The 57671-nt window shown below is 66.2% G+C and carries 53 protein-coding genes and 1 pseudogene (2 of these 54 running past the window's edge); 14 read left to right on the top strand and 40 right to left on the bottom strand.

The genetic code is table 11. The features are described 5' to 3' along the window. The 3 genes from IEX71_RS04925 to IEX71_RS04915 form a co-directional block, all read left to right on the top strand. Positions 1–460, top strand: the final stretch of a protein-coding gene (locus IEX71_RS04925; protein ID WP_188835778.1) for a ParB/RepB/Spo0J family partition protein. 1070 nt of this gene lie to the left of the window's left edge; only the last 460 of its 1530 coding nucleotides appear in the window; its start codon lies off the left edge, out of view; the stop codon is at positions 458–460. Positions 461–548: 88 nt separating this feature from the next. After that, the gene (locus IEX71_RS04920) at positions 549–869 is read left to right on the top strand and encodes an LPD29 domain-containing protein (RefSeq protein WP_188835777.1); all 321 of its coding nucleotides are present in this window, start codon (positions 549–551) and stop codon (positions 867–869) included. After that, on the top strand, positions 866–1111 hold the full coding sequence (locus IEX71_RS04915) for a hypothetical protein (RefSeq protein WP_188835776.1): 246 nt from the start codon (positions 866–868) through the stop codon (positions 1109–1111). The genes IEX71_RS04920 and IEX71_RS04915 overlap by 4 nt, the downstream gene beginning before the upstream one ends. 68 nt (positions 1112–1179) lie before the next feature. Here the strand turns inward: IEX71_RS04915 and IEX71_RS22425 are convergent, their stop codons facing one another. The 3 genes from IEX71_RS22425 to IEX71_RS04905 all read right to left on the bottom strand — a co-directional run bounded on the left by IEX71_RS22425 (position 1180) and on the right by IEX71_RS04905 (position 2063). After that, on the bottom strand, positions 1180–1440 hold the full coding sequence (locus IEX71_RS22425) for a hypothetical protein (RefSeq protein WP_229749466.1): 261 nt from the start codon (positions 1438–1440) through the stop codon (positions 1180–1182). Positions 1441–1563: 123 nt separating this feature from the next. Beyond that, the gene (locus IEX71_RS22660) at positions 1564–1686 is read right to left on the bottom strand and encodes a hypothetical protein (protein ID WP_268235918.1); all 123 of its coding nucleotides are present in this window, start codon (positions 1684–1686) and stop codon (positions 1564–1566) included. A 14-nt stretch (positions 1687–1700) separates the two neighbouring features. Beyond that, complete coding sequence (locus IEX71_RS04905; protein ID WP_188835775.1) at positions 1701–2063, bottom strand: hypothetical protein; 363 nt, start codon at positions 2061–2063, stop codon at positions 1701–1703. Between the two features lie 261 nt (positions 2064–2324). Between IEX71_RS04905 and IEX71_RS04900 the strand changes: the two genes are divergently transcribed. Together IEX71_RS04900 and mobF are read left to right on the top strand one after the other, a co-directional pair. Continuing rightward, positions 2325–2693 (top strand): hypothetical protein, encoded by a 369-nt coding sequence (locus IEX71_RS04900; protein ID WP_188835774.1) that lies wholly within the window; start codon positions 2325–2327, stop codon positions 2691–2693. Then, positions 2690–8554, top strand: a complete 5865-nt coding sequence (mobF, locus tag IEX71_RS04895; protein ID WP_188835773.1) for a MobF family relaxase — start codon at positions 2690–2692, stop codon at positions 8552–8554. Before IEX71_RS04900 ends, mobF begins: the two co-directional genes overlap by 4 nt. A gap of 603 nt (positions 8555–9157) precedes the next feature. On the opposite strand, the gene IEX71_RS04890 is transcribed toward mobF, so the two are convergent. The 27 genes from IEX71_RS04890 to IEX71_RS04760 all read right to left on the bottom strand — a co-directional run bounded on the left by IEX71_RS04890 (position 9158) and on the right by IEX71_RS04760 (position 36899). After that, complete coding sequence (locus IEX71_RS04890) at positions 9158–9457, bottom strand: hypothetical protein (RefSeq protein ID WP_188835772.1); 300 nt, start codon at positions 9455–9457, stop codon at positions 9158–9160. A 92-nt stretch (positions 9458–9549) separates the two neighbouring features. Continuing rightward, positions 9550–10167, bottom strand: coding sequence for a hypothetical protein (locus IEX71_RS04885; RefSeq protein ID WP_229749465.1), 618 nt, complete (start codon positions 10165–10167; stop codon positions 9550–9552). A gap of 38 nt (positions 10168–10205) precedes the next feature. Then, the gene (locus IEX71_RS04880) at positions 10206–11669 is read right to left on the bottom strand and encodes a type IV secretory system conjugative DNA transfer family protein (protein WP_188835770.1); all 1464 of its coding nucleotides are present in this window, start codon (positions 11667–11669) and stop codon (positions 10206–10208) included. Next, positions 11666–12124: a hypothetical protein gene (locus IEX71_RS04875; protein WP_188835769.1), complete on the bottom strand. Its 459-nt coding sequence runs from the start codon at positions 12122–12124 to the stop codon at positions 11666–11668. Before IEX71_RS04875 ends, IEX71_RS04880 begins: the two co-directional genes overlap by 4 nt. Before the next feature lie 152 nt (positions 12125–12276). After that, positions 12277–13860 (bottom strand): peptidoglycan DD-metalloendopeptidase family protein, encoded by a 1584-nt coding sequence (locus IEX71_RS04870; RefSeq protein ID WP_188835768.1) that lies wholly within the window; start codon positions 13858–13860, stop codon positions 12277–12279. Positions 13861–13863: 3 nt separating this feature from the next. Then, positions 13864–15381, bottom strand: coding sequence for a putative type IV secretion/conjugal transfer ATPase (locus tag IEX71_RS04865; protein WP_188835767.1), 1518 nt, complete (start codon positions 15379–15381; stop codon positions 13864–13866). 110 nt (positions 15382–15491) lie between these two features. Further along, positions 15492–17003 (bottom strand): SCO6880 family protein, encoded by a 1512-nt coding sequence (locus IEX71_RS04860; protein WP_188835766.1) that lies wholly within the window; start codon positions 17001–17003, stop codon positions 15492–15494. 32 nt (positions 17004–17035) lie between these two features. Next, positions 17036–18688: a TrbL/VirB6 family protein gene (locus IEX71_RS04855; protein WP_188835765.1), complete on the bottom strand. Its 1653-nt coding sequence runs from the start codon at positions 18686–18688 to the stop codon at positions 17036–17038. Next, the gene (locus tag IEX71_RS04850; RefSeq protein ID WP_188835764.1) at positions 18688–19518 is read right to left on the bottom strand and encodes a hypothetical protein; all 831 of its coding nucleotides are present in this window, start codon (positions 19516–19518) and stop codon (positions 18688–18690) included. Before IEX71_RS04850 ends, IEX71_RS04855 begins: the two co-directional genes overlap by 1 nt. Continuing rightward, entirely contained in the window at positions 19518–19817 is a 300-nt protein-coding gene (locus IEX71_RS04845) for a hypothetical protein (RefSeq protein WP_229749464.1), read from the bottom strand. Before IEX71_RS04845 ends, IEX71_RS04850 begins: the two co-directional genes overlap by 1 nt. Next, complete coding sequence (locus IEX71_RS04840; RefSeq protein ID WP_188835763.1) at positions 19814–20473, bottom strand: hypothetical protein; 660 nt, start codon at positions 20471–20473, stop codon at positions 19814–19816. The genes IEX71_RS04845 and IEX71_RS04840 overlap by 4 nt, the downstream gene beginning before the upstream one ends. A 221-nt stretch (positions 20474–20694) precedes the next feature. Beyond that, positions 20695–20925 (bottom strand): hypothetical protein, encoded by a 231-nt coding sequence (locus IEX71_RS04835; protein WP_148043232.1) that lies wholly within the window; start codon positions 20923–20925, stop codon positions 20695–20697. A 53-nt stretch (positions 20926–20978) separates the two neighbouring features. Then, positions 20979–21815 carry a hypothetical protein gene (locus tag IEX71_RS04830; RefSeq protein ID WP_188835762.1) on the bottom strand — a complete coding sequence of 279 codons (837 nt, stop codon included), beginning with the start codon at positions 21813–21815 and terminating at the stop codon, positions 20979–20981. 434 nt (positions 21816–22249) lie between these two features. Then, the gene (locus IEX71_RS04825; RefSeq protein ID WP_188835761.1) at positions 22250–24757 is read right to left on the bottom strand and encodes a UvrD-helicase domain-containing protein; all 2508 of its coding nucleotides are present in this window, start codon (positions 24755–24757) and stop codon (positions 22250–22252) included. A 313-nt stretch (positions 24758–25070) separates the two neighbouring features. Then, complete coding sequence (locus IEX71_RS04820; RefSeq protein ID WP_229749463.1) at positions 25071–25562, bottom strand: macro domain-containing protein; 492 nt, start codon at positions 25560–25562, stop codon at positions 25071–25073. A gap of 47 nt (positions 25563–25609) precedes the next feature. Next, the gene (locus IEX71_RS04815; RefSeq protein WP_188835760.1) at positions 25610–28873 is read right to left on the bottom strand and encodes a LysM peptidoglycan-binding domain-containing protein; all 3264 of its coding nucleotides are present in this window, start codon (positions 28871–28873) and stop codon (positions 25610–25612) included. Positions 28874–28952: 79 nt separating this feature from the next. Next, positions 28953–29381, bottom strand: coding sequence for a pilus assembly protein TadG-related protein (locus tag IEX71_RS04810; protein ID WP_188835759.1), 429 nt, complete (start codon positions 29379–29381; stop codon positions 28953–28955). Then, positions 29381–29836: a TadE family protein gene (locus tag IEX71_RS04805; protein WP_229749461.1), complete on the bottom strand. Its 456-nt coding sequence runs from the start codon at positions 29834–29836 to the stop codon at positions 29381–29383. Before IEX71_RS04805 ends, IEX71_RS04810 begins: the two co-directional genes overlap by 1 nt. Further along, the gene (locus IEX71_RS04800; protein WP_188835758.1) at positions 29833–30255 is read right to left on the bottom strand and encodes a TadE/TadG family type IV pilus assembly protein; all 423 of its coding nucleotides are present in this window, start codon (positions 30253–30255) and stop codon (positions 29833–29835) included. The genes IEX71_RS04805 and IEX71_RS04800 overlap by 4 nt, the downstream gene beginning before the upstream one ends. A gap of 17 nt (positions 30256–30272) precedes the next feature. Next, the gene (locus tag IEX71_RS04795) at positions 30273–30497 is read right to left on the bottom strand and encodes a hypothetical protein (protein WP_188835757.1); all 225 of its coding nucleotides are present in this window, start codon (positions 30495–30497) and stop codon (positions 30273–30275) included. Between the two features lie 80 nt (positions 30498–30577). Further along, complete coding sequence (locus IEX71_RS04790; protein WP_229749460.1) at positions 30578–31492, bottom strand: hypothetical protein; 915 nt, start codon at positions 31490–31492, stop codon at positions 30578–30580. After that, the gene (locus IEX71_RS04785; protein WP_229749459.1) at positions 31489–32361 is read right to left on the bottom strand and encodes a type II secretion system F family protein; all 873 of its coding nucleotides are present in this window, start codon (positions 32359–32361) and stop codon (positions 31489–31491) included. Before IEX71_RS04785 ends, IEX71_RS04790 begins: the two co-directional genes overlap by 4 nt. Then, positions 32358–33908 carry a TadA family conjugal transfer-associated ATPase gene (locus IEX71_RS04780; RefSeq protein WP_188835756.1) on the bottom strand — a complete coding sequence of 517 codons (1551 nt, stop codon included), beginning with the start codon at positions 33906–33908 and terminating at the stop codon, positions 32358–32360. Before IEX71_RS04780 ends, IEX71_RS04785 begins: the two co-directional genes overlap by 4 nt. Next, the gene (locus IEX71_RS04775; RefSeq protein ID WP_188835755.1) at positions 33905–34696 is read right to left on the bottom strand and encodes a hypothetical protein; all 792 of its coding nucleotides are present in this window, start codon (positions 34694–34696) and stop codon (positions 33905–33907) included. Before IEX71_RS04775 ends, IEX71_RS04780 begins: the two co-directional genes overlap by 4 nt. Then, positions 34696–35394: an SAF domain-containing protein gene (locus IEX71_RS04770; RefSeq protein ID WP_188835754.1), complete on the bottom strand. Its 699-nt coding sequence runs from the start codon at positions 35392–35394 to the stop codon at positions 34696–34698. The genes IEX71_RS04775 and IEX71_RS04770 overlap by 1 nt, the downstream gene beginning before the upstream one ends. A gap of 21 nt (positions 35395–35415) precedes the next feature. Beyond that, positions 35416–36210, bottom strand: a complete 795-nt coding sequence (locus tag IEX71_RS04765; RefSeq protein ID WP_188835753.1) for a hypothetical protein — start codon at positions 36208–36210, stop codon at positions 35416–35418. 143 nt (positions 36211–36353) lie between these two features. Further along, positions 36354–36899: a hypothetical protein gene (locus IEX71_RS04760; protein WP_188835752.1), complete on the bottom strand. Its 546-nt coding sequence runs from the start codon at positions 36897–36899 to the stop codon at positions 36354–36356. A gap of 693 nt (positions 36900–37592) precedes the next feature. Here IEX71_RS04760 and IEX71_RS04755 point away from each other — a divergent pair. Both IEX71_RS04755 and IEX71_RS04750 read left to right on the top strand, forming a co-directional pair. After that, positions 37593–38417 (top strand): SDR family NAD(P)-dependent oxidoreductase, encoded by an 825-nt coding sequence (locus IEX71_RS04755; RefSeq protein ID WP_188835751.1) that lies wholly within the window; start codon positions 37593–37595, stop codon positions 38415–38417. Positions 38418–38436: 19 nt separating this feature from the next. After that, complete coding sequence (locus tag IEX71_RS04750) at positions 38437–39441, top strand: GAF domain-containing protein (RefSeq protein WP_188835750.1); 1005 nt, start codon at positions 38437–38439, stop codon at positions 39439–39441. Positions 39442–39704: 263 nt separating this feature from the next. On the opposite strand, the gene IEX71_RS22800 is transcribed toward IEX71_RS04750, so the two are convergent. Further along, positions 39705–40205, bottom strand: coding sequence for a helix-turn-helix domain-containing protein (locus IEX71_RS22800; protein ID WP_373284550.1), 501 nt, complete (start codon positions 40203–40205; stop codon positions 39705–39707). A 204-nt stretch (positions 40206–40409) separates the two neighbouring features. Here IEX71_RS22800 and IEX71_RS22795 point away from each other — a divergent pair, with 204 nt between their 5' ends. Then, positions 40410–40748 (top strand): class I SAM-dependent methyltransferase, encoded by a 339-nt coding sequence (locus tag IEX71_RS22795; RefSeq protein WP_188835748.1) that lies wholly within the window; start codon positions 40410–40412, stop codon positions 40746–40748. A 527-nt stretch (positions 40749–41275) separates the two neighbouring features. Then, positions 41276–42589, top strand: a complete 1314-nt coding sequence (locus tag IEX71_RS04735; protein WP_188835747.1) for an NAD(P)H-binding protein — start codon at positions 41276–41278, stop codon at positions 42587–42589. A 262-nt stretch (positions 42590–42851) separates the two neighbouring features. Here IEX71_RS04735 and IEX71_RS04730 read toward each other — a convergent pair whose 3' ends face one another. The 6 genes from IEX71_RS04730 to IEX71_RS22420 all read right to left on the bottom strand — a co-directional run bounded on the left by IEX71_RS04730 (position 42852) and on the right by IEX71_RS22420 (position 48844). Continuing rightward, positions 42852–43970: an XdhC family protein gene (locus tag IEX71_RS04730; RefSeq protein WP_188835746.1), complete on the bottom strand. Its 1119-nt coding sequence runs from the start codon at positions 43968–43970 to the stop codon at positions 42852–42854. Between the two features lie 185 nt (positions 43971–44155). Further along, the gene (locus IEX71_RS04725; protein WP_188835745.1) at positions 44156–45484 is read right to left on the bottom strand and encodes a flavin monoamine oxidase family protein; all 1329 of its coding nucleotides are present in this window, start codon (positions 45482–45484) and stop codon (positions 44156–44158) included. A 122-nt stretch (positions 45485–45606) separates the two neighbouring features. After that, positions 45607–47040 carry an NAD(P)/FAD-dependent oxidoreductase gene (locus IEX71_RS04720; protein WP_188835744.1) on the bottom strand — a complete coding sequence of 478 codons (1434 nt, stop codon included), beginning with the start codon at positions 47038–47040 and terminating at the stop codon, positions 45607–45609. 2 nt (positions 47041–47042) lie between these two features. Beyond that, positions 47043–47396, bottom strand: coding sequence for a cupin domain-containing protein (locus IEX71_RS04715; RefSeq protein WP_188835743.1), 354 nt, complete (start codon positions 47394–47396; stop codon positions 47043–47045). 27 nt (positions 47397–47423) lie between these two features. Continuing rightward, complete coding sequence (locus IEX71_RS04710) at positions 47424–48491, bottom strand: alpha/beta hydrolase (protein ID WP_188835742.1); 1068 nt, start codon at positions 48489–48491, stop codon at positions 47424–47426. Between the two features lie 215 nt (positions 48492–48706). Beyond that, entirely contained in the window at positions 48707–48844 is a 138-nt protein-coding gene (locus IEX71_RS22420; RefSeq protein WP_229749486.1) for a hypothetical protein, read from the bottom strand. Here IEX71_RS22420 and IEX71_RS22415 point away from each other — a divergent pair. From IEX71_RS22415 to IEX71_RS04695, 4 genes and pseudogenes are all read left to right on the top strand, one after another. Further along, a pseudogene (locus IEX71_RS22415) lies at positions 48782–49045 on the top strand (xanthine dehydrogenase family protein molybdopterin-binding subunit); the annotation flags it as partial. The gene IEX71_RS22420 and the pseudogene IEX71_RS22415 sit on opposite strands and share 63 nt — an antisense overlap. 108 nt (positions 49046–49153) lie before the next feature. Further along, positions 49154–51079, top strand: coding sequence for a xanthine dehydrogenase family protein molybdopterin-binding subunit (locus IEX71_RS04705; protein ID WP_229749484.1), 1926 nt, complete (start codon positions 49154–49156; stop codon positions 51077–51079). 35 nt (positions 51080–51114) lie between these two features. Then, positions 51115–51819 (top strand): DsbA family oxidoreductase, encoded by a 705-nt coding sequence (locus IEX71_RS04700; protein ID WP_229749458.1) that lies wholly within the window; start codon positions 51115–51117, stop codon positions 51817–51819. A 28-nt stretch (positions 51820–51847) separates the two neighbouring features. Continuing rightward, on the top strand, positions 51848–53077 hold the full coding sequence (locus IEX71_RS04695; protein WP_188835740.1) for a PucR family transcriptional regulator: 1230 nt from the start codon (positions 51848–51850) through the stop codon (positions 53075–53077). Positions 53078–53165: 88 nt separating this feature from the next. Here IEX71_RS04695 and IEX71_RS04690 read toward each other — a convergent pair whose 3' ends face one another. Together IEX71_RS04690 and IEX71_RS04685 are read right to left on the bottom strand one after the other, a co-directional pair. Further along, the gene (locus tag IEX71_RS04690; RefSeq protein WP_188835739.1) at positions 53166–53654 is read right to left on the bottom strand and encodes a (2Fe-2S)-binding protein; all 489 of its coding nucleotides are present in this window, start codon (positions 53652–53654) and stop codon (positions 53166–53168) included. A gap of 26 nt (positions 53655–53680) precedes the next feature. Continuing rightward, a complete protein-coding gene (locus IEX71_RS04685) occupies positions 53681–54550 on the bottom strand; it encodes an FAD binding domain-containing protein (RefSeq protein WP_188835738.1) in 870 nt (289 codons plus the stop codon). Positions 54551–54821: 271 nt separating this feature from the next. Here IEX71_RS04685 and IEX71_RS04680 point away from each other — a divergent pair, with 271 nt between their 5' ends. Further along, positions 54822–56291, top strand: a complete 1470-nt coding sequence (locus IEX71_RS04680) for an APC family permease (protein ID WP_188835737.1) — start codon at positions 54822–54824, stop codon at positions 56289–56291. Positions 56292–57120: 829 nt separating this feature from the next. On the opposite strand, the gene IEX71_RS04675 is transcribed toward IEX71_RS04680, so the two are convergent. Beyond that, a protein-coding gene (locus IEX71_RS04675; protein WP_188835736.1) for an APC family permease crosses the window boundary here: on the bottom strand, positions 57121–57671 show its 3' end. The gene runs 934 nt beyond the window's last position; the window shows 551 of its 1485 coding nt (coding positions 935–1485); the start codon falls outside the window, past its right edge; the stop codon is at positions 57121–57123.

Raw genomic sequence — 57671 nt, 5'->3', positions numbered from 1 at the left:
GTCGGCGCAGACCGTCCGCGCCGCGTGGGTGAGCAAGTTCCTCGCGCGCAAGACGGCACCGAAGGGCAGTGCAGTGTTCGTCGCCGCCACCCTCGCCGATCACGCCAGTGCGCTGACCGACTACCGCACACCCGGCAAGGTGGACGAACTCATGCACGGGGGCAAGACGCGCATGCGCAGCGACCGCGCCAAGTTGGAGGAGAACATCACCGACGGCCGCGCGCTGATGATCGCAGTCGGACATTGCTGCGCGGCATACGAGGCGCAGATGAGCGAGCACACCTGGCGCAGCGTCCAATCCGGGCCTGCCCGATACCTGGCGTTCTTGGCGGCGAACGGCTACGAGTTGGCCGCCGTCGAGAAGCGCGCCGCCGGCCTCGACAAGCCCACCGCCAAGAAGCGGGCCAGGCCCGCACGTAAGACCGCCGCCCCGACAGCATCCGGCACCCCCGCCGCCTGACAACGACCAAGGATCACGCCGAGGTGGCGCGGAGCGCAACGCCGCGCCGCCTCGGCACTTCCGAAGGAGGTACCTGAGGTACCCACCCATGGACCAACCGTTCACCTTGCCGCCCAGGCCGCCCCGATCACTGACCCCGGTCGAAACGGCCAAGCTGATCAGGCGCGCCCTGCGCGCTGCACACCCGCACACCAGGTTCCACCTGGTCTGTGATCGTGGCACCGGCTACGGCTACATGAGCCTGCAATGGGTCGCCGGGCCGTCCACCACCGCCGTCAGAGCAACCGTTGAGCCCTTCCTCAGCGAGATAGCCAGCGATGAGCCCGACGACACCATGCGACGCCTACCCGTGCCCTACACGTGCAAGGGAATCGCCCTGATCCGACTTGAGAAGGAGCTCAACTCATGACCGCACCCGACCTCACCGCGCACCCCGACGGCATCCTCGTCCTCGGCGAATCCGTGATGTTTCACGACGGCGCCGGCACGCTCATCACCGCAGCAGTGGACCGCCACACCCCACCGGCTCACGTCGTGCTCCGGATCGAGGGAGACCAGCTGACCGTCACCCCGCGCACCGCCCGCGCCCTCAGCGCAGCCCTCACCGGAATCGCTAACACCGCCGAGATCGTCGCCTGCCTGCGCACCTGAGCCTCCAGCGCGCACACCTACGCGGCAGGGAGCGGGCAACTCGCCGGACCCTGCCGCGTAGTGCGTCCTCAGCCCAGCGGCAACTGCATCTGCTCGCCATACAACCGTCGCAGCCGATCAAGCTCTGCCGCGACCTCGCGCGGATCCCGCCGCGCCATGTCACGCAACGCCCGCGCCCGTCGCCGCGCGCCACGCGGATCGCCCAACGGCGACCCGGCCAATTCCTTGCGTTGTGCCCACTCGCGCCGGTTCTCCTGAGCCGAGGAGACCACCACATGCCCCGGTGCGACCCACTGGCACAACGGGTTGTCACACCGATGCCCCAGCACCCTGGCGTCCTCGAGCTCCTGGACGCCGTGCTGTAGGCCGAACGCGAATCGGTGCGCGACGATGCACCGACCGGGCGCGTACCAGAACCGCCCGTGACCCCGGCCACTGATCGCACCCGTCCATTACAGGCAGTCACTCCCGGGCACCCGCACGACCTTCGTCGCATACCGCCGCACCACCTCCACGTCACCCAGCGCCGCTGCCAGGCCCGCCAGTCCTGCCGGGTCAATCCGTCGCCCGGCCATCGCGCCACCTCACGTCATGACCCATCCTCGTCACGTGCCGGTGCAACCCCGGCATCACCGTCCGCATCGTCACCGGACGCACTGACACTGGCCGCGTCGGTCGCCAACGCCTTCAGCCGCGACCCCTGGCTGACGGTCAGCTCCCCACCGCACCACTGGATCGCCTCCTTCATCGTCAGCTTCTCGTCCTCGACCAACCTGCGCAGCGCACGCGCCGCGTCCAACTCGCAGGCGTCACGCTCCTTCAGCCCGATCATCACCTTGACCGCCAGGTCACGGCGACGACGATCCCGCGCCTCGACCTCCTTCTTGCGTTTCGTCTGCGCCGCCATCGCCGCGCGACGCGCCTGCTGACGCACCGACTGACCGCCACTCATCACCGACCACCTTCATCTCTCGATTCCGATCACCTTTCAACCGCACACAAGCCCCACCACCGCCCCCCACGCTCACCTCGACCTTGTCAATCCCGCCCCACACCCGCCTCGTCCACCGTCACCCGATCACGCCGACCACGCCCGTTCCCCCTCCTTCTCCCCCGATCTCAAGTCCCACACACCTCTTGCATTCCCGGTTCTTGATTTTTCAACGACTGAGCGCCAAGCCGTCGCCCCCGACTTGCGGCGGACATGGCAAACGTGATTCTTCGATCCCAACAGGACCCGCGAGGGGTCAATGTCACCTTTTTCGCCGATCCGATCGTCAGCGTCCTGTGGTCGCAGGTCGACCAGTCCGTGCGGTCCCAGGTCCTCGATGCCCACCGCATGGCGGCCAACGACGCCCTCGACGCAGTCGGCATACCCGCCTACGACCGGATACCTTGCGGATGCTCGCCCGATCGCCCATCCCGCCAGCCGCTGCACGTCCACGTTCTGATCGCCATTCACCCTGCCCGCGTGCACGGCCGGTGTGACGCGGGACGCCGGGCATTCGTCAGCGCGGCCGCCGTTCGCGAGGTCTACGCAGCTGCGGTCGGCCAGCGACTGCGGGAGCTCGTCACGGCATGACCGCCAGTGTCCACAAGCTGACTGCCGGGTCCGGGTATGACTACCTGACCCGGCAAGTCGCTGCGATGGACAGCACCGAGAAGGGCTACACGGGTCTGGCGAGCTACTACACCGAGCGGGGCGAGACGCCGGGTAAGTGGGTCGGCTCCGGCATGAGCGGGATCGATGGGCTGTCCGCCGGCGACACGGTGACGGCCGAACAGATGCAGGCGCTCTTCGGCTCCGGGCATCACCCGCTGGCCGCGCAACGGAAGGCGACCCTCGCCGGCCCCGACTTGAAGAAGCAGGACTATGAGGCGATCACCCGGCTGGGGTCGCCATTCAAGGTCTACGACAACGACATCAGCGACTTCCGCAAAGAAGTCGCCGAGCGGATGGGCGACCTCAACGAGCGGGAGGGGCTCAAGCGGGATGCGCCGCTGACCCCGCAGCAGCGCGCGACCATCCGCACCGAAGTTGCCCGCGAGTTCTTCCAGCGCGAGCATGGCCGCCAGCCCCAAGATGCCCGCGAACTGGCTGCTACTGTCGCCAAGCATTCCCGCCCGCAGACCCGCGCCGTCGCCGGGTATGACGTCACCTTCTCCCCCGTGAAGTCCGTGTCGACGCTGTGGGCCGTGGCCGATACCCCCGTCGCCGCAGCCATCGAACAAGCCCACCACGACGCGGTCACCGACGCACTGCGTTTCCTGGAGACGCACGCCTTGTACAGCCGCACCGGCACCAACGGCGTCCGCCAGGTCGACGTGCAAGGGATGGTGGCCACAGCGTTCACGCACCGCGACAGCCGCGCCGGCGACCCAGACCTGCACAGCCACATCGCCATCGCCAACAAGGTCCAGACCGACGACGGCCGCTGGCTCAGCATCGATGGCCGGGTGCTGTTCAAGGCAATGGTCAGCATCTCCGAGACGTACAACACCGCACTGGAGAAGTACCTACGGCAACGCCTCGGCGTCCAATTCGAGGAGCGAGCGGGCACCGACACCCGCAAGCGACCCATCCGCGAGATCGTCGGCGTCGACGCACAGCTCAACAATGCGTGGTCCACCCGCCGAGCCCGCATCGACGTACGCCGCAACGAGTTGGCCTCCCAGTTCCAACGCACCCACAACCGGCCCCCGTCGCCGGTCGAAGCCTTGCAGCTGGCGCAGCAGGCAACCCTTGAAACACGTGAAGCCAAACATGAGCCGCGCAGCATCGGCGAGCAGCGACGAGCCTGGCGGGCGGACGCCATCGCGGTCCTCGGCGGCGAGAAGAAGCTGACCCAGATGATCCGGACCACGCTTTCGCCTTCAGCCAAGGAGGCCGAACAGATCACCCCGGCATGGGTGGCGACCACCGCCGATCGGATCATCGACAACCTTCAGAATCGCCGTGCCCACTGGCAGACATGGCATGTACGCGCCGAGGCGCAGCGCCAGGTGCGCGCCGCCAACCTGCCCGGTGAACTGATCGAGCCGACCGTCGACGCCCTGGTCGCGACGGTCCTCACGGAGCGGTCGATCGGCCTTGCCCGCCCGGTCGACGACCTCACCGAACCCGCCAAGTTGTGTCGGCGAGACGGCTCCAGCGTGTACGACGTGGCGGGTTCGACGATGTTCACCTCGCGCGATGTCCTCAACGCCGAAGAGCGCCTCGTCAGTGCAGCCGGCCGCGTCGACGGCATGCGGGTCGCGGCCAACGACGTCGGCCTTGCCCTGCTCGAGCAGTCCGCCAACGGCCCGGACCTGAACGCTGGGCAAGTGACGCTCGTGCGCGAAATGGCAATGTCCGGCCGTCGAGTTCAGTTGGCGATCGCCCCCGCCGGCAGCGGCAAGACCACCGCGATGAAGGCCCTCACCACCGCCTGGACCAACGGTGGAGGCACCGTCGTCGGACTGGCCCCGCGGGCCGGTGCCGCGAAGATCCTGCACGGCGAGATCGGTGTGCAGACCGACACGCTGGCGAAACTGACCGACTCCCTGCAGAAGGGGATCCTGCCCGACTGGGTCAAGCACATCGACAACACCACGCTCGTGGTCATCGACGAAGCAGGCACCGCCGACACCCTCTCCCTCGACCGCGCCGTCAGCTACATCCTCGGCAAAGGCGGCAGCGTCCGGCTCATCGGCGACGACCAGCAGCTGTCTGCGATCGGCGCCGGTGGCGTGCTGCGCGACATCCAAGCCAGCCACGGCGCCCTCCAGCTCAGCGAACTGCACCGTTTTGTCAACGCCGACGGCACGGTCAACGTCGACGAGGGCGCAGCCAGCCTCGCCCTGCGTGCCGGCAAACCCGAGGGCCTGGGGTATTACCTGGACCACGGACGGGTCCACGTCGGCGACATGGCCACCATGACCGAAGCTGTCTTCCAGGCCTGGGCCACCGACCGCGCGGCCGGCCTAGACGCGATCATGCTCGCCCCCACCCGCGACCTGGTCAGCCAACTCAACCAGCGAGCCCGCGCCCACCGGCTGGCCGACGAGAACGGCACGAATCCACGAGCCCGGGCACGCACCGTCCACCTGGCCGACGGCAACGACGCCAGCATCGGCGACGTGCTGATCACACGGTCCAATCGTCGCGACCTGCGGGTCAGCGCCAGCGACTGGGTCAAGAACGGCGACCGGTGGACGCTGGAGAAGATCACCCGCACCGGCAGCCTGAAGCTGCGCCGGCTCGACGCCAACCTGCACGTGACAGTGCCGGCTGACTACGTGGCCGCATCCGTCGAGCTGGGCTACGCCACCACCACCAACGCCGCCCAGGGTGCCACCTCGGACACCTGCCACGGGCTGTTCTCTGGAGAGGAGACCCGCCAGGAGCTGTACACCGCACTATCGCGCGCCCGCCGCGCCAACCACCTGTACCTGCAGGTCGCATCCGACGGCGACCCGCACTCGGTGGTGCACCCAGACCTGGTGTTGCCGCCCACGGCCACCGACGAACTCGAGGCGATGGTCGCCAACGACGGCTCCGCACGCTCGGCGACCACGATGCTGCGCGACGCCGCGGACCCGGCCGAGCTACTGGGTGCCGCCGCCTCCCGATACCAGGACGCGCTCTACTTCGCGGCCGAGGACCTGCTCGGTGAGCCCGCCGTCTCCGCGCTGGAGGCAGGCGCCGAACGAGCCGTTCCCGGAGTGACCAACGAGCCGGCCTGGCCGGCGCTGCGCGCACACCTGATCCTGATCGGCGCATCGGGCAAGGACCCGATCGACACCCTTCAGGCTGCCGCCGCCCGCCGCGAGCTCACGACCGCCGACGATGTGGCCGCCGTGCTGGACTGGCGCCTGGACCCGTCCGGGCTGCGTGACGCCGGGCAAGGCCCGCTGCCCTGGATTCCGGCGGTCCCGAACGCCCTGGTCACGCACAAAGAGTGGGGTCCCTATCTGACTGCCCGTGACCAGCTGGTCCGCGATCGCGCAGCCGTCGTCGGCGAGGCGGCCGCGCACGATCCCACGGCACCCAGCTGGGTACCCGCCGGCGCCGCCCGCCCGAACGACGCGGTCGTGGCAGAGGTTGCGGTATGGCGCGCCGCCATGCACGTCGACCCGGACGCCTGTCGTCCCACCGGTCCGCAGCAACTCCAAAAGGCTGTCGCCCGATGGCAATCCGGATTGCACCAACGTGCGCTCGGTGGCCGCTCCCCCGCCACCGATGAGTGGGCGCCATTGCTGCGCCAGATCGCACCGCAGGTGATGCGCGACAGCTACGCACCCGTACTGGCCGAACACCTGGCCTCCATGTCCCGCGCGGGCGTCCCCGCCCGGGCGGTGCTACACCGCGCCGCCGAGGAAGGCGTGCTGCCCGACGACCACGCGGCCGCGGCCCTGTGGTGGCGCATCTCGGCACATCTCGGGGCTGCCGCCACCACTGGTGTCGACGAGTCGCTGACAACGGACTGGTCGGACAAATTGCCCGATCTGCTCGGCCCCGATCGAGCAGCGCAAGTGCGCGCGAGCACCTCCTGGCCGGCCCTTGTCGCCGCGGTCGACCACGCCATCCAACGCGGCTGGACGGTGGAGGCGCTGCTGTCCGGAGTACCCGACCAACTGCACGACGTCGACGTCGACTGTTGCCAGGCGCTGCTGTGGCGGGTGCAGGTGGCCATGGACCCCATCCCCGACGAGGACCACTACGACGAGCGCGACTACGAGCAGCCCCCCGAAGATGCCTGGACGGGCGAGCAGCCCGTCGCCGATGGACAGACCACCGAAAGCGCCGACCCGGTGCCGGAGTATGTCGTCGACGCGCCGCCGCCCGGCGACGACGACATGCCGTGGGACCTCGACCTGGGCGACACCGGACCGATCGAACGCGACTCGGGGGGTCCCGCCCCCGATGCAGAACCCGCCAAGGGTTTGACGTTTGCCGCGCTCCGTCGCGACGCCATGAGTCCTCTTGAGCCGTCCGAGCGTCAACTCGAGCAGGCATCCGAGCGGGCCAACCGCATCCTGGAAAGCCAGGTCACTCCCGATCGCATCGCGCAGATCAACGAGCTCACCCTGCAGTTCTATGAGAAGTCGTTGCCCGACTCGTGGGCTGCACAACACCTGCGGGACAGGTTCGGCGTCAACCTGGTCGGCGACCTCGAGCTCCGGCCCGGATTCGCACCGCCCGGTTGGGACACCCTCATCACGCACCTGCGCGGCCAAGGCGTGACCGACCAGGAGATGGTCGCCGCGAACGTCGCCATCTACAACCAGCAGGGTCGACTACGTGACCGTTTCGTCAACCGCTTGATGATGCCAATCATCCACCGGCGCGACGGATGGAGGGACTTCCAGCCCGTCCCGTTCGGGGGACATGACGTCGTCCTCGGTTTCGTCGGGCGCCGGCACCCAGATCTGACCGACGAGGACAAGGCTGGACCGAAGTACCTGAACACGGCCGAAACGGCCCTATTCGTCAAGGGCGAGCAGTTGTATGTCGCCGGCACGTGCCGTCTCGCCGCTGGGGCCACGCCCGTCCTGGTTGAAGGGCCCATGGACGCGGTCGCCGTCACCGTCTCGACGGACGACTGCGTGGGCGTCGCACCGTTGGGCACTTCCCTGACCGAAGAACAAGCCGACCAGTTGGCACGCCTCGGCCGCAACCCAGTCGTCGCCACGGACGCCGACGCCGGCGGCCAGGTTGCCGCCGAGCGTGACTTCTGGCTCCTCGCCCAGCACGGGATGGATTCCGAACAAGCCTTGTTCCCAGCAGGGTTCGACCCTGCCGAACTCGCCGGAGCATTCGGCCCCGAGCGACTGCACGGAGTCCTGTTCGACCGCGTCCCGTTGGCCGAAACAATGCTGCAGGAGCGTCTGGCTAACCTGCCTGCCGCCAAGGCACTGTCCGCCGCCGCGAAGATCATCGCTGCCCGGCCGGCTCAGTTCTGGGAGTCGGGCATCGAACAGCTGAGCAACCGGCTCAAGGTCAGCACCCGCCGCGCCCAGCAAGAGGTCCTCTCTGCCGCTCGAGCATTCACCGACGACCCCCGCAAGGCTGCCCAGGACGGCAGGGACCAGGCGCAAGACACCAAGAAGCGCATCCAGACCAGGTCCAAGGACGCGCAGATCCGGTGGGCAGAGTTCGCCGACAGCGTGGACCCCCGCCTGGTCGAACAGGGCGATTGGAAGGCGCTGGCGATGATGCTCGACGAGGCCACCGCCCAGGGCCACGATGTCGCGGCCGCGGTGCGGGAACTCGTTGGTGCACAGCCGCTCGGCGAGTTGCCCGCCCAGGACCTGCGCTACCGCCTGGTCGCCAAGCTCAACCTATTGCAGCCGCAGGGATCACCGGTCGTCGCCGACACCGGGAACCTTTCCGGCGCCGAGCAGCAGCGACGCCAGCCCGCCACGCCACTCGACCGCGGCCGCGGCGCCCCCCGTCGATGAGCTGATGTGAGGGCTGTGGATGGTCCGGACAGGATTACCCATCGGTGGGTAGCGTCGATCTCGTGCCCGACGCCACCGTCACACCGCCTACACCGTCGCCGCTGCGTCGCTCGGCGTGCTGACCCGCCGCAAGCTGGCCTCCCTGCACTACCGCCGACCCTCAGAGGCGGATCGGCCGCCGCGCTCGGGCAACGTGGTGGGTGCCGCCGGTTAGCGTGCTCGTGGCGACACTACTGGTGGCGGCGGGACTGTGGCTGGTGGCGGTCGACATCGACGTTCGAAGGCTTCCCGACAGGGGTGCTGCTGCCGGTCGCCGGGTTCGCCTTCTTTGCAATAGTTGCTCTGGCCGCCACCGATCCACCAGTCCTTGTACGGGCCTTAGCGTGCGAATTCGCCGGATTCGCAATCTATTTCGCGCTGCGATGTCAAACTCGCCGGCGTTGTCGGTCTCGTCGCCGGGTTCCATGGCCTGGCACGGTGTGGTGGTGGTTCCTGGCCGGCCGACTCCTGTGCCTGACGCGGGCTGCGGGGCCAGGGTCGCGTTCGGGCCGTGGCTGGTCGCCGAGCTACTCGTCGGGCTGGCCCTGACTTGACCGTTCGGCGTCACCTCTGGGTGCAGGCGACCTCGATGAGCCGGCCGGATACGCCCGCCTCACTCACCGCTCGACCGACGAGCCCTCGCGCCAAATTGGTCGCGCCGTACTCCGGCCATCGGGTGACACGCACTGTGAACCGCGCCGTATCGCCGACGATCCGGACGTCCTCATACAGCGGTCCGGTGTCGAAGATGTTCCTGATCGATTCCGCAACCGCGACGAGGTGCTCCATGTCAGCGTGTCCGACGACCGCATTGCCGGTCTCGGCCGCGGGTGCATAGGTCAGGGTGACGGCAGTCGGATTCACACGGGGATTATCTCCTCCGGCCCTGACACCCATCCCGGTACAGACATCCGGCCCGGCGCCCCGGTGGTGGTCGCAGAGCCGTGGGACTCGGGTCACTCGTCGTCGAGAACCTCGCCGGTGTCGAGATTCACCGACGCCAGATGGGGTGGCGGCATGGTTGGCATAGGCCGGCGCCGGCCGGCGCCGGTTGTTGCCGCGTGCTCGATGTCCTCGGCGAATGCCACGCGCCGCCCATCACCGGCCGCGTCGCTGAGGTAGCGGGTATACGCGCCCCGGGCCGGCCACTGCCGGTGGCCCTCCCCGCAGTGGTCCTTGCACCGGATCTTCATCCGGTCGACGAACGCTGGCAGGCAGTACCGGTGCCAGTCCTCCAGTGCATCGGGAGTAAGGGCGATGCCCGCCCGGCGCCGCTGATCGGCCACGACGGCGATCTCGTGCACCAGGTGCGGGTGCTTCGGCCAGCACTGCGGGATGAATCCGTGCTCGTCCCAGATGTATTCGTGGTTCAACCAGTCGACGACTTCCTCCAGCCACACCCACAGCTCCTCGCGTAGGTCGGGGCGCATGCAGCTCGCCGGATCCCACGGTCGGGGCAGCGCCGAGATGTCGCCGAGGGCCTCCACCTGTTCGTCATCGCCCTTGTCGGCGATCGTCAGCTCCCGGTATGCCAGCTGCAGCTGCGGACCCACCATGGGGAACCGTCGTGTCATCGGTAATGGTTCACTTCGTGCCTCGTCTGTGCCGGTCATCACGCACTCCGCTCGTCTTCGTCGTCGATGGTCAGCCCGCGTCGACGGGCTTCCACCAGGGCGCGCGTCGCCTGCGCCTCGGGCGTCACCACCATCTCCCGTTGCTGATCCATCACTAGCCGCAGCTTGTCCTTGCGGGCCAGCAGCTGAGCGCCGGCCTTGCCGTCGATGCACCGGTGCAGTTTGGCGATCATCGGTTTGCCGTTCTCGGCGATGACCAGCGCCCGACGCTCTTTCAGTTGCCGGATCTCCTCGCCTCGCAGGATCGGGATGTCCTCACCGGACACGGTGCGTCCGCCCATCTGACCGCTTTGATAGCTGGTGCGGGCGACGCGGGTGACCCCGAGCAGGTCGGAGATCTCCTGGTTGAATGCGGCGTCCTTGGACCCCCCGAAGACCATGAGGTTGTTCGTCAGTCCCAGCAAGGCGCGCGCTTCCTGCTCCCCGAAGATCGCCGCCAACTGCCGCCACGTCTGGGTGGCGTAGATGATGCTGATACCCAACGCCCGCTCGTTCGCCATACGGGTCCGCAGCGTCGGCAGCGGGGCTGTGGACGGCAGTTCATCCAGGCAGGCAAGGAACGGCGGGCACAGCCTGCCCCACCGGGACCGGTTGGCGGCGGCGAGAGCAGTGTCCAGGACGTGCTCAGCTACGGCCGTCATCAGTGGTGACGCGGACGCGTACGGGTCCTCGCGACCCAGCAGGTAAATGGTTCCGCCCTGCCGGACCACCTCCGCGATGTCGGTGGCTGGGCGTCCCTTACTGGGCACGCAGCGCCGACGGATGTCCGCCTGGAAGAACAGCGACATCGTCTGCTGCACCGTGGTGATGGTGTTTCCGGCCGTCCGATCGTCGCCATGCAAGGCGCCGTGCAGCAGCCCGTGCCAGAACGGGGCCGCCTGCGGATGCTCCCTCAAGATCTCGGTAGGCTCGTTGGTCCGCAACGGCTGCGCCACCCATTCCAGCACGTGCTCGAGGGATCGGCCGGTCAACGCGGCCGCGTGGTAGTAGGCCTGCAACACCTTCGCGGCCTCCGCGGCGTAGAACCGTGCCGCGTCGTCGCCGTGGCCCTGCGTCATCGACCCCTTCACCGACCCGGCGGTGAACGCTTTGGCGCGCCGTTCAGCAACCATGGGGTCGACGCATCCGTCGATGATGTCGACCACCAGCTCGGGTAGGCCGGGCGCGAGCCCGAACGGGTCGAGCACCAGGCATGGCTTGCCACCGGCCTGGCGGTCGCTGAAGCTCAGGAGCAGGTCGTCGACTTTCGTCAACGTCACCAGCGCCGCGCCGGGCGCCCCCAGCAGCGCAGGAATGAGCAGGTCGAGCGTCTTGCCGCTGCCCTGTGGGCCGATCACCCCGGCTGTGCGGTCCCACGGGATCCACAACTCCCCGCCTCTTGGCTCGACCGCCTTGCCCAGGCGCCATCCCACGTCGTGCGGATCCATGACCAGCTTCCTCATCCGCGTACCCTTCCCTTCTTGCCGTACAAGTCAGGTCGTACGACGCCGGACACTTTCCGCAGCCGGGTGCGGCCGAGGAGGTCTTCGGCCTCATCCCGGCTCGCCATACCTTGCACGCGGTTCGGTCCCCAGCGGTCGAACGCCATCTTGAGCGCGACCGACAAGGCCACCACAACCAGCAGTTCGACCAGCACGATGCATGACCACAGCAGCAGAGAGCTGGCGGGGTGATGCAGGCCGCTGATGCCGGCCGCGGCGTTGCCATGCACCACGCCGGGGATGGCGGTGAACAGGTTCGCGTCGGGGGTGAAGGACCATCCCGCGCCGGCGACACAGTTCGCCAGTGCCCGGCCCGTGTGGAACCCATACAAGATCCCCAGGAAGTAGGCCACCATCACCCCGACCGGCCGCTCCCAGGTCCATGGATAGGGGTCCGTCCGTCTGCTTCGCTGCATTCCGCCTCTCCTTTGCTCCTACTCCCCCGAAGGTTCGAAGGGCCGGGCTGGCGCTCACTGGCCGATCTGCGGATCGGTCCGCGATGGCGCCACCGGCACCGCCGTCGTCGTCGTCGCATCGGTCGGCCGGCCTCAGTCGGGGGTGGTAGTGGTCAGCTGGTCTTGCTGGGGTGATCCGACACCTGTCCTACGCGCCAAATTTCGAAGATGTGCTTATGAGTGATGTCGTATCCGTAGTCGCTCACGGTGACCCCGTCTTTCGGGTTCTGCGCGCCGATGGCCTGGTGGTCGGCCGGGTTGAAGACCATCTCGACGTGGCCGATCTTGTTCGGGCCGAGGTAGCTGTCGAAGAAGATGAGATCGCCGGGCTTGGCCTTGTCTGCCGGCACTTTGAACCCGTTGCCGGCGGCGAGCCAGTCGCGTTGCGCACCGGCTGTCCGTGGCATGGTGATATCGACCTGTGCGTATGCCGCCATCGCGAACGAGGAGCAATCCCACGTGTTCGGGCCGTTGGCTCCCATGACGTAGCCGTCGCCGAGGTGGTCCTTGGCCCAGCCGAGGACCTTCTTGATCCGCTTGTCGCTGATCGGAGGAAGGTCGGGGTTGCCGTCGCCGCCGCTTCCGCAATCGGTGGGGTCGCCCAGCACCGTGCCGCCGCCGTACGCATGGGCGTAGTACAGGACGTCGTTGACATACCAGTCCGCGTGGTTGTATCCGAAGATCGCCTTCTTGACGCCCGCCGGGCCGCTGGTGACGCCAAGCTTGGTCAGGTACTTCGCGGCCGTCATGATGCTGTCGGCGTTGTCGTTGATGTCGGCGATACCATCGCCGTCGCCATCGACTCCGTATACCGACCATGTCGCCGGCATGAACTGCATCAACCCCCGGGCGCCTGCGCTGCTGACACCGAGATCCATCCCGTGGGCTGTCTCCTCCATGCCGACGCCGGCCAGCAGGGTCCAGGGCAGTCGGTAGCGGTTCGCCGCTTTGACGTAGAAACCCTTGATGGCGCTGGGTATGACGATCGGCGGGTTGGTAAGGGACTGCCGCCGGTCCTTGCCCGGCAGCGGTAGCGGGAACCCGATGCCACCTTCGCCGCCAGGAGGCGTCGGCGGCGCTGGCGGCCCGGTGTGACGGGGTGGGCTGGGCGCGACCGCCTGCCCGTTGAGCGGTGCCTTGTGTTGCTGCATGAAGGGGATCGGGTTGATGTACTTGTTGTTGACCGCAACCCCGAAGTGCAGATGATTGCCGGTGCTGTTCCCGGTCGAACCTTCCAGGCCCAGGCGTTGGCCGATCGTCACCGTGGCACCGACGTGCATCGCCGGGTCGAGCTTGGCCATGTGCCCGTAGGTGGTGCTGATGCCGCCTCCGTTGTCGAGCACCACCGCGTTCCCCAGGCCGCCATACGGCCCGGCGACCTTGACCTTTCCGGCGGCCGCGGCCAGTACCGACCCGGGGGCGGGCAGCATCGCGATGTCGACGCCTTCGTGGTAGGTGGATCCGATGCCGCCGGGTGAGGGCCGCGGGCCGAAGCCGGAGGTGATCACATACCGTTGCGACGTCGGGACGCGCCAGGCGCCGGTGGGCTGAACCTGTGCGCCTCCCTGGTCGCATTGGGTGATCGCCAGCTCTTCACCGGCCGCCGGTGAAGTGACGGGAGCCACAATAAGTGCCGCCACCAGCGGGACGGCCGCGATGAACGCGACCGGTATGGCACCCGTCAGGTATTTGTTCATCGGTCACGCCGCCGCGGCGATCGCGTCGTTGGTGTAGGTGAGGTCCTTTTCGATCGGGTGCAAGACGGTTTGCACCTTGTACATCTGCTCGCCGACGCACCACACCGCGCGGCCTTTCCCCTGCATGCCCCAGCCGGTGACCAGCCTGCGTGCGATCGGTCCGAGCTCAAGGAGGCGTTCCAGTTCGTCTGCGACGCCGGCGTCCTGGCCGAGCAGGATCTTGATGTCGGCCAGGTGCAGCAGGTCCTTGGCGATCGCCACCGCCTGCGAGCCGGCGTCACCGGCAGACAGCAGGTCGGACGGCTTGTGCCCGACCGCGAACTGGATGTCCCCATGGGTGCGACTCAGCCGCAGGTCCGCGTCGAACGACTTCACGGCTTCGGTTCCCAGGCGCAGCTGCTTCCACGACTCGTCGCGGACCACGATCCGCAGGTCGCCGGGACTGGACATTTCGCGCATGCCACGTGCCCAGCTGTTCACGCAGGTGAGTGCGATCCCGACCGCTTCGTCTCCGAGGGGCTCCAGCCGGGACAGGCTCAATGACTGGATCGGCGCCTTCCAGTCGACCTGGATGGTGGTGTGGTCGTCGAAGAGGCCTGCGAGGGCGCCGGACACCAACTGACCCAATGCGTCACGCAGCAAACGGGTTTCGTCCCAGAAGTGTCGTTCAGAGGAGTACCGGCAGTCCTCGATCAGTTGGGCCGTGGGGTTGTTGAGCAGCTCCCACAACTCGGGGATGGTGACCTCGACGAGCTGGCTCTGTCCCGAGCTGTACCCGGTGAGGATCTGCAGTGCCGCCTTCACGACGGTCTCGTCGGTGGGCCCGAACGGCACGTGCTTGTCACCGATCTTCTGCGAGCCGACCAGCCCACGGACCAGTGTCAGCCACCGGCCGAACACGATCGAGGCGCGTCGCTGTGCCTCCTGCGGTGTGAGGTCGGCCCATCCCTCGCCCAACGGACCGAATGAGATCGGGTTGATCCGGGTCGGCATACCGTGACCGACGGCGAACGGTTCGACGTTCAGGGCACGGCACAGCGGCTCGTACTCGTCCTTCGGGTCACCGCACACCAGTGTTCGGTAGTTGAAGTCCATCATTCTCAGGCAGAACGCCTTGGTGGTGCCGCTCTTGCCGCGGCCGGGTTTGCCGAAGGAGAAGATGTTGCCGTTGGTGACCGGGACGCTGTCGTCGAGGGTCCAGCCCAGGGGGTCGGCGAAGAAGCTGCCGCCGGACAGTTCGTCGATGCCCATCTGGGCACCGGTCGGGGGAAGGCCGGGGGCGGCGATGAACGGCCAGAAGACCGGCGCCTGCTCGCTGGTCATCCGCCAAGAGGCCACCGGAGCAGTGACCGGACCGTGGCCGCGGCCGGCGCGCAGTGCACCGCCTCGAGGCGTGTGCCGGAACAGTCGCGGCTCCTTGGGGGCGGGAGCCTCCTGCGGCAGCCGGGGGACCTCGTGCCCGAAGTCAGACAGCAAAGTCGCCACGTCACGGCCGGCGCCGGCCTTCACTCGTCGTCGCATCCGCGGGTCTCCTGGTCTGTGGTCGTGATCGCTGCCCAGGGAGCTGCCGCGAAAGCGGCTCCCACCCCACAGAGGGCAGGAGCCGCCGCTTCACGCTCACGGGCGGGGCCTCACCCGCCGCCGCGGCGGGTGAGGCTGATACCCATCGGCACAGTGGCCGCGATGAACGCTGTGTCCTGCGCCAGGTCCAGTCGCAGCGGGGCGAACCCGGCGCGCCGGATCGAGGCGTCCAACCTGCGGCCGTACTCCGCCACCCGTTGGGTCTTCGCCACGGTGACCGTGGCGATCGCGTAGGGGTGGATGAGCGCGTTGCCCTGCGCCAGCTTGCCGTCGAGACCGCGCACCTTCCCGGTCTCCGCCTGCTGCTTGGCCCGCACCTTCACGCCCAGCTTCTGCTTCAAGGATCCGCCGACGTCCGCGGCCCACTCGGCGTTGTTGCTTTGCCGTTCAGCCTTGCCCTGCTTGGCGATCGGGTACACCACCACAAAGGAGCGCCGCTCCCCCGGTTCGCCCGGGGTGAGCACCGGCGCGAGGGCGCCCATGACCGCGCCTTTCGCCGGCAACTTGATCGTCGAACTGATCGAGTTCCAGGCGTCGTGCGAGTAGTGGCGGAACGCGGGATCTGCACCGGACGGGCCGGCCATCGCCCACGGGATATCGGCGTTCACCTTCGGGTCTCGTTCCCGTTCGCCCAACGCGTCGATGATGGCGGCACGGTCCCCGGGCGCGAAGCCGGTGCGACAGGCCAAAGCGAGCTCGGGTGAGGTGAGCCAGTTGACCGTCGTCATACCCATCGCACCGCGCAGCTGCGCCTCCATCTCGCCCATCAGCCCGTAGAGCGCTCGGGCGCGCCCTTCGACCCCGCCACCGGATTCCTTGGCAACCTTGGCGATCCGAGACTCTGGTACCACGAGCGTGCAGTACGCCTCGGTGCGCACCGACGCCATACCCAGCCCTTGCTTCAAACCGTCGTTGACAGTCCGCGCCAGCTGCGGCCCGTCCAGGTTCCGGTGCCGTTCGACCCATTGGTCGCGCTCGGCGCCGTCCTCGGGCACCGACCGGACCATGAATATGACCTCGTCGACGAGCTCGGTGCGTTCGGCCGCTTCGAGCATCTCGCTCAGGCCGCGACCGGTCTGGTTGCGTGCCAGCGCCTCCATCATCCCGATGCCGGGGTGGACGACGGTAGCGGTGACGGCCCAAGTGCGTGTGGCGTGATTCTGGATCACGGCGACGCGTGCCATTGCGGCGCCGTGCGGCGGGCCGTCGTGGATCTGGGCCGGTTGCAGCACCCCCGGCAGATCCGGCTCGGCAAGGTCCTCAATCTTGCCTTCAGCGCCCTTGCTCGTGAAGAGGCTGAACTTGAGCACGGCGCCGAGCGAGAACCCGGTGACCCGCAACGCCCACCCGGTCGCGGAGCGGCCAAGGACCGGTGTGACGGTAATGACCGCCAACACCGCCCAGATGACCACGAAGAGCGCCGCCGCCAACCACGCAGCGTTCCCGAGGGACCAGAAGAACGGGAGTATCCCGACGGCCAGCACCGTCACCTGCCAGCCGTGCAGGCCGAAGAACCAGCCGATCTTCGCTCTGGTGTAGTCGTTGTAGATCTGCGACGTCATCGGCGTCTCCTTTCAGTTGCCGTGGTTGTGTGTCAGGCCACCGGGACCGCGGCGGCACCACCGCTGCCGCCGGCGGCCGCTCCACCCTCGCCCGCACCGGCACCACCGCCGGGGCTGTTGCCGCCGGATGAGCCATCCGCGGGGGCGCCGTCCTTGGTGATCGGCGTGTTGCCGGTGGGCGGAAGGGTGTTCTGTCCGCTGATCCCTTCGCTGATCGGGTCGCGGCTGCCCTGGTCGTTGCCCTGGTCGTTGGTTCCGGTCGGGGGCTGCGGCGTGCTGTCATCGCCGCCGTTGCCTTGCGAGCCGGTGCTGGGTGGCGGCGTCGGCCCGGTCGGTGGCTGGGTGTTGTCGTCCTGTCCGCCGTCATTGCCGGGTCCGGTCTTGGACGAGGTCTTGGATGAGTCTGAGCCGTTGTTCGACTTTCCGTCGCCGCCCTTGTTCTTCTTCGCGGTGGAAAAGTCAGGCTGGTAGGTGTTGTGCCCGACACCCATCTGGTTGGTCAGGTCGGTGCCGATGGACGCGCCCTTGGTCCCCAGGTTCTGCATCCCGCCCAGTGTTTTCGAGGCAGCCTGGCCAAGTCCGGGTCCGAGCCCGCTGAGCATCTTCTGGAATCGGCCTGACGCTTGTTCCTCGCTCGAACTCTCGCCTTGAGATTTGCCGTCCTCGTCGCTGGTCGATGCCGCGGATCCGGCGTTTGCCCCGCCGTTGCTGGAGCCACTTGCTTTTCCGCCGAGAAGGCCAGAGACCCCGCCCATCGCGCCGAGGCCGGCTCGCATTCCGGCGCCGGAAGACGTGCCCGGGTCCACGAACGCCAGCAATTTGAACAACGCCAGCGGGCTGAACACCCCGATGCAGATCAGCACCACGCTCGGCAGGGCCGTGCCGATCGACTTCTGCGTCGAGTCGGTCAGCCCAGTGGCGACCCCGCCGGCCATCTTCACGCCGATACCGAGCACCAGGATCATCAGCACGGGGCTGAGTGCGGCGGCGTGGAACCAGCGCAGCGATTTCCAGAACCAGGCCTTGCCAGCGTCTGCTACCAGGCCCGCAGCGGAGATCGGCGTGGTCGCGGCGAGCACAATGAGCGCGCCCGCACGGGCCAGCATGACCATGAAGTGCCCGAAAGCCGCGAGGATCACGAACAAGCCCATCACCCCGAGCACGGTGGCGACAGTGCCGTCGGTGATGTTCTTAGTGGAGATCTCCTTCCAGGGGTGCCACAGCGACCAGGAGTTGACGTGCAGCAGGCCGCTCATCAGGGCCCGGGTGAGACCGCCGCATGCTGCGACGACGGCGACGCCGTAGGTGATCCCGGCGCCCCAAACACCGACGAACTGGGCGGTACCGATAGCGACAGTCGCCAGACTGCGGCCGTCGCGGCGGATCGCGGCGGTGCCGAGCTGGACCAATGTCATGAGGCCCACCAGGGCACCGGCGATCCAGAAGGTGGTTTGGTACACCTGCGAGCCGGGGCCGTTTTCGCTTAGATCCGGCACCAGGAACGCGTCCATGAAGTTCAGCACGAGCTGCAGCAGCCACAACCCGGCGTTCCACAGGCCGAGCATGGCTGCGGTCCAGCCGCCGGCGACTACCTTTCCGGCCTCGCCGGCCAAGTAGCTGAAGGGGTTCAGTTTGGAGACCCAGCCCCAGGCGTCGGTCTGGATGGCGATGCCCGTGTGCAGCATCAGTTGTCAGCTCCCGCACCGGACCAGGTGAGCCACCCGGCCTTCTTGCTCACCTCGGTGCCGGGCCACGTCGACGGCGCTTGCCCGGCCGGAGTCCCCGGCGCAATCATCCAGCGCCCGTTTGACGGTGACCATTGCATGCGTTCGCAGTAGCCGTAGCCGATCTGTGCGTCCTTGGAGATTGACGCGCGCACCTGCATCAGGACGCAGGCCACCGTCCAATCCGGGCCGTCGGTTCCTTTGATCTGGGCTCCTTGCGGCGTGGCGACGACGGCGCTGGTGGGATCGATCTGTGAGCCCATCTGCGCACTGCCGAGGAAGGCCTGCACGTTCTGCATCAGCGGCCACTTGGCGACCCCGTCACCGCCCGGTAGCGCCCACGCGTCGTAGATCTGATTGGTGGTGGCGATGTTCATGTTCTGCAGCACCGCGGTCTCGATCGCCGCCAGCTGCCCGACCGCACCGTGCGGGGTGTGTGGGAATCCGGTGTTGATCCCGGCCGGCCCGGACCGTGGGCCGGCCGAAATGGTGATGGCCGGGGCCGGCACGGCGGCTGGTGTGCCCGGGTCCGCGGCGCTCTGGTCGACCGCGAGCATGGGCGCCGCGGCGACTTCGTTGCGGTGGGCCGACCCGAGAGCGCTCGTCGGATGCGGCGACGGGACGGACTTCGGTCGGGGGTTGATGGAGCTTGTGGGCGATGAGGATGCGAAGGCGTAGTAGACGGCGAAGCCGAGCCCGGCCACCAGGGCGACGCAGACCGCGGCGACGCCGGCGACGACCGTCAGCAGTCGCGTACGCCCCCATGCCTCGCCGCTGATGTCGCTGGACATCAGATGCACCCGCTCCCCATGATGCCGTTCAACATGGCGGGCAGCACCTTGTAGCCGATGGCGGCGACGAAGACCACAACCAGCCCGACCAGGGCAACCTTGGACGCGTGCGGCATCGAGAACACCCGACCGGCGACGACGCCTCCGATCCCGGCGACGATGCCGAGGAAGAACAGGACGATCACGCCCCACATGACGTAACCCTTGATGTCGTTCACCGGCGCGGATGCCCCTTTCGGTGCCTTTGGGCAGACGGCGGCGGCAAGCGTGCTGGCCTTCGCGGCGATGTGATTCATCATGAGAGTTCCCTTTCGAAGTTGTGGCTGGTGACCAGTTGCAGGAGGTCTTCAGCGGCCGCTGTCAGCGATGTGGGCAGCGGCCGCGAACACAGGCCGCGGATGGCCAGGTCCGAATCGGTGGGCAGATCCAGGAGCCGGCCGCTGGCGTCGAGGGCGCGGGTGAGCGGGCCCTGACTGTGTGCGACGGCCTTGTCCCACTTGCGCCGTCGCGATCCAAGGACCGCCGCGACCGGTTGGCCGGCGTCCAACAGGTCGAGTGCCGTTTCCAGACGGCGCAGACCGGGCACGGTTGCGGTCGTGGCCAGCACGACGTGCTCGGCGCCGCGGACCGCTTCGCCGAGCCATCCAGACGAGGCGGCGGCGTGGCCGAATTCCCATCCGGCGGCCAGCACGGTCAGCTGCAGCACCCGGTCGGGGTCTGCGGGCACGGGCACTTCTGCGGCCGTCCCGAGCATGGTGCTGACCCGGTCGATGAGGACGGTGCCGCGCGTGCCCCGGATCCATGGACCGTGCCGACCGAGTTCTGCTGTGCTCGCCCCCGCCAGGTCGGACCCGGTCGACGACCCGCACTCGATGACCCTTGCCGGCGTGCCCGAGGCGGTGGCGATCGCCAGCGCGACGGCTGCCGCAGTGAGGGAGTCGGTGCACGGCAGCACCGGCAGGATCGTTTCCCCGGGGGGCGCCTCCCATGTCGAGCAGGACCCTTGAAGGGTGCTCGCGGCCGTCGGCGTGGGCTTGGTGTTAGGCCCAGGCCCCGGCCCCTGAGGTTCGCTTCGGACGAGGTGGCCGCGGCGGAACTCGCCGGCCGCGACGGCCTGCCACGCCCGTTTCAGCTCATCGACCGATACGGCGCTTCGGCGTCGTTGCGTGATGGTCGTCATGCGCCCTCACCGCCGAGTACGGCCCGCCGGGACGCCAGCGCCGCCCGCAGTTCGTCGGCCGTCAAGTCCCTCAAGGCGACCTTGGCCGCTTGGACCTCGTGCAGCCGCGCCACGCAGCCATCGAGTTCACGGATGGCGGCGGCTTCGCTTCCCGCGAGGTCGAACAGCCGTGCAATGTCAGCTGGTGTGCGAGCGGCCCTTCCTTGGCCCCGGTCGTGCTGCGGCATCGTGATCACCTCCGACCTGCACGAGCGGTCGGATCGGACTTGGCGCTCACTGTTCATGCCGGGATCTGCCCTCGGGAGCAGGCCGCGCTCAAGGCATCAATGCTGTTGCGCACGCGCCGGCGGACGGTCTGTTCGGAGGTCCCGAAACTGCGCGCGATCTGCCGGCTGGCGCGGTTGCTCAGCAGTCCACCGCTGCGGCCGGTTCGGGTGGGAGGTTCGCGGTCTGCTGCTTCGACCAGGCTCAGCATCAGATCGCGGTCGTATGTCGAAAGTGTTCCGTTCTTGCACGCCCAGGAAAGAATCCTGACTACTTCTTCTGCGGGGTCCTCATCGGCGGGTAGTTCCTCCCGTTCCGGCCGCATTCTTTCGGTGACGTCCGTTGGCGTGGTCCGCGCCCACGTGATGTCGTCCCGCTCGACGTGCGAGCGGACTCCGAGTTCAGCCAGGACGTGGTGCCTGACGTTCATGTAAATGTTCCCGGAGACCTTTTCGAGCCGGCGCCAGGGGAATGAGCGGATTTCCAGCCACAACTGCGACGCGATGACCTGATCGACGTATTGAGATCCGATGCCTCGCTGCAGTTGCTGGGCGAGTGTGATCATTCCCGGGATCAGTTGCAGTGCGAGAGCGGCGGCGGCTGCGGTGTCATTGCCCCCGTCGACCGCGCCGAGGGTTGCCAGGGCGTGCAGGCCGGCTTGGGTGTCGGGCGCGTCGAGTTGAGACCCGACGCGGAGCTCGAAGAATGATGCGGCGTCGGTCGCCTCGGCGAGCACCGGGTACTGCTCGGCCCAGGTCGACCAGCGTCGCGCCGCATCTCGCAGCAACTCGCTGCTCTCGCCAATGCCCAGTAGGTTCGCGATCCCGCTCTGGGGGAAGTCCGCATGGGTCATAGCCCGCTCCTTCAGTCGTGTGTCGAACACGGCAGAAGATGGCCTGCGGACGTTTCCTGTTTCGTTCCCCCTGACGGGGGGAACGAACCCGCGACCCAGGGGGAACGGTCCGCTGACCTGCAGCGATGCACGTTCCCCAAGTCATTTGCGCGAAGGGGTTGCAACGGGGGCGAACGAAGCGCTTTTCCGGGTGCTTCGTCGTGCACTGCGAGCAACTAACCGAGCAGTGGACTGGTTGCGCGCGGCCGAGGAAGTTGATCTCGCTGCGTCGGCGCGAGGGTCGCCAACCCGGGGCTGAGCCGCGGCCGGGCCGACATCCCGGGTGGGATCCACACGGCGCGCGGTCCAGGTCACGTGACGTGCGGAGTACCGGACGCCGCCCGTGTCGCCTGCGCTTCAGTCAGCGAGCCCGACCTTCTCGCAGAGCACTGGGGTCACGGGCTCGTGGACTCGCGCTGCTGTTCGATCTCCCAGGTCTGGTACTTCCCGTTGCATGCCGGCCAGGTGACGCACCCGTAGAAGTCGCCGTTTGACCCGGATTTCAGCACCACCGGGTTGACCCGGCAATCCGGGCATGGAATCGGGTCGTCGGTTTCTCCGTCCCGATTGTGGATCGTCACCTTCTTATCGTTGAACAGTTCCATCAAGAATGTGGATTCCCGGAACTTTGTGGTCAACAGCAGTACGGCTTTACGCGCGCGGGTCAGCGCAACATAGAAGAGGCGTCGTTCTTCGGCGTCGGGAAATCGGTCCGCGCCGGGTTGGGCCAGGCGCAGCAGCGGGTCGTCCTCGATGGTGCTGGGGAAGGAGTACGCGGCACCGGAAATGAGATCTAGTACGACGACATAGTCAGCTTCTTTGCCTTTTGACTTATGAATGGTGTCGGCGCTTACGGTCAGGTGCGGCCGGCTACGGTCACACAAGTCGGCAACGCGCTCGAGCGTGTGTCTATAGCGCCCGAGCACGAAGACGCTGGCAGGTTTCGCGTCGCCTGCATGCTGCTGACTGAGCCCGGTCAGGTAATCCTCCAGGGCCGCGGGATACTCATCGCCCGTGTTGACCGCGATCGCTTGCAGCGTGGGCGGGTCTTCCCGTTGGACCGAGGAGACTTGCTTCTCCAGCTGCGCAGGGTTCTTGGCGACGAACTCCCCGGCCACATCGCACAACGATTGGGGCGAGCGGAACGTCCGGCTCAGGTGGACTGTCGGGCCTTGCCCGAACCAGGTGGCGAAGTCGGTCATCACGGACAGGTCGGCGCCTGCGAATCTGTTGATCGCCTGCCAGTCGTCGCCGACCCCCAGAAGGTGTCGATCCGGCCCGGCCGTCAGAGCACGGACGAGCCACGCCCTCGCGCAGCTGCTGTCCTGCAGTTCGTCGACCAGGACCATGGTGTAGGGGTTGGCCCATCGGCCGGCTTCGATGATCTCGGATGCCTGTTTGAGCATGTCGTCGAAGTCGACCTGATTGGCGGCCGCGAGCTGGCGCTGCCATTCCTGGTGGATCGCTCGATAGAGCTGCAGGAACAGTTCGGTGCGGATCGGGATGCGCCCGGTGGCCGACGCCGCCCGCTGGCGTAGGTCCACGCTGGACAGCTGGTTGCTCTTGGCGTGGGCGAGCACGGTCCGGAACAACCGGATGATGCTCGCGTCCTCCACCGGTTCACGTCCAGGGATGTGCTGAATTTCGTGGTAGCTGTCGTCGATCACGAGACCGCGTGCTCGTAACTGGGTGGCGAGGTAGTCGAATCCGCTGCCGTCGCGCACGGATGCGGAGGTGGTCTCCAGCAGGGTGGTCCCGTGCGCTTGGTGCATCTGCCGTTTCCAGCGCATGCCCTCGCGGTAACCCTCGAAGGTCGGAGGTGGGTTGCCATCGCGGTCGATGGCCCAATGCTCGTGGTAGGCGTCGATGTCCGGGTAGTAGAAGTCCGGGTGGTACTGGCCGTGCCGGGCTGTCGCAGTGCCCACTTCGTACGGGCGTTCATACTCGTACCGGACGCCGTGGTAGAAGAGCCAGTTCGCGATGAGGCGTTCTTCTTGGCTTTTGACCACTTCGTCGTTCAGTGTGCGGTACCCGCGTATGCCGGTGATCTTGTCGTGGTCCTCCGGGCGGCCGGGTACACCGAAATCACTCAGCGGTTGGCCGAACACGAGCCGGAACAGATCCCACGTCCGCCGAAACGTCTCGTCGCGGTCCCTCAGCCGGTCGACGACACGTTCCATCCGCTTGGCCCCGTTCAGATCCACCAGGTCGCCGGGGACCCTTGGCTTGCGGCCGGTGGCCTGGCCGATGACCTCGAGCCCGAACGAGTGGAAGGTGGTGGCTTTGATCTGTTCGCCATCGAGCCTGTGGGTGTGGAGGCGTTCCACCACACGTTGGTGCAGCTCGTCAGCGGCTGCCTTGTTGAACGCCAACATCAGGATTTGTCCGGGTTCGGCGATGCCCCGCGCGAGGGTGTACCCGGCGCGAGCAACCATTGTCGAGGTTTTGCCGGATCCGGCTGCGGCGATCACTCGCACGCTGTTGTCGCACATCGCGACGGAACTGATCTGCTCCTCGGTCAGTGGCGACTTCTCGATCGTGTCGAAGAAGTTCTTCATGTGCACCCGCTCAACGGCCAGGAATTCCTGGTTGCGCTCGGCTACCCAGATCGGGATATCGGTGTGCTCCCAGGTGTGGATCGCTTGCAGTAGCGATGCCGGTTGCGTGGCCAGGAAACCAGCCAGTTCGGGCTCGCTGCGGACTTGGTCGAACACCGGGCTGGCCAGGTCCGGGCGGTCCGCCAGCCAGCGTGCGGCCAGCTCACGGGGGATCCACCGGTTGCGCAGCGTGTCCAGGTCGCGCAATACGCCCTCTCGCCACTGCTGCACCTGGTGGCCATCCGCGATGAACGTTGCGCTGAGCCGCTCGAGTCGATCAGCCTCGGCGATCACCTGCCCGATCACATCGTCGAGTGCGCGCCGTGTCTCCCGGTTCAAGCCACCCAGCGCGGTATATGCCTCTGCTGGGACGGCTACGACCGACCATGGCCATGCTCGGTCGATGGTGCGCTCCCGTAGCGCCGCGCCGGCGAGGATGTGCCACCCCATGGTCGGCCAGCTGACTCGCAGCCGCGGGCCGTCGGGGGTAGCGACCCAGTCGTGCCCGAACATCCGAGCCCAGAACGACGGCTGTACCTGCATGGTGGTCCTCCCCGATTCACCCGACGATGCACCATCGTGCACAGCCGCCCTGACAGCCGGGCCTGTAGCGGGCCGGTCAGAGGTGATCAAACGCGTCGTCGTGCTCGACGACGAGGACGTCGATCGGGTGTCCGTGGGTGTAGTTGCCGAGTGCTTTTTGGATGCAGTGCAGGGATGACGCACGGTCCAGGCCGCCGGACCCGGACCCGATCAGCGGCATCGCGATGCGGTGCATCTGGTGGGCGACCGCTGCCCGTATGACGGTGTGCACCGACGCATCGACCGTCGCCTCGGTGGCTCTCCAGACCAGATTCAGTCCGGCGACGTGGATGAGTTTGGTGTGTTCGCTCAGGTGCCCCGCATCCGTGATCACGCACCCGCCCACGGGGAGAACCCCGGCGCGGGCGAGCTGTTTCCACGGCCCGGGTCCGGTGCGGCGTTTCAATGCCCTGCTCACCCCGCCGGGGAACAGCAGCCAGCGCGGCATGTAGTTGCGGTTCCAGGGGTTGACCAGGGCGTCGACGTTGTCCATCTGCGCCAGGTCGCCAGAGATCTTGTGCACCCTCACCGCGGCCGGAACTTGTTCCGGGGTGGGGTCGCATCGTTGGCCCGGCATCAGCTGGCGGCTTTGTCAGGGTTCAGCCAGTTGCGGTTGCGGATGATCGTTTCCGTGCGCTCTGATAGCTCCGTGGGTGCCAGTCCGTCGTCCGAACGGTTGACCACGCCGGCGCGCAGGATGCGTTCCGCCTCCGCGTTGTGTCCCTCTGCGGCGGCGACGGCCGCGAGGTCAAGGCGCGGGATCTCCTCGCGAGGGGCCGCAAGGGCGGCGGTTTCGGCGGCTGCTCGCGCGGTGGTGACATCGCCGTTGCGTAGCGCCTCGGTGGTGACCATGTGTGCGACGTCGACGATGCCGCACACCATGTGATGGTCGAGCCGGTCTCCCTCGGTCAGCCAGGCTCCACCACCGGTGCGCAGTTGGTCGAACGGGATGCCGGAGACGAGTGTCAGGGCACGGCGCAGGTCTTGCATGCCGTCAGCGCCTCTGGCCTCGCCGCGTGCCCGCAACCGGCGGAACAGGTCGCCGTCGAAGAGAACACCACTGACCTGATAGACGCCCATCCCACGCTCCCTGGCCGCCGCGGACTCCTTGGCTCCGGGAAGGTATTTCTGTCCGGTCACGGGATCGGTGCCCAGCCATTCCCGCAGCGTATTGACGTCACGCCTGACGGTGCCGTCGGCGATGTTGAAGACCTCCCCCAGCTGGGCCGGAGTCACGCCAGCAGGGCGTGTCACGAGGTAGGCGAGTAGTTCGGTGTAGTACGCCTTGCGTTTAGCCACTGCGACGGCATCGCCGCGGGTGCGAGCCGAGACCGGGCCGAGCACGCTGAGCCGTGGTCTCGCACAGTCATCGCTGAACCATGCCTCGACGTCGGCGTCCAGGTCCGGGTCGGTCTCGTGCAGCTGATCCCGGACGGCGTCCGGGATCTTGGGCGCCAGGACGGCCAGATCCTCCGGTGTCGTTGCGGCCAGTGTGACGTACTCCTGGTCATCCCCGGCGAGCACGCTGTGGGCATCGTCGGCATCGGCGGTCCGCTCAAGGGTGTACTCCTCGCGCAACGCTCCGGCTTCGTTCACGAACGCGTGCCAGCCGGCCGCGTTTTCGGCGACCGGTATGTCGGTGTCGGGCTCGTCGGCCTGCCCGAACACCTGCGCGCATCCTTGCGCCTCCTCCCGCGTGAGGGTGACCGCAGCGAGTTCCAGGCCGACCGCCGGCATGGAGACCCTGCCGTCGGTATCGATGTGCAGTTCGACCTCGACGAGGTGATCATCGCTAGCTCCGCTGCGGTTGAGTAGAACGGCGGTGCCGGTCAGCCCCGGGTGGCTTTCGATGAGCTCGAGAACCTGACGTAGTTCTTTGCTGGGTTGCCGGCCGGCGAGGTCGACGATCATCACGCGCGCCTGCCAGGCGTCATCGCCGTGCCGGTGTGCGCGGGCCGTGGTGACGTCGACTCCTCCGGCCTGTTCGAGAGTGCCGATCGCGTCGGCCAGCAGTTCGGCGGCGATGTCCCTCCGTTCAGTGTCTGGGTGCAGCCGGATCCTGGCGGGGTCGAGCTGGTCGAGGCCGTCGGCGATGCCGACGCAGTCGACACGCACACCTTCGGACCAGTCATTCACGGCGAGTTCGGCCACCAAGTAGCGGACGAATTCGCGTCCGCGTTCGACATCGCCGCTGATGTTCAGTGCACCGAAGTCCTCCAGGTTGATCAGCCAAACGTCGCCCTCGTCGCCGCTGCCGATGGCGACCAGCATGGGCAATGGGGCGGCCCGGTCGTCATACTCGTCGTCGCTGCCCGTGACCAGGCCATCGGCCGCTTCGGCGGTCATCGTCCAGTGCAACCCGTCGTCGGTCCCTGTCCACGGGACGGGCAGGGTGGCCGCGTCGCTCAGGTGCAGCACGGTCTGCTCCGGGGTCCACTGCAGGGCAGCGATGGACGGCATCGTGTCGTCCTGGGTCTGCACAGCGAGATGACGCAGGATGGCGTCGATCTGGACCACCATCGGCACTGCCTGCGCGCTCACGGTGACGATCGTCTTCTCCACCGCGGCGAGTTCCGGCGGCGGGACGGCGATCGTCTTTCCGGGGCGCCGGGCGCGGAACTGTGCTGCGCGGCGGCGGCGCAGGGCCATCCACAGTCCCCCGGCCAGGACCATCCCAGCGCCAGTCAGGCCAGTCAGCATCCAGGGCGCCGTGGATTCCTGGTGGACTCCTGCGGCTGCGGCCTGGTGTACGTCATTTCCCCGTGGTGTGCTGTCGCCTGACGGGACGTGCGCCGGTGGCGTCGGTGTCACCGGAAGGGGCTGCGCCGGCTGCGTGGCCGGCGGCTGAACGCTCGGTGCTGCGGGCGCAGATGACGCGGGCGGAGTATGACGCCGCGGCGAGTTGCGCGGGGTGGCGTGGCCTGTCGGGCGCGACAACTTGGGGTGGTTGGTTGCACCGGTCCTACCGGGTATGACGATTTTCCATCCCGGCTCGATGAGGTTCGGGTTGGTCAGGTGCGCCCCGCCCGGCTGGATCGTCTGAGCTGTGGCGGCGACGATCTCGGGAACCTGGTCGGCATCGCCGAGCTCGTGTTCGGCGATGCCGCTGAGGGTGTCGCCCGGCTTGACGGTCACGACATGCTCGTGGGCAGGCGGCCCGCTCTCGTCCGGGACCAGCAGCACCCACCCGGGCTTCAGGAAGCCCGGGTTGTCGCCGAGTGTCTGGTGGTTGACCGCTGCGATCTCGGTGTACCTCTGTCCCGAGCCCAGGTACTCCCGGGCGATCGACCACAGGCTGTCGCCGCGTTGCACGGTGTATTTCACCGTCGGCGCGCTCGGTGAGCGTGCCTCCGGGGCTGCTGCTGCGCGCTCCGATCGCTTGTGCTCCGCTTTGGCGGTGTGCGTGTCGACGGTGGCATGGGTGGATGCAGTCGCGACCTGGTGCGCCGGCAAGGGTGCCGCGTTCGCGGCCTGCGCCACAACCGGGGATGCCGCGAAGAGCATGATCGCGGCGCCGACCAGGCCGCGGGCCGCGGACTGCGGCATGCGCAAGCCCGGTAAGGTGGGAGCGTGGATGCCGCGGATCCGCGACACCACTTCCACCAGAATCGACAGGCTGAGGAATGCCCAGCTTGCCCAGGCAATGATCTTGATGACGCTGAGCGCCAGCGTGCCATCGTCCGGGCTAATCAGCGTGGTGCGAATCGTCTCCCAGGACGGGACGGTGTGCGGCAACGGGTCGGCACCGACAGCCAGAAGAACCAGCGGCAGCGCGACGACGATCCCGACGATCGCCAAGAGGGCCATGAGCCCTGCGGCACGTTGGCGAATGTTGTTCATCGTTCGTCTGTTCCTCTCTCGGCGAGCCCGTTCATACGCCAGATGTCGGCTGCTGCCGCTTGGCGCCCATGTTGTGCGCCTAACCTCGGGCACCGTTCTGCACCCGCTCCAGGTGCGCGGTGCTGTGTCCGGTCACCGGAAAGCTGTTCAGGCCGATGACCGACAGGAACTTCGTCGCGTACTGGTCATGCGTGGTCACGGTCAGCGTGCTTCCATGCACGGTGACGCTGCCGTGTACCCCCGCCGCCGCGAGATACTGCTCGGCGGCCGCGGCTGCCTGCGTGGTGTTGACGCTGAGGGTGTCGCCACGGATCGCCGAGTTGGCTGTCACCTGTTCGCCGGCGGCGCGCGCGGCCTGCGCGGCGACGTCGCGGGCGCGCTGCTCGGCGTGCACTTGCCCGGTGAGATCGACCGCGAGGCCGACCAGGATCACCATCATCACACTGGCGGTCATGATCAGCACGCTGATCGAGCCGCGCTCTGGGTCGGTACGAAGTAACCGCCTCATCACCGCTCCCTGAAGGTGTCGATGGGGCTAGTCGCCGACTCAGTGACTGTCAAGGATCCTGGTACCCCGGGTATGGACAGATCCGACAGATTCACCCGGCATGTGACGGTTGCCGTCACCCGTGCCGGGGTGCCAACGGGCGCGCTGAAGCCAGCAGTGTCGACCGTCACACTCTGCGTAATGCACTGCACTTGTTGGTTTTTCAGACTTGCGGCCCCGGCAGCCGTCGCTGTACCGCTCGCGTCGCCCGCACTGCGGGCGATGGATGCCGTGCGGGCCGCGTCTGCGGCCGCGGACTCCACGGCTTGATGCGCCATGATCGTCCGTCCGCCGAAGATGATGAGCCCGACGAACAACATGAACGCGGGTACGCCGATCACCGCCTCGATGACTGCCGAGCCCTCGTCTTCGTGCCGATGTGTTGCCTTGGCCAACACTCGTCCCATGGGCATCATCCGGTGATCCGTTCCACGGGCACAGTCGCGCTCTGGTGCACGGCGATCGTCCAGCCGGGTATGACGCTCATGCTGCTGCCCGAGACGGTCACCGTCGCGGTGGTCGCACTGCGCGAACTGTGTACCGAGGTAGCAGAAATGACGCCTGGTCCCGCATCGGCGAGGAGTCCGGCGGCTTCCACGGTTCCTGCACCGGCGGTTCCGTACTGTGCTCCGGCCGCACGTGCGCCCTCCTGCGCGGCTGCGATGGCGACCGCCCTGGCGTGATACCAGAGTGCGGCCTGCATCCCGGCGAACAGGACGGCGAGCACGGCGGGCAGCAGGAGCACCATCTGAATGGTGGCCATACCGCGGTCACCCGACCCGTGGGCGGGCAGAACCCGGCGGCGCAGCCGCCCGCAGATGCTGGTCACGGTCATCCTGGGTCGCCTCTTGCCTACTTCAGGGTCCCGGCCTTCGACTTGACGTATGCCGTGATGGCGCCGACGGCGATCCCGACGATGATGATGATGGCGACGGCCCACAGGACGTTCTCCATCGTCAGGGAGCCGGCTTCGTTGTCATGCTCACGCAAGGTCGTCTTGGCACGGTCCGACAGCTCATTGCCTTTGTCGGTCAGGCGCATTCCCAGGGTGTGGAGTGTTGCGATCAGGTAGGTCATGATGTCGCCCTTTCTGGTGGTTCGGTGATCGTTGGTCAAAGGTGTCGGTTGGGGATGGCTGGGCGGTTCGGTGTGCGATGTCAGACCCCGCCTCCCATGACTCGCAGCAAGGCCGGCGCGACAAGTAACGCCATGAAGATGACCCCGAGAAGCGACATCGGGATGCTCATCCGTTCACCGATCTCGTTCGCCTTGGCGAGCTCGGTGTTGAGCATGGCGGCTCGCAGCGACGCAGAGCGTGCCCGCAGCTGGTTGTAGGTCTGGGCGTCTTCCTCGCCGGAGAGCCGCAGGATGCTGGCCAGGTCCTCCAGCTCCGGCAAGCCGAGTTCGTCGGCCAGGCCTTTGAGGGCGTCCCACGGAGCGACGCCGTTCCACCGGGACCGTGCGAGTTCTTCGCTGAGACGTCTGAACACCCAGCTATCTCCTACTGCTGCGGCTACTTCCATCGCTTGGCGTGACCCGCTGCTGCTGTTGCGCTCGAGCGCGACCAGATCGATGTAGGCGCCTAGCGCGCGAGAGAACTCCGCTCGCGACTTTTTCGCTTCGTCGCGTGCGTTCAGATCTGGGATGAAGAACATCACGGCAGCCAGGGCGATCGTGGCGATGACCGGGAGAACGATCGGCGGCTGGAATCCGAATACACCCAGCAGAAAGGTGAAGAACGGCGGGATGACCAGGCCGACCGCGGCAAACATCAGCTTCTCGCCGTAGAACCTGGCCACCGGAATCCGCAGGATCGCCAGTTCTTTGGTGGGGGTGCGCGCCCACGCTGCGGCCGGAAAGGTCTTCATGGCCCACCTGCCCAGGCGCTCCGTGCGGTCCGCGGGTTCGGCCAGTAGTGCGGTTGTGGTTCGGCGTCCGTGTTCGGGCGAGAGCCTGTCCAGGGCATCAGCAAGGTCTGGCTCTGCTGGGATGAACCGCCAGACGAGACATACCACGCCGAGCGCGATCAGCGCTCCACCGAGCAACGCCAGCTGGAATCCGGTAGTGATCATGCGGCGTTCTCTTTCACTTCGGTCCCGATGAACCGGGGGATCTCTTCGCCCTCGGCCATCCGGCGCATCCAGATCAAAGTCGCGACGTATGCACACAGGAGCAGCCCGGCGATCGCTTCGCCGATCGGTGTTCTGTACGGGGCGACGTACTGCCCGGTCATCGCGAGGAAGACCAGGACGCCTGCAGTGATGGTCGTCACCCACCGCGCGGTAGAGCGTGGCTTGGCACGGTCCGCCTCAATCTGCCGGCGGGCACGGACGTCAGCGGCGACGGATGCGGCGAGGGCCTCCAGCACACTGGCCAGGCCGCGGCCGCGGCGTCGTGCGCCGAGGATCAGGTTCGCCGCGACCAGGTCACCGGTGGGGTCATCGAGGTCGTCGGCGAACGCCCGCAATGCGTCCTCGGTGTTCCAGCGGGCTTGCAGTCGCCGGACGAGAAGATTCACCTCGGGTGCGATCGGTTCGGGCACGGACCGGCCCGTGGCGATCAGCCCCTGCTCGAGGCCGACTCCCACGGTCAGGACGCCGGCCAGGGAGCGGATCCAGTCCTCGAGTGCTTCGAGGCGATCGATCTTCGCAGCGGCACCTTTCGATGACAGCAGCGCGGGCAGACCGACGACGGCCGCTGGGACGGCGGCGATCGCGATGATCCATCCGGTCAGGAGGGCGATGATGAGGCCTGCGCCGGCCCCGCCGAGTAGCAAGGCTCGCGTCTGGGGAGACGTTTGTGCGAGCCTGGCCACGAGCGGCAATCGGGTCCGGGCCGGCGCAGGCGGCTTCTCGGGGGTGCGGCGGAAGCCGAGGATGGTGCCAAGCACGCCACCCAGGATCAGCGCGCCAGCCATTGCCGGGATGAACGGCGTCATCATGCTCGCCCCTGGCTCTCGATCTCGAAGGCTCGAGTATCGAAACCGAAGGCCTCCAGGTCGCGCAGATGGTCGGGGAGCACCGCCGCGGTCCCGGGCCCACGGGGGCTCGGGCGGAACACGTGCGTAATGGCGTAACCGATCTCCTTCTCGCCAGGTTCGACGGCCACGATCTCGGAGACCCACCGCTTGCGCTTTGTCTGGCCGTCTTGTGCGTTGCCCGTTTCCAAATTCACGTAGACGACCAGATCGATGTGTTCAGCGATGGCGCGGGTCGCGTACTCCGGTGTCACGTGTGCGCCGGCTTCCATCGCGCACGTGATCAGCTTGCGGATCGCGCCCGAGGCGCTGCCAGCGTGCGTGGTGCTGATCGAGCCTGTGCCGGACTGCATCGCCTTGATCATGGCGATGACTTCCTTGCCGCGAACCTCACCGACGATCTGTCGTGACAGGTTGAACCGAAACGAGTCGTACAGCAGCTCGTCGAGGGTGACCTCACCGGCGGGGCGGCCGTCTGGACCGATCTCCCCCGAGCCCGGGCGCGCCTCGAACGGCACGATCCGCCGGTGCTTCTTACCGAACTCGTGCAGGTGCAGCTCATACTCGGTCTCGAACGTCCCGATCCGCTCGTATGGGTCGAACTCGGCGCACAGCGCACGCACCAGCGTGGTCTTGCCAGCACCTTGGTCGCCTGCCACCACGATGGACTTCTTCGCCTTCACCGCCGCACGCAGGAAAGTGACCTGCAAGTCGCTGAGCGTGCCGTTGTCGCGCAGTTGATCCAAGTCGACCTGTTGCAGCCGGTGTCGCCGGATCACCACTGCCGGACGCGGCGTGTTCCAGGCAACCGCAGCCATGCGGGCTCCGCCGTCCAATCGCATATGCAGCCTCGGCTGCGCCTCGGAAAACGGTCGTGTGTTGCCTTCACTGCGCGATGCCAAGAAGGTCAGGAACTCCAACAGCTCTTCGTCGGAGTCGGCTACCGGGGGACCTGCGCGAAGGCTGCCGTCGGCGTACTCCAACATCACGTCCTCGGCGCCGTAGATTTCGACGTTCTCGACCTCGTCGTCATCGACAATCGGTTGCAGACGCCCCAGCCCGAACAATGCGTTATAGATGGCTTCCGCGAGCCGCTGCTGCTCGTCGAGAGTCCACGCGTTGTCTCCGTCCGCAACGGCGTCCTGCGCGGAGTCCTCCAGGAGTTCGAGGATGATCGTGCGGCCAAGCTCCCGCCGCGACCGCTCGTCCAGGCCAACTCGCTCGTCACCCAGAGCGGTCAGGAGCTTGTCCGAGGCCTGCTTGCGGAACGCGGCCACCAACGACCAATCAATGTCGGCGTGGGCGGTCGCACCGCGTCGCCGTGGAGTAACGAATGGGTTTTCGCCCGAGCGAATCCGTTCCGGCCGGGAGCTGAGCCGGGAGCGAGCATGGTCGATCGACTCGACCTGCCCGCCAGCTTCAGGCTCGGCAAACAGTGGAAGCGCGGTCGGGTCTGGGATGGCGGTCGGGTCAGTCGGGTCGCTCGGCCCCTCATGGGGGTTTGCGGTCATGCGCGTGCTCCCGTCTCCGCGGTGCCCAACTCAGCGCGATTGGCTGCGATAGCTCCTTCCGCGGCCGCGCAGGTCGCACGTATGCCGCGAACCAGTGAGGCGCTGTCGAATTTGCGGGGCTTGTGCGCGCCGTTGGAGAACACTTCAGCCATCTCCGGTTCCCACGGAACGGTTGCGGCCACGGGGATCTGCAGCACTTTCGCGACCTCCGCCGGGCCATACGGGCGGCCTTTGCCGATCAGCAGTGTTCGCAGTTGTTGCAGCGCGCCCCGCCGCTCGAAGGCATCGTGCAAAGTGTTCGCCCAGGATCGGGCTCCGGCCAAGGACGGCAAATTTGTCCTCGTCGTGAACAGGGTCAGGTCGGATCCGTAAATCAGCGCATCGGGTGAGTTGGTCATCCCCAGCCGGCCCGCGTCAACGATCACGTCCTGGCCCGTTCGTTCGAGCCCACGCAACACGGCCAGCAAGGGCTCCCACACGTCGACCAAGCTGCGGGACTGAGCGTGATTGCGCACACCAGCCAGGAGCATCACCGTCGATCCCTGAATCGGGATTACATTCGTCGCGACCGCGTCAGCAAGGGCGCCGCTGCGGTGCGCCAACGCCAAGTCGATGAGTCCGCGGGAGCTCGCAACTTCACCGCGGAAGAATCCGGCCAGCACACTGCTCCCACCCGTGGGGTCGGCTTCGACAAGAACGACCGGTCGAGGCCAGCACACCGCCATGCCGAGGGCCGTGCTGGTGACTCCGGGTGAGCCCGAGGCCGACATCAACGTCACAACGGCCATCAGTGCTCCCGAGAATCCAGCACGATCGCGACCTTGCCCGTTGAGGCCTGCACGGCCAGTTCGGCGGCCTGCGAGTCGGGAACGGCGACGTCGACGACCTGCTGACCCGCACTGCCCCCGGCTTGCACATCGACGACCGTCGCGGTTGTCGAAGCCCGTGTAGTTGCCGCTGTGGAGCCGCCTTGGCCGCCTGGCGTTGTGATCACGCGAATGTTGTCTCCCGGCTGCAGGGCGATAGCTGGCAGCTGCCCCGGAGTGACACCGACGCCAACGACGGACTGCCCACTTGCCGGCACAAGGGTGCTGGTCACCGCGCTCCAGGTGAGCAACCCGCCTGCGGCCATGTCGTATGCGGCACGTTTGCCGACGACCTGGCTGATGTCATTGCCGGACACTGGCGTCACACCGCTGTCTGCCCTCAGCCGGACGGTCATGAGGTCGTTGCGCTGGATGACGTCACCGCGATGGACGATCGTCCGAAGCGCAATAACCTCCTTCGCCGAGCTCGCCGAGGTGTACGCCATCATGCCGAGCAGTGCGCCCAGGCATACCGCTGCCACCGAGGCGGCGATCAGGACCGGCCTTCTGCGGAGCTTGGTCGGCGCGGCGACCACCTGCTCGTGGCTGTTCGGTTCCTCCGTCGGGCTCTTCGCGTTCCGGCGTCTCGACTGCTGCTGTTCCTCGGTCGCGATGACCATGATGTCTCCCCAGTTACTTCTTCATTGAGTGAGGACTTGCGCCTCGCCGATGCGAATAGTCGTCGTCCTCGTAGTGGTGACCGGGATCGTTCCCGATTGGCCGATGCCCGACCAGTTGATGACCCAGTAGCTCGTCGCGGTCACCGTGTAAGTGCCCTGCTTGGTGTACATGTCGTGCCCGCAGGTCGGGGACTTCGACTTGCCCGCCGCGTCGTAGTACGGGGTGCCCTTGTTGGCGCAGCTGATCTGCTGGCCATCGCCCATATTCCAGACGATGTGATCGACCTTGCCGGTCGCCGTCACGGTGTAGCCGGCTGCTGAGGCGGATTTGGTGATCGGGCCCCAGGTGTTCGGAGCCGGGCTCTTGACCCACATCCACTGCGGCATCCCGACCAGGCCGACCGACCCCCGAGCGTTGCGCGGCACGATCCCGATCGTGATCGCTTTGAGGTCCATCGCCGCGGTGGCCTCGCGCGCCAGCGCCACCGGGTCAGGTGGTGCCTTCGGCCCACCCGGCTGGGTCTGTGACCAGAAGAAGAACCGCGAGGTGATCATGTCGCACTGGTAGACCGTGCCGGCGGTGTGACCGCCCCAGATCGCGTCCGACTTCGGCGGCTGCGGCTTCGCCACGCTGACGTAGCACTGCTTGTCCGGCGACCACCAGGCCCCACCGTAGGTGCATGGGATCGTCTTGCCCGTGGCGTTGTTGACACACTTCTCCTTGCTGTTCGGGGGCGGTTTCTTTCCCGGGGGTCCCGGCGTCGGCGGCGGCGTGGGTGTCGGCCCTGGCGGGCCGGGCACCACAATGGTGATCACGCACCGGTGCTGCGTCGGGTCCCACGACGAGCCGGGCGGGCAGCTGACTCCACCTGCAGCGTGCGCAGACGGTGCCGCGGCAACTCCGACGAAGGCCAGCGCCGCCCCGGCCGCGAGAGCACCCGCCCCAGTCCGTCTTCGGGTCAGCATGTCCCGGTCTGTCTCTGAGTCGTGACGTACCACTTCAGGGTCTTCGGATCCTGGGTAACCCCGTAAGCCCAGCCGCTGCGTGAAGTGCCCGGCGGCACCGAGCGCGGCTTGCCGTTCTTGTACGGCGTTACCTCGCTCACGTCGACGCACGCGGCCACCTTGTAGGTCAGCGGGTCCACCGCCGATGTCGCGGAAGGACTCTCGACCATCGTCGAGCCCTTCGCCGTCTCGCCGCGCTGGCGCGCCGCGCCGATGTTGTACTGGTACTGCGCGAGCACCTGGCCGCGCGCCACCAGGTCGAGCGACGTCAGGTCACCCTTGGGTAGGGCATCTAACTGGTCGACCTTCTTCCAGAACGCGATGACGGCCGCGATCGCAGCGGCCTTGTTCTTGGCAAGTGGGTCCGTGCTCGTCGACGTGGACGGGCTCGCGGAGGTCGGCATGCTTGAGGGCGTCGACGAGACCGCGGACGTCGATGTGCTCGACGACGGCGCGCTGCCGCCACTGTTTGAGCAGCCACCTGTCGCGGCGATGGCCACAGCTGCGGCCACCCCGACCAGCGACCGGCCGCAGCGAGTGTTCAACTTCGTCCCTGTCATGTGCTTGTCCTCATTCATGGCTCCAGTCTCTTGAAGCTGTGGTCTCCCCCGTCGTGCGCGGCAACCTCGAATTATGATGTTTTTACACTAGTGGTTTTTCATCACTGGTCAACCACTTCGCGGACGGGATCAGCGCCTCTCGCCCAGACGGAAGTCCAACTCGCTGCGAGCAGACCAGCTGCCCGCGATGCACGCCGGAGCGGCTCCGAGGACGTTGGCTTGCGGCTCTGCCAGAACGAGGTAGTGCTTGTCACAGTCGACACCGAGTGCCCGCCCTCTTCGACCGCGTTCGTTCGATGCGGCCTTCTGGCACGACACGGGATCCGATCGGCGGCCGGCGGTGTGGGCGCGAGTCATTTGGACCTGGCCATCCCTGTGGCCAGGGCGCGCATCTGGCCATTTCGCGCGTGTCACAACAGCGGCGACCTCTGGTTGAGGCCGACGCGGGCGGGAACGCGGATCGCGCGTGGATTGACTGCCGCTATCCCGGCACGCGCTCCAGCTCATGGACGACATACGAAGTCACCTCTGGTGAGCGCCAGGGGCACACACCGTGCTATGCAATGCCTCGTGAGGCACCGCATCCTTAGCTCAGGACTCCGACCGAGACGACAGGCGCAGAGCCGAACTCACGTGCGTGAGCGGCAGCGGGATAATACCTCGCACACCTTCAATCAGAAGTCGCCAGCGGAGCCTAGAAGTGCCCTCATCACCGGGGCAGCCGACGGGATCGGGATCGCCCTCGCGAGACACCTCGCAGGCACCTATCAAGAGCTAATTCTTGTTGATACGGCTGCGGATTCGCTCGTCAGCCTAGCTGCCGACTTGCCGTGCCAAACGAAGATAGCGGCACTGGATGTCACGGCCGAGGCATACCGATTCGACCTCGCAAGCCTGGTCGAAAAATCACCACTTCTTGACGGTGTCTTTACCTTCGCCGGTGTTATGCACACAGGAGAAGTGCGCAGGAGCACCTTCGAAGACTTGGTACGAGTCATTAACATCAACCTGATCGGCACGATCGCAACCGTGCATGCGTGTCTGCCATACCTCACTCCTGGTTCAAGCATCGTCACCGCGTCGAGCGCCATCGAAAGCGTCGCGATGCCCCGCCACTCGTCGTATGTTGCCAGTAAGGCCGGCGTCTACGGGTTCACGCGGACCCTGGCAAACGAGCTGGATCAAGAAGGCACCGGGATCCGTGTCAGCACCGCCCTGATCGGTGGCGTTCGCACTGACATTCTGCGCAACGGCAGCTTCGCCGAGAACGAGGACCGAGCCGACCGGTCGGCTAGCTTCGACCGTCGTGTCGGCCGGTCATCAGCCGACCAAATTGCTCGCGCCATCGTGCGCGGCCAGCAGCATGGGTCGCGGGTGATATACGCCGGCCTCGATTCCCGGATCGCGGCACTGCTCGCGCGGACCATCGGTCGTTACACTCGACTTCCGCGCGTCTGACCTTTGGGGGGGTGCAGGTATGTCTGAGCACGAGTGGTGTCTAGTCGAGACTTTTGGTCTTAAACCACCTACATTGATTGGTCTCGGCTCCAGGCCACGGAGCATGGTGCCGCTGGACCGGTTCTTTGCCCGCAGCCGGACCTCCCTCGGCATGGCACGCACGGCCCTGGAGCACGTCGCGGAAGCCAATGAGCCCTGTGACATGGTTGACACTGCTGGACGCCGATGCATTGCTCACCCGCTCAGTGCCTATGACGGCCAGGTCAACGGCGCTTGGCTCTGGCTGGGACACAAGGACGAGCCAGAACCTGCTACGCCTCATGACCCCGCTGGTGCCTGGTACTTCAACCTCACCAACTTCGAAGTGGGCGGATCCGACGAGCTACTCGACCTGTACCGCCAGCCCAATGACCAGCGGCGCACCAAGCGAGCAATGGGCGAAGCCTTCACCCGCCTCACTGCCGGCCCGGACGCTTCCGAGGCGCTTGCCAAGATCGTGCAGTCAAGACCTGGGAGCGAACACCAGGCAGTTTGGACAGTCGTCTGCGATGACGGTGACCGGCGTGCGGCTCACTTCTCCTGCCGGGCTGTACTGCACAGCACGGAGGACGGCCCGCAGATCATCATGCATGGCATCACCCACGACATCGGCCCTGCAGACGACGTACCCCAAGCTCCTCACCTCGCGGTCCTCGAGCGTCGCGTCCTGGACGCAGCAGCTCAACCCGGCACCCACCGCGCGATCGTCGACGTACGCACCGGCCACATCATTCAATGGATCGACGCACCACCCTCGTCCATTGACTGGGCCGTACCCGGCATCGACATTTTTCATCCGGACGACGCCGCAGTGGTCCACCATCTGAACCGCCTAGGCGAGAACGCAGTCACCGCATCCCTCCGCCTACGTTGCACCGATGTGACGTGGATATCCGTGATCGTGACAAGCCAACCGATGCTGCTCAACAACTCGACGACGGCCGCGCTCTGGACCATCGATGTGAACAGCTCGTTAAATGGATAGGGTAATTGTCTCGGACGACCATGCGGCTTTCCATGATTCTACAGGCCGTCATCAGGGAACCTTCAAATTCGCCTGGCTTGACCACGGCTTGACGGCTTCACGGCTTGACGGCTTCTCCTCACACCGAACAACCGGTCGCGCGCCGACGGACGCTCGCGTGTGACTAATGGCGGGAGCCTGCGTCGAAATATTGGACGACCGACAGACAGTTGGAAGGATCGAAACACCACGCTCGTCGCTCGGCGCGCGGGCAATCTCGTCACTCAAGCATGTCTTGCGTTCTTGACCGCGAGTTGGAAGGCACGCCGCACTGCGAGCTGATCGACAGCGAGTTTCGCAGCCATGCCCCTCAGAGAGTCAACGCCTGGCATGCGGCTGCTGACACCTCGCTCCCAGCGCTCATACGTCGACGTCGAGACAAACGCACTCTCTGCGACTTCCGCCGTGCTCAGCGCGACCCGTCTACGCAGAGCACGCAAATCAGGTGCCTCAGAAGCGATACCAAGTAGTTCCTCAACTGAAACATTCAAAGCGATCGCCAGCGCACTGACTGTCCGTGCCCTCGGGGCCATCTCCCCACGCTCCCACACCGAGACGCGTTCACCGCCCGAAACCCCTACAAGCCGCGCCAACTCGTGCTGCGTCAGACCAGCGCGTACACGGGCGGACCGCAACGCAGATGGGCTGAAGTCTGGCACGCAGCAACCATAGGGCCTTCGCCCCAATGCGATACCGATCACGTCGCATCCTTGACCTGTGAACATCGGCGACGCGGACTGCCACGGCGAGGTCGACCGCAGCCTGCTCAGCCACGAGCGTGGCCGGCGGTTTCGCACACCCCCATCTGCGAGGACATGAGATGACCGCCACTGCATACCCCGGGTCGCATATCCTGGCCGTCAGAGCGGGCCGGTCGCGACAGCTACCAGGAAGCATTCACCGGGAGCGCTGAGCCCAACTTGGCAGCCATGACTGGACTCTCCCCGCACGTAATCCGGCTGTTGCCACCTCAGTGCGACCGCACGGAAGAACTGCCATGTCACCGGCAGGGCTGGCCCCGAGCCGTTCCTTCCCTGGCGGCACACCTGGCCGCGGGTACCGGCAAGCTCACGCGTCCGCTGGTACCGCGGTTCGCGCGGGTAATCGCCTTCGAGCCCGACGACGGCATGCGACGTGTGCTCGCGGCCGCCTGCGCCGAAACAGAAGCGCTCGACGGGAGCGCGGAACATCTTCCGGTCGCTGTCGATTCGATCGACGCGGTCATCGTGACACAGGCCTTCCACTGGTTCGGACACCGACACGTCTAGGAGGGAGTTTGCGCGCGTGCCGCGGCCCGGCGGGGCCGTCATCGTGACCTGGAACGTCGCGCACTGGGCAGGTGGCACCGGAGATCTCGGCCGTCGAACAGTTGCACGCGACGATCTGGCCGAAGGATTTCGGGCTGCCACTGGACATGATGAGCGGCGACTGGAGTCCGGCCTGTTGGCAGAGTTCCTTTGCCCGAGCGACGTTCGGCGAGGTCCATAAAGCGAAGCTGCCGAACCCGCAGAGCGTCGACCGCGAGGGCCTGGTCGCATTCTTCGGCTCGATGGCGAGGATGCATGCGTGCGACGCACGACGTCGACCGCCTCGCGGCCTTGCTGTCGGACCTGTCAGGGGCGAGGGCCGGATACTGGACGATGTCCGTGGATACATCCCATCGCCGGGCGGATTGCTCGGATCCGCAAAAGGCGGACCGCGATTTACGATCTCTTGCGTTGTCGTGCCGGCGAGTCCCATGGCACGTTCTTGTCACGCGATGTGACCGCACCGCGAGAATGAGAGGACCTAGTTTATGAGTTCACATCTGGTCACTGGTGCCAGGGGCAAGAGTGGCCAACATGTGGTGGCCTGCCTACTTGCGCGCGGAGCGTCCGTGCGGGCAGGTTCTCGCCACGCGGAACAAATCGACACCCCCGACGTCGAGGCGGTCCGCTTCGACTGGCACGACGAATCAACGTGGATGCCAGCGCTTGAGGATATGGACGGCGTCTATCTGGTCAAGCCCGAGTCCGAGGATGTCGCCGAGGTGGTCGGCCGATTCATGGTTCAGATGGCGAGTAGCGGCGTCAACCGGCTCGTGTTGCTGTCTGAGTGTGCCGCCGATACGCGCGCAGAAGACCTTCCCGAGCGACGCGTGGAACTCCTCGTTCAGGCTAGTGAGTTGAACTGGACCATCCTGCGGCCCAACTGGATGATGCAGGACCTCGTTGACGAGGGCTTTTTTGGTGCTGACGTCCGAGACCGTCGGGTTATCGCGATGACCACTGGCGGTCAAGCGATGGCATGGATCGACCCACACGACATCGGCGAGGTTGCGGCAGCGGCGCTAGTCAACGGCGTCGGCATCCGCGAGGCGGTCTATCTCACCGGCCCCGAGGCGCTCACGCTGGATCAGCTCGCCGAGCGGATCAGTGCGCACGCAGGCGGCCCAATCGAGGCCGTGGAGGAGCCGATCCCAGCCGCCGAGGCCCGCATGCGAGCCGACGGCTTGGACGAGGAATTCATCACGTACATCACACGCATCTCCCAGACCATCGTCGCAGGCGACGTCGCCCGGACGAACGACGAGGTCGAGCGGCTCACGGGTCGTGCACCGGGCAGGATCGACGCCTTCCTCGCCGCGAACGCGACGCAGCTCGCTGCGAGCGGAGGCATCGGTCCGAGTCCGGGCCTCGAGGATGCGCCCAAGCTCGCGCGCGACAACGAAGCGCTCTTCCGCCGTGTGGTGGCCGCCTGGTCATGCAACGAGATCGACAACCTCCTCGGCTGCTATGCCGATGACCTCGTCTACACGGACATGCCGCTCCCCGACCAGCCAGTGAGTGGAAAGGCAGCCTTCCGAGCGCACATGGAGGCCTACAACGGCCTCTTCGCCGGTGGCCAGGTAGAGGTCGACATCGTAGCCACTGTCACGAGCAGCACCCATGTCGCGGGCGAGCTGTTCAACCGAGCGAAGTACATCGGTCCCGGCGCCCCCGCCGGCGGGGTGCCGGTCTCCTGGTACGCCACGCTCGTCGTGACCATCGTCGGTGGCAAAGTCGTAGCCGAGCATGCCTACTACGACCCAACTACGTTCGAAAAGGCGGTCGCACAGGCGATTGTTTAAGCCTGGACACTGCGCCGCGTACGTGCTGAGACGACCCGCGCTCCCAGGTGAGCGCGGGTCGGTCACACCCGGAACTATCACAACGTGTCATTCCGCCAACCAGCGACAGTTTCTCGGTCCCGTTTTCACCACGGGTGGTCGAGCAGTCCCGGCGTGTACTTTCCGCCCGCGGTACGCCGATTTTGCGGCGTGAGACTTCGAAAAGAGCTGCCTGAACCGTTCGAACCACGAATGGTCACAGCCGCTAAACGAACGATCTCCTTCATGCGTGTATTCGGCCGGTCGTCTCGCCCAACCGGCCGCCGCTACCGCCCCATTGTCGCGCGATGATCTCCGCAGCGATACTGATCGCGGTTTCCTCCGGGGTGCGGGCCCCTAGGTCCAGCCCGAGCGGGCTGGACAACCGTTGCAGCTGCTCTTCAGTCACCCCGATATCGCGCAGTTTGGCCAACCGGTCCTCGTGCGTACGCCGCGAACCCATCGCACCGATATAGGCGACCTCGGGTGCCTGTAGGGCGACCTCTAGCAACGGCACGTCGAACTTGTGATCATGCGTCAACACCGTGATGACGGTGCGCGCGTCGATTCGTTCGGCCTTGAACTCGCGGGCCAGGTAGCGGTGCGGCCAGTCCACAATCACCTCATCAGCATCCGGGAACCGCGAATGCGTGGCGAACACCGGCCGCGCGTCGCACACGGTCACCCGGTAGCCCAGAAACGACCCAACCCTGGCGACCGCCGCCGCGAAGTCGATCGCCCCGAAGACCAGCATTCGCGGCGGCGGGGCGAACGCGGACACGAAGACACGCATGCCCTCATCAAGCCGCTGCCCGTCCGGTCCATAGGTCAACGTTGCACTGCGCCCGCTGGCTAGCAGGCCCAGCGCATCGTCGGTCACTGCGGCGTTGGCCCGGTCGCTGCCGATGTCACCGACCGATTCCTGATCGGGTCTCAGCACCATGCGTCGGCCGACCCACGACGGGTCGGAGTGGTCCACGACAGTGGCGACCGCGACTGGTCGATCATGTTCGATGTCATCGGCCACCGCGGCCAACTCGGGAAAGCTGGTCCGGTCGATACGCTCGACGAATATGTCCAGGATCCCGCCGCAGGTGAGCCCGACCGCAAAAGCGTCATCGTCGGACACCCCGTACCGTTGCAGCACCGCCGCCCCGGAGGCGACCACTTCACCAGCCAGGTCGTAGACCGCGCCCTCGATACAGCCGCCCGACACCGAACCGACCGCCTCACCACCAGGCCCGACCAGGATTGACGCACCGGGCGGCCGCGGCGCAGACCGGAACGTCGCCACGACCGTGCCCACACCGACCGTCTCGCCGGCGTCGTACCACCTCATCAAGTCCGCAAGCACTTCACGCACGCCGTACCGCCCCTCGCTGCGACCTATTCGCTCGAGCCATCAGCTCCGTCAGCGCTTGACGCACCGGTGATTGCGTCCAACAGGTGCCCGACCTGCGCACCGAGTGGCCGCTGACGGAGTAGTCACATTCCGCCGCCTGTTTACCCAGCACCCGACTCTCGCGGCGGTGGTCGGCATCTCGACATTTACCGATGGGTCATCTCCCCATCCTGGCCTCGGCCGCCTCGCACAATCTCGTCAACCGCAGCTTCCGCGGTTTCGAGTGCGCCCTCGATGTAACCGGGGAAGCGAAGCGAGACGTCCGATCCAATGAAGTAGATCTCGCCATGCCGCTCACCGAGGCCCTTGTGGATCCGGCTGAACTGCCCGATGTACGGGGAAACCCACGGACCTCCGAAGAGCGGGTCGGCCGACCAGTCGTAGTACTCAAAGCCATGTACGACAGCCTCCGGTATGTAATGGTGAACTGCGGCGGTCACTGCTTCTGAGTCGGTTGGGTCGAACGAATCGGAGTCGGTGAACGCAACGAGCAGCCTCCCACCGTCATCCGGGGTCTGCATGTAGTCGTACAACGTAGGAAAGACCCCGTCCCCCGTGCACGAAAGACCTGCAGGCACCCCCGTGACATGGATCATCAGTTTGAGGCCCTTGCAGGCATGTCCTTTTGTCAGCGCCCCAGCCCGCTCAGCGGTGAGCGGAGGGTCGAATTCAATGTTGCGCCACGTGTTGAAGGGCGTCGCGATAACGACGCGCGACCCTCGTTGGCGCTCGGAACGCCCGTCCCGGTCGAACGCCACGTCGTAACTGCCGTCTTGCTGTAGCTCGACGGATGTCACCCGCGCACCGAGGACGCTGTCGGGGACATCAGCGGCCATCGCGCTCACCAGTTGCTGCATGCCACCGCAGACGACTTCATCCAGCGCGAGGACAACGCCCAGCACGCTGTAGCCATGTGCGGCGACGAGCTGCAGCGCCCACAACGCCGAAGACTCTGCAGGATGCTGTCCCAACATGTTCCACGCCCAGGAGAGGACAAGCTGCCGTGTGACCGGTCCCAGTAGCAGGGCGTCGACGTACTCCAACAGCGGGATGTCGAGGTCATCGAGACCCTGGTTCTCAAGCCCAGCGGTCACGTCAATGCGGTGGGCGTCGCGCAGCAGCCGGTACAGTCCTGCCTCGGCCTGTGCCCCTTCCCCCAGTGGGATGGGGAACGCCTTGTTGTTGTCACCCTTCCCGAGGCGGTTCCGGAACACCGTGAACTCCGGTGCCGGCGCAGTCTCGATTCCGTAGCGCTCGATCTCGTCGACCAGCCGGGGGTGGTGGTGCCGGTGAAAATATGTGCCCCCTAGCTCGATCTGGATCGAGGGGAACAACTCTGAAGCACGGGTGTAAGCGCGTCCGCCGAGGCGAGCACCGCCTTCCAGGAGGAGCACGGAGCGGCCAGCCGTGGCGAAATCGCGTGCCGCGCGCAGGCCGGCGAAACCACCTCCGACGACAATGACGTCGTATGACATTCAGGTCTCCTTCGACCAAATGAGCGTCCAGTTGTCCTGCGAACAAGAATGCTCGCCATCGACTCTCGTAGGCGCCGACCTCGGCCGGCCCTTGCACGACAGGTTTACGACCATCGCAGTTCTCACCTTCCTGAGATGCGGTCGGCCAAACGCGCGATTGCGGCAGTGTGCGGCGAGCCGCCGAACTCCCGGCGGTCTGCAGCCCGATACGCGACATACAGGCTCCGCACCGCCATCCAGCGCACAGGCTCGGGTTCCCAGTTGCGAACCGTGTGGTCGACCCAGGGCAACCGGGTCAGGCCGGTGTCACGTCCGAGGACCAGGTCGCGCAGGGTGCGTCCTGCCAGGTTGGTCCCGGCCACACCATGACCGACATAGCCACCAGCCCAGCCGAGTCCGGTCCTCCGGTCCAAGTGGACGCTCGCGCACCAGTTACGCGGCACCCCCAGCACACCCGACCAGGCATGATCGAGTTCGATCTTTCCCGCGGCCGGGAAATATCGGACAAGCAAGTCACGCAGTTGATGCTGCGTATCCGACGACGTCGCGCCGCGCACGTCGGTCCGAGAACCGAAGCGGTACGGGACACCTCGCCCACCGATGACGATCCGGCCGTCAGCTGTGTGCTGCATGTAGCCGAAGGAATGCGCGCCATCTCCCACCAGTTCGGCTGAGGCCCAGCCAATCTCGTCCCATATGGCCTCGGAGAGCGGCTCGGTGACCACCATGCTGCTGTTCATCGGCAGCCACACTCGCCGGTGCCCCTTGATACCGGCAGTGAATCCCTCTGTGGCGCGGATGACATAGTCCGCGTAAACACTCCCATGCTCGGTGACAGCCTGCTTGGGCCGGATCTCGGTGACCCGTGTCTGCTCGAAAATGTCGACTCCCAGCCCCTCGACAACCGCCGCGAGTCCGACGGCGAGCTTGGCCGGCTGGAGGCGTGCGCAGTGCGGGCTCCAGTGAGCGGCGACTGCACCCTGTATCCGGATGCGGTTCGACAGTTCGGAGCGATCGAGCTCGATTAGGTCCTCGGAACCCCATCCGGCGGCACGTAGCTGGGGAAGGTGGTCGCGCAGCCGGGCCTCCTGAGCGGGGTTGGTGGCGACGTGCAGCACACCCGCTTTGTGGATGTCGGCAGAGATCCCCTCGGTCGAGCAGACCTCAACGACCTCGTCGACGGCTTTGAACATCTGACGCTGGAGATCGGCTGCAGCCGGCCAGCCGCGCGCGGCGGCATACCTGCGGAGCTGGCCCGGGGGCTCGGCGCTGAGCCAGCCGCCGTTGCGGCCGGAAGCGCCAAATCCGGCGAAGTCGCCCTCCAGTACGGCGATCCGCAGGTCCGGCTGATCCCTCTTGAGGTAGTAGGCCGTCCACAACCCCGTATAGCCGGCGCCCACGATAGCGACGTCATACTGCCGGTCGCCTTGCAGTGCCGAACGAGGGGTCGGCATCCCGATCTGACGGTGCCAGAAGGAGACTTCGCCGTTGACGAAACCGCTGGTGGGGGGCGACTCCTCGCGGCGCGAGCCGATCCGAGACAAGAATGAGGACATCGTCAGTCCGCCAGTACCCAGAACTCCCGGAACCTGGTGTGGAAGGTCCAGGTGGACATGTGTCCGGCAGGCAGGAACGCGAAGTCACCTGCCTTGAGGTCCACGCGCGAGCCGTTTTCGATCTCGATGGTGGCCTCGCCCGCGAGCACATAGATGATCTCGTTGAACTCCAGTCGGTAGGTTGTCTTCGACGGCGCGCACTCGAAGATGCCCGTTCCGCGGGCTCCCTCAGCGAAGTCCTCGTGCAGTGTGAAGCCGCGGCCCGAGGGATCGCCTTCGAGTATGGTCACGCCCTCGGGTTGCCAGGTCTCGAGCGTCACTTCGGACGCCGTCGCGGACAGAATTTTTTCCACCATTGATCTGCTCCTTGGTACTGGGTTCGGTCAGGACGTGAGCTGGTCGGCCATCCAGTCGGCCATGCGCAATCGCGGGGCTGGCCCGAGGTTGTGGCAGCAGTGGTCGCCCTCAGGCTCTATGTCGAAAACGAGAGGTGCGTTGACGGCATACTGCTTGAGCTGGTCGATCTCGGACATCGGCAACTCATCCTTGGCGCCGTGCTGGAAGTAGGTCGGGCAGGTAAGTCCCGCGAGGACCGGACGAATGTCGATGGCGTCCCGGACGCGCACTTGCGCCTGCTCGAGAGTGTCGGAATTGGTGACGTACTTCCAGCTCTGCTTGGTCATCGGAGTCTCGAAATCCCAATCGTCCATCTGGACGAAACCGCCCCAGGACAAGCAGGCCCGGAACCGTGGATCGGTCGCTGCTGCCCGCAGCGCGTAGTGACCGCCGAGGCTGCGACCGAGCACGCCGATGCGCGCCGCGTCGATCGACGGCAGGGTCTTCAGGTGGTCCAACACCTTGCTGCTGTAGCGCTCGAAGTCGCCAGCCAATGCGACGTCGGTCAGCATCTCGCCCTGTCCCGGCCCATCGAATGTGATCGTCGCGAGCCCACGCTCCAGTAGCAGGTTCTCGAAGAGGTAGCTCTCTTCCTTGGTGCTTTCCAGGCCGCCTAGTAGTACGACGCATGGCACGGCGCGGCCGTTGGCGCTCTTGGGCAGGCGCAAGTAACTCACGATTGTGGTGTTGTCGATGGGCAGGTCGTATCGCTCGGCGGGCGGGTCAAGCAGCGGTGCGGCCCGGCGGTAGAGCTCTACTTTGCGGTCCTGCCCGATAGGACGGCGCTCGTCGAACCACAAGAACTGCGCGTACTGCGCAGCCATCGAACCCACCCAGAGCCAGTACCCCGCCGTCATCCGGTGACCGGTGGCGAGTGACTCGTCCGCCAGCTTCTCGTAGTGATCTGCGCGGGACATCCAGAAGTCGAACCAGTTCTCTTCCGGCCCGCGGTCCCGGGCTGCCAGCAGGTCGGCATACACGAGTCCGTCCATCAGGAGCCGTCCCCAGTTGAGCATCTCCTGTTCAGACGTGACCGTTTGCTGGCTGTCGGACATCGCTGTCTCCGTTTCGTCGATGGGTTCTCACAGGCATCCTTTCTGCTGAGTCCTTCGGCATCATCTACATGTTCCGCGAATAGTGGCTCAGTCCTTGGCAGAACCACAGCAACGCCTGGCCCGGTCGGCACTCAATACTGAGCGTCATGATTGACGAGAACGCGATGCCAGGCGCGGGTCTAAGCACACCCGGGGCATCCGGTGGCCTCGGGGCTTCAGCGAAGAGGTATGTCGGGCAACCCGTGAAACGCCGCGAGGACGCCAAGCTGCTGCGCGGAGAAGCTCGGTTCGTGGATGACATCGACCTGCACCAGCAGCTGCATCTGGTGGTGGTGCGCTCCAGCGAGGCACACGCGCGACTCGTGTCGGTGAACACCGAGGCAGCGCGCCGAACACCCGGGGTTCGCATGGTCATCACAGCGGCGGATCTGCCGGGCCGCATCCCCCTGGAACAGATCGGCTATCACGACGTCTATCCCTGGATCGAGGACCTCACACACCCGATCTTCGCCGCAGATCGCGTCCGGTACGTCGGCCAGCCAGTGGCGGCCATCGTGGCCGACTCGCCATACCTCGCCGAGGACGCGGCGGCCCGGATCGAGATCGCCTACGACTTGCTGTCGCCGGTTCTCGACCCGCAGGAAGCACTCGCGGACGACACGGTGCGGCTCTTCGACGACCACACCAACGAGGCCCTCAGGATCGAGAAGACGTACGGCGACACCCCCGGCGCGTTCGAAGGCGCCGCCCATGTGGTCACCGGCACCTACACCGTCGGACGGCACTCCGGGGTACCGATGGAAACTCGTGGCTGCGTGGCGCAACCGGAGCCCGGCTGCCGCGGCGTGAACATCTGGGGACCGGTCCACGCGCACGACTGCCAGCGAATCATCGCGAACGTTCTCCAGCTGTCGTTGGCCGACGTGCACATGCGGCATACGGCGATCGGCGGGAACTTCGGCGTCAAGGGCGGCGTGTTCCCCGAACACATCATGACCGCATGGGCAGCCCTGCAACTTGGCCGCCCCGTAAAGTGGACCGAGGATCGCCTTGAGCACATGGTTGCCACCTCACATGCTCGCGAGCAGGTTTACGAGATGTCAGCGGCGTTCGACGCCGACGGCCGATTGCTTGCCCTGACCGATGAGATCTGGGACAACCACGGGGCGTTCCTACGGCAGGCAGAACCGCTGGTAAGTGACATCACGGTCGGCATGGTGCCGGGCCCTTACCGCGTACCTGCCTATTCCGGTGTCCTGCACGTAGTGCTGTCCAACAAGACACCGTCGGCGGCTTACCGTGCGCCGGGGCGATACGAGGGAACGTTCGCCCGCGAACGGCTGCTGGATCAGGCCGCCCACCAAATTGGCCTGTCACCGGTGGAGATCCGCCGCCGCAATTTGCTGACCAGCGCGGACCTGCCGTACGAGCCCGGGATGGAGATCTGTTTCGAGCCGTACCATTTCGATTCCGGTGACGTCGTCGACCATCTAGACAAGGCGCTCGCCGCGGCGGATTTCGACCAGTGGGAGAAGGAAGCCGTCGAGCTGCGCGCCCAGGGCCGGCTCGTCGGAAATGGGGTCGGCATCCTGATGGACAAGGCTGGCCTAGGCCTATACGAGACCGGCGCGGTGGATGTCGACCCGTCCGGCCGCGTCCGCGTGCGCACCGGAGCCTCCTCAGTCGGCCAGGGCATCGAGACCGTGCTCGCCCAGATCGTCGCCGAAGAGTTCCAGGTCGATCCGGAACTCATCGACATCGTGCACGGCGACACCGACCTGATCCCCGACGGCGTCGGCTCCTGGTCCAGCCGGTCTACCGTCCTGGCGGGCGGAGCTGCCCGGCAAGCCGCGCTCGACACGATCGACAAAGCAAAGCGGCTCGCCGCCGACATGCTGGAGGCCAGCATCGACGATCTCGTGGTCAGCGACGGGTCGATCATGGTGGCTGGTAGCGCCGACTCGCGCCTATCGCTCGCCGAGATCGCCGGACGGTGGGACGGGTGGTCCGCCCGGCTCGCGGGTGACGAGCCAGGGCTCGGCGCGCAGGCCGTCTACGTCGACTCGCACATGAATTATCCCTACGGCGTCACCCTGGTACAGCTCGAGGTCGATCCGGCCACCGGCGGGCACACCATTCGCCGGTTTCTGACCACCACCGAAGCAGGCCGGGCGATCAACCCGATGACGACGCGAGGACAGGTGATTGGCGCAGCGATCCAGGGAATCGGCGGCGCCCTCTACGAGGAGTTCTTGTATGACGATTCCGGCCAGCCGATGTGCACGTCCTTCATGGACTACTTGCTGCCCGGCGCCCAGGAAATGCCGGACGTCGACTTCCTCATGACCGAGGACGCGCCGACACCGAACAACCCATTCGGCGCCAAGGGTCTGGGCGAGGTCGGCCTCATCGCCGTCGGTGCGTCGATCGCCAGCGCCGTCGATGACGCCTTCTCCGATGGACAAGTCGTGCGAAAGGTGCCGGTCGCACCGGAAACCCTGTGGCACCGGGCACTCGACCGGCGCCCGAACGTCGGCGTACCGCACCCTCGTGCGCTCGAAGTCGTGGCGGAAGGAAGTCACGGATGAGTCTCAGCCAATCCGACCCATTCCGGGATCCCGCATTGGTCAACCAGGACGACGCGATCGTGACCGTCTGGTCCGACATCGGGTGCCCGTGGGCAACCCTCGCACTGCAGACCTTGTCTGCACGCGCAGGCGAGCGCGGCGTCACCCTGCTGGTCGACCACCGGGCGTTTCCGCTGGAGTTGTTCAACGAACGGCCAACGCCGAAGGCAATCATCGACATGGAGGTGACCGCAATCGCCGGGCTGCGGCCCGAACTCGGCTGGCAGGACTGGTCCGGCCCAGAGTCGGAATATCCTGTGTCGACCACGCCGGCAATGGCCGCCGTGCAGGCGGCGAAGGACCCGTCGGTTGGTGGGCTTCCGGCGAGCGACCAGCTGGACGCGGCGCTGCGGCGCGCGTATTACGAACAGAGCCAATGCATCTCGGTGCACGCGCGAATCCTGCGGGTCGCCCAGACATGTCCATTGGTCGCGGTGTCTGCGTTGGACGCCGCTTTGCAGCGCGGCGCTGGACTCGCTGATGTCTTCAGCCAATGGGGTATGGCGCGTGACCTGCCTGTCCAGGGCAGCCCGCATTTCTTCGTCGGCGGCCGCTACGCCGAGCACAACCCGGGCGTCACCTATCACTGGACGGCGCCGCCGGGCACCGGCTTTCCCCGCCTTGACGAGTATGACCCGGCCTGGGCCGACGAGGTCCTTGACTTGATCGAGACTTCCCAGGTCCATGGAACAACTAAGTGAGCGGCTCCATACGAACTACATTGGCTATGTGGTGATCGAGCATGAGTTGGCGGCACTCGCGGCGGCTGTGCAGCAACGCATCCCCGACCTGGTGGCCCAGATCGAGCGGGAAGTGATCGAACAGGTCCCGGAGTTCCACAGCAGGGACGACCCGGTATTGCTGGAGTCGGAGCGACCCAGCATCGATGCCGCGCTGACCAGCATCGTGGACGGTCTGGCGAGCGGCCGACGGGTGCCTGAAGGCGCCTCGGATGCTGCGCTGCGCGAGGCGCGCGCGGTCGCACAGTCGGGCATCGAGCTGCAGGTCCTGCTGCGGACCTACCGACTGGGTCAGGCGATTACATGGAATGCCATCCTTGAGGAGGCGCTCGCTCTGGTCCCGGAGGAGCACCGGCTGACAGTGCTGCGGCAGGCGTCGGACTACCATTATGCGTGGAACGACGCAGTGATGGAGGGAGTCGTTGCGGCCTATCAGGCCGAGCACAAGGCCTACTTTTTTCGCAGTCAGGACCGCAAACGCCGCGCGATCGTGAACGATCTCTTGCGGGGGGTGCCGACTGAAACCGAAGAACTCGGGTACAACCTGCGGGTGGCACATCTGGGCTTGGTCGCGTGGGGCAGCTCGCCGGAGGCGAACATCCGCGCCATCGCTGCCACTCTGAAGTCGCGGGTCCTCACTGTCAGCGGTACCTCGGGCACCGTGCTCGGCTGGCTGGATGCCTCGGCCCTGCGCAACGCCCAGGAGGCTGAGCCGGAGGTCTTCACGACCCTGCCGAGCACACATGTGGCGGTCGGCGAGATTGCGTCCGGCATCGAAGGCTTTCGGCGCTCGCATCGTCAGGCATGGCAGGCCTACCGGGTCGGGCGTTTCCGACCGCGCGCCGTGGTGCGCTATCCCGATGTCGCGCTCGAGGCTCTGGTGCTGAAGGACCGGCAGATGATGCGTGACTTCGTGGCCCGTGAGCTGCGCGGGCTCGATGAGCCGGAAGCGCGGACCGAACTGCTCCGCGAAACGCTGAAGGCATACTTCGCGTCCGGCCAGAACGCCGCCTCGACTGCTGCGGCGATACACGTCCACGAACGCACCGTCGCCTACCGCCTTCGCTCGATCGAGCAACGCCTCGAGGTCTCGATCACTTCGCGGCGAGATGAGATCGCCGTCGCGCTTCGGTTGGCCGACCTGTTGGCGGCGATAGGGGCCAAGGAACGTGCCGAGAACCAGCCTCACGCACTGGATCTGAGCGACGACGCGTTGTAGTGAGTCCGCGGTCGGCCGCGTCACGTCGCGTCGGGAGTTCAGCCACCTTGCCCAACGCATCGTGGGCACAGGCTCCGAGGCTTTGCGATCAGGACACGTCTGCGTCGTCGGACGGACGATCGGGGCCTTCGCCCGACTCAGCCAGGTCAGCCGCTTCATCAAGCGCCATTTGCACGGACTCCACGATCTGCTGGTAACCGGTGCACCGGCACAGGTTGCCGGAGATGACCTCACGTATTTCTTCTGATTCCAGGCGTTTGCCCTCGTTGTAGACCGGAAGGAGCGTCATCAGGAAGCCAGGCGTACAGAAGCCACATTGCAGCCCGTGGCAGGCGGTGAAGGCGCGCTGCAGCCCGTGCATTTCGCCGTCGTTGCTCAGTCCTTCGACGGTGGTGATGCGGCGGCCGTCGGCCTGGACGGCCAACATGGTGCACGAGCGCACAGGTTCCCCGTCGAGAACGACGGTGCAGCTCCCGCAAACACCGTGCTCACAGCCGACGTTCGTCCCGGTGAGGCCGAGTTCGTGGCGGATGAAGTCCGACATCAGCATCCGTGGTTCCACGTCGCGCTCGTACATCTCACCGTTGACGACGACCCTGGTCTTCACGCTACTTCTCCTAGCTCGAACGCCGACGCTAGCGCGCGGCGCAACATCTCTCCGATGACGTCTTTGCGGTATCCCGCGCTGCCGTGCACGTTCTCGCCCGGTGCCAGCCGCGCAAGCGCTTCGTCGACAACGCCCGCAATCAGCTGACGGTCTACGACCCGCCCGGCAAAGGCATCAGCCAGACCCGGCGCCAGACACGGTGCCGGTCCGGCGGCAAGGAGGCCGGCGCGAACGCTGCGACACGAACCGTCAGCATCACGCTCGGCCTGCACCGCTGCGCCGCCGATTGCGTAATCCCCACGCCGACGCGCGAATTCGGCAAATCCCCATGTGCTACTCGAACGTGCGACAGGCAGCTCCACCGCTGCCAAGATCTCGCCAGGTTCGAGCGCGGTCGTGAAGTACGACAAGAAGAAGTCGGTTGCTGCGACCCGGCGCTCGCCAGCCCGCGATCGGGCGACCATCGTAGCGTCCAGTGCGAGCAATGCTGCTGGGAACTCGGCGGCTGAGTCGCCGTGCGCGACCGAACCGCCGAGGGTGCCTCGATTGCGGATCTGCGGGTGCGCCACCCAAGTGGCCGCTTCTGCCAGAAGTGGAGCAGCCGCACGGATCGCGGCGTTCCGCTCCACCTCACAATGGCGCGTAAGCGCGCCGATCCGCAGGACCGAGTCCGTCAGCTGGACACCCGTGAGTTCGCCGAGAGCGCCGAGATCGACGAGTAGCGACGGTGAGGCGAAGCGAAGACTGAGCAATGGGATCAAGCTCTGTCCACCGGCGATGACTTTCGCGTCCTCATCCGCGTCCAGGGCGTCCCAGACATCATCGAGGTTCGCTGCACGCACATAGTCGAATGGTGGTGGTTTCACGCTGCCCACTATCGTCGCCAACTGAGATGGCGTCCTTGACCTGAACCGTCATTTCGCCGTTCCGATCAACGCATCATGACAACAAACCTCGGCACCTAGCACGATGTGTCCGCCGAGCCCTTTGTGGGCTACCTCACAGTCCGCACCGCGACCTTGTCGACACGGTAGTAACGCTGCCGGCCGCGCCCCTTCTAGCGTCATGGCCGCGTCAACGCGACCCGCGATGACGAGCAGCCCACGACGCGGGCGCAAGCAAGAGAACGGAGTTGCCGTGACGACCACGAGCAATAGCGAAGAAGTTCAGTTGAAATCGGGTGCGCTCGGAGTACCAGGTTTGGTGGCCATCGCCGCAGGAGGTATCGCACCGGAGTATTCGATCCTGCTGACCGGGTCCGTGGTCGCCGGCATTGCCGGGGGGGCGACGCCGGCAGCGTTCGTGATTGCAGCGATCGGCATGTTCGCGTTCGGGATTGTGATGGCCGGACTGTCCCGTCACGTCTCCGCCGCCGGAGGATTGTACAGCTTCGTACGACGCGGGCTGGGCCGCGATGTCGGCTACCTGGTGGGCTGGTTCTACTTGGGCATCGGCGTCGTCGTGACACCGGCCACCTTCATCTCTTCGGCGTTCCTGCTGCAGAACTTCTTCGCCGCCGCCGCACCGGATGTGAACTGGCTTTCGTCGTCGTGGGTTCCGTGGGCGATCGTCCTAACACCTATCGTGCTCTTCGCGGCCTATCGCGGCGTAGAGATTTCGGCTCGACTGCTGCTGGTGCTGGCCGCGCTCGGCGTAAGTTCGGTCGTGTTGTTCGACCTGATCATCCTGATCAAAGGCGGAAAGGACGGCATCGCCTGGTCGTCGCTGTCACCGTTCTCGCTGCACGGAATATCCGTCGGCACGCTACTGCTCGCGGTCGGCCTCGCCATCACCTGCCTCGCGGGATCTGAGGGTGCGGTCTTCATGGCCGAGGAAGCGCATGACCCACGACGCACGGTTCCCCGAGCCATCATGGGCACGATGACACTGGTTGTCGTCTTCTACGTACTAACGTCATTGGCCGTGACCACTGGGCTGGGCACCACGAAGACGTCCGGCTGGGGCCTGCTCGGAGCGGACGTGGTCTCCGGACTTTCCAAGACCTACCTGGTGTCCTGGTACGGCACATACCTCCTCGCGATCGTCGCAATTGCCGGCATCACCGGAGCACTGGCTTTCACTAACTACCTCGCCCGATTGATCTTCGAGTGGGGCCGCGACGGCCATCTGCCTCGGATGCTCGGCCGCACCCATCGGGTCCACCAGACTCCTCACGCTGCGCTCGGTGCGATCGCGGTGATGTCGATAATCGGATACGCGTGCAGCTTCGTGCTCACCGGCGGGACCGCCGCAGACGGACTCGTCGCATTCAGCTGGATGTACACGGTCGACGCGGTCCTGATCGCTCTGGTCTATCCGACCGTCGCGATCGCAGGCGCCGTGGTCGGCCTGCGCGCCAAGGCCGGACTACTCACCAGCATCATTGCCCCTGTCGTCACCGTGGCGCTCATCGGGCTGTCGATCAAGTCACAGTTCTTTCCATTGCCCCCGAGCCCCTACCGCGGTGCCGTCCTTTTCGGACTCGGCTGGATAGTGGCCGGCGTGCTCGTGCGGCTCGCGACACGACGTAACGACACGGGAGATGACCCGACGGGCGAGGAACTTGCTCTCGAGCCCGACGATGGCATCGAACGGCTGCCTGCTTGAGTTCTGAGCAAGCTCAGCACCACCAGCTTCGGAATGCCCGGTCTTTCATATGCGAAGACCGGGCATCCGACGCTCAACGGCGCAGCGGTCACCCTTGCGGCTGGGCCATCTTGAGACACTGGGACGCCTCACAGGACGACAAATCTTCGGCCGTAGGCAAATCAGTGCGTGCCTCGAGGAACTTCGAAACCTCAGTGCTATTCGGCGCCGCGGCCGAGGACTTGCCCTCCAGCGAATCTGCAGCGTCCGAACGCGATGTGCAGGTTACACACCCTGACGAACCACCCACCGCTCTCGCGGGCGACGACTATCCGTAGTTGTCCCCCTGATTACAGGACCGTCAGGGACGACGACCCGGTGCGAATGAGTGATCATCCTTCCTGAATGGGCGTGAGAGAGCGACAGGTTCGAGCCTTCAGCGCGAAGGCCTCTACCCGGAAAGATCGGCCGAGTTCGCAGCCATGCTTGGTGACGGCGGTCAGGTCGAGGTGTGGATTCGATCGACTTGGCCAGTGTCGAGTGAGGTCCGGCGCGCAGTCGAGATGCTCGACGAATATGACGCGCAGTTGCTGCGACTCCCCGAGCAGATCGACGCGTCGTCCGTATGCCGCAGGGCACTCGTGATGCGCCCGAAGGATCCCCCGGTCGCATCCGGTCGTCGACAGTTCGGCGGCGTTCAACCCGGCTTCCGCCTTGAGCGTGGCGTTCCTAACGTCCCGGGTTGCCGTTCACGGACCAGGTCCTCACCACACCAGCCGATCGATGAAATTCATAACGGATGCCCCGGCCTTCGCGTGCGAAAGTCGGGGCATTCAGATCTGGATATCGCTCACACCTCTGGCGCGAGACCCGGCTGGGGTGCGGACATCGTGTAGTCATCGGCACCCGGCACGGCCGGTGCGTCCTCGCGCAAGTTGAGCGGCTGCCGGTCCTGCAACTTCTTGCGGATGACGAATGTGATCGGCCCAAAGGAGAGCAGCACCAGCGCGATGACGATGGAATCCGCATTGCCGTAACCGGTGATCTTCGGATTGAGGAAGCCGACGATGGTCACGACCGCGTCGATGACGACGATCCCGCAGGCGATGCCGACCCAGAAGGTGCGCAACTTCAGCGGCCGGGGCCAATCGGGCCGGTCTTTGCGCAGCAGCACGAAGCCGGCAACTGCGAATGTCGTGCACAACAGGTAGCCGAAGTTGCTGGCGAACAGCACCGCAATGGTGGAGCCCAAGAAGAACACCATCAGCAGGTTGATGACCAGATCGATCGTCATCTGCCGGACCGGCATCCCGTTGCGCTTGCTGACATGATCGAGCTGCTTGAGGGTCATACCTTCGCGCGCCAGGCCGTACAGCGCTCGACCAGCGTCACCGGTGGAAG

It is taken from the genome of Flexivirga endophytica, from assembly GCF_014640635.1.
Taxonomy (GTDB): domain Bacteria; phylum Actinomycetota; class Actinomycetes; order Actinomycetales; family Dermatophilaceae; genus Flexivirga; species Flexivirga endophytica.
This window is presented reverse-complemented; position numbering and strand designations above follow the sequence as displayed.

What these genes read in the sequence shown, in the direction of transcription:
- IEX71_RS04920 (WP_188835777.1), top strand. Translation starts at nt 549, where the DNA reads ATGGACCAACCGTTCACCTTGCCGCCCAGGCCGCCCCGATCACTGACC.
- IEX71_RS04915 (WP_188835776.1), top strand. Translation starts at nt 866, where the DNA reads ATGACCGCACCCGACCTCACCGCGCACCCCGACGGCATCCTCGTCCTC.
- IEX71_RS22660 (WP_268235918.1), bottom strand. Translation starts at nt 1,686, where the DNA reads ATGGCCGGGCGACGGATTGACCCGGCAGGACTGGCGGGCCTGGCAGCG.
- IEX71_RS04905 (WP_188835775.1), bottom strand. Translation starts at nt 2,063, where the DNA reads ATGAGTGGCGGTCAGTCGGTGCGTCAGCAGGCGCGTCGCGCGGCGATG.
- mobF (WP_188835773.1), top strand. Translation starts at nt 2,690, where the DNA reads ATGACCGCCAGTGTCCACAAGCTGACTGCCGGGTCCGGGTATGACTAC.
- IEX71_RS04885 (WP_229749465.1), bottom strand. Translation starts at nt 10,167, where the DNA reads ATGACACGACGGTTCCCCATGGTGGGTCCGCAGCTGCAGCTGGCATAC.
- IEX71_RS04880 (WP_188835770.1), bottom strand. Translation starts at nt 11,669, where the DNA reads ATGAGGAAGCTGGTCATGGATCCGCACGACGTGGGATGGCGCCTGGGC.
- IEX71_RS04875 (WP_188835769.1), bottom strand. Translation starts at nt 12,124, where the DNA reads ATGCAGCGAAGCAGACGGACGGACCCCTATCCATGGACCTGGGAGCGG.
- IEX71_RS04870 (WP_188835768.1), bottom strand. Translation starts at nt 13,860, where the DNA reads ATGAACAAATACCTGACGGGTGCCATACCGGTCGCGTTCATCGCGGCC.
- IEX71_RS04865 (WP_188835767.1), bottom strand. Translation starts at nt 15,381, where the DNA reads ATGCGACGACGAGTGAAGGCCGGCGCCGGCCGTGACGTGGCGACTTTG.
- IEX71_RS04860 (WP_188835766.1), bottom strand. Translation starts at nt 17,003, where the DNA reads ATGACGTCGCAGATCTACAACGACTACACCAGAGCGAAGATCGGCTGG.
- IEX71_RS04855 (WP_188835765.1), bottom strand. Translation starts at nt 18,688, where the DNA reads ATGCTGCACACGGGCATCGCCATCCAGACCGACGCCTGGGGCTGGGTC.
- IEX71_RS04850 (WP_188835764.1), bottom strand. Translation starts at nt 19,518, where the DNA reads ATGTCCAGCGACATCAGCGGCGAGGCATGGGGGCGTACGCGACTGCTG.
- IEX71_RS04845 (WP_229749464.1), bottom strand. Translation starts at nt 19,817, where the DNA reads ATGATGAATCACATCGCCGCGAAGGCCAGCACGCTTGCCGCCGCCGTC.
- IEX71_RS04835 (WP_148043232.1), bottom strand. Translation starts at nt 20,925, where the DNA reads ATGCCGCAGCACGACCGGGGCCAAGGAAGGGCCGCTCGCACACCAGCT.
- IEX71_RS04830 (WP_188835762.1), bottom strand. Translation starts at nt 21,815, where the DNA reads ATGACCCATGCGGACTTCCCCCAGAGCGGGATCGCGAACCTACTGGGC.
- IEX71_RS04815 (WP_188835760.1), bottom strand. Translation starts at nt 28,873, where the DNA reads ATGAACAACATTCGCCAACGTGCCGCAGGGCTCATGGCCCTCTTGGCG.
- IEX71_RS04810 (WP_188835759.1), bottom strand. Translation starts at nt 29,381, where the DNA reads ATGAGGCGGTTACTTCGTACCGACCCAGAGCGCGGCTCGATCAGCGTG.
- IEX71_RS04805 (WP_229749461.1), bottom strand. Translation starts at nt 29,836, where the DNA reads ATGATGCCCATGGGACGAGTGTTGGCCAAGGCAACACATCGGCACGAA.
- IEX71_RS04800 (WP_188835758.1), bottom strand. Translation starts at nt 30,255, where the DNA reads ATGACCGTGACCAGCATCTGCGGGCGGCTGCGCCGCCGGGTTCTGCCC.
- IEX71_RS04795 (WP_188835757.1), bottom strand. Translation starts at nt 30,497, where the DNA reads ATGACCTACCTGATCGCAACACTCCACACCCTGGGAATGCGCCTGACC.
- IEX71_RS04790 (WP_229749460.1), bottom strand. Translation starts at nt 31,492, where the DNA reads ATGATCACTACCGGATTCCAGCTGGCGTTGCTCGGTGGAGCGCTGATC.
- IEX71_RS04785 (WP_229749459.1), bottom strand. Translation starts at nt 32,361, where the DNA reads ATGATGACGCCGTTCATCCCGGCAATGGCTGGCGCGCTGATCCTGGGT.
- IEX71_RS04780 (WP_188835756.1), bottom strand. Translation starts at nt 33,908, where the DNA reads ATGACCGCAAACCCCCATGAGGGGCCGAGCGACCCGACTGACCCGACC.
- IEX71_RS04775 (WP_188835755.1), bottom strand. Translation starts at nt 34,696, where the DNA reads ATGGCCGTTGTGACGTTGATGTCGGCCTCGGGCTCACCCGGAGTCACC.
- IEX71_RS04770 (WP_188835754.1), bottom strand. Translation starts at nt 35,394, where the DNA reads ATGGTCATCGCGACCGAGGAACAGCAGCAGTCGAGACGCCGGAACGCG.
- IEX71_RS04750 (WP_188835750.1), top strand. Translation starts at nt 38,437, where the DNA reads ATGTCTGAGCACGAGTGGTGTCTAGTCGAGACTTTTGGTCTTAAACCA.
- IEX71_RS22800 (WP_373284550.1), bottom strand. Translation starts at nt 40,205, where the DNA reads ATGTTCACAGGTCAAGGATGCGACGTGATCGGTATCGCATTGGGGCGA.
- IEX71_RS22795 (WP_188835748.1), top strand. Translation starts at nt 40,410, where the DNA reads ATGACTGGACTCTCCCCGCACGTAATCCGGCTGTTGCCACCTCAGTGC.
- IEX71_RS04735 (WP_188835747.1), top strand. Translation starts at nt 41,276, where the DNA reads ATGAGTTCACATCTGGTCACTGGTGCCAGGGGCAAGAGTGGCCAACAT.
- IEX71_RS04725 (WP_188835745.1), bottom strand. Translation starts at nt 45,484, where the DNA reads ATGTCATACGACGTCATTGTCGTCGGAGGTGGTTTCGCCGGCCTGCGC.
- IEX71_RS04720 (WP_188835744.1), bottom strand. Translation starts at nt 47,040, where the DNA reads ATGTCCTCATTCTTGTCTCGGATCGGCTCGCGCCGCGAGGAGTCGCCC.
- IEX71_RS04715 (WP_188835743.1), bottom strand. Translation starts at nt 47,396, where the DNA reads ATGGTGGAAAAAATTCTGTCCGCGACGGCGTCCGAAGTGACGCTCGAG.
- IEX71_RS04710 (WP_188835742.1), bottom strand. Translation starts at nt 48,491, where the DNA reads ATGTCCGACAGCCAGCAAACGGTCACGTCTGAACAGGAGATGCTCAAC.
- IEX71_RS04690 (WP_188835739.1), bottom strand. Translation starts at nt 53,654, where the DNA reads ATGTACGAGCGCGACGTGGAACCACGGATGCTGATGTCGGACTTCATC.